Origin of the sequence: Bacillus sp. Marseille-Q3570, assembly GCF_946151055.1 — a bacterium.
In the GTDB taxonomy this organism is placed as follows: Bacteria; Bacillota; Bacilli; order Bacillales; family Fictibacillaceae; genus Pseudalkalibacillus.
The window spans coordinates 173,014-230,684 of record NZ_CAMGYZ010000007.1; the positions used below are offsets into that span (position 1 = coordinate 173,014).

At 42.8% G+C, this 57,671-nt stretch carries 57 protein-coding genes (2 of these 57 only partly in view); 36 read left to right on the top strand and 21 right to left on the bottom strand.

Annotated features, from left to right (window positions below):
* Positions 1-355 carry the 3' portion of a GNAT family N-acetyltransferase gene (locus N8M93_RS12925; protein WP_261132453.1) on the top strand. The gene continues 122 nt to the left of window position 1, outside the view, so 355 of the gene's 477 nt are visible here — the last part of the coding sequence; its start codon lies beyond the left edge, outside the window; its stop codon occupies positions 353-355.
* Between the two features lie 48 nt (positions 356-403).
* On the opposite strand, the gene N8M93_RS12930 is transcribed toward N8M93_RS12925, so the two are convergent.
* Entirely contained in the window at positions 404-1,057 is a 654-nt protein-coding gene (locus N8M93_RS12930) for a hemolysin III family protein (RefSeq protein ID WP_261132454.1), read from the bottom strand.
* An 18-nt stretch (positions 1,058-1,075) separates the two neighbouring features.
* The gene (locus tag N8M93_RS12935) at positions 1,076-2,845 is read right to left on the bottom strand and encodes a B12-binding domain-containing radical SAM protein (RefSeq protein WP_261132456.1); all 1,770 of its coding nucleotides are present in this window, start codon (positions 2,843-2,845) and stop codon (positions 1,076-1,078) included.
* A 486-nt stretch (positions 2,846-3,331) separates the two neighbouring features.
* Between N8M93_RS12935 and N8M93_RS12940 the strand changes: the two genes are divergently transcribed.
* From N8M93_RS12940 to N8M93_RS12950, 3 genes are all read left to right on the top strand, one after another.
* Positions 3,332-3,619, top strand: coding sequence for a 4a-hydroxytetrahydrobiopterin dehydratase (locus N8M93_RS12940; protein WP_261132458.1), 288 nt, complete (start codon positions 3,332-3,334; stop codon positions 3,617-3,619).
* A gap of 9 nt (positions 3,620-3,628) precedes the next feature.
* On the top strand, positions 3,629-4,540 hold the full coding sequence (locus N8M93_RS12945; protein WP_261132459.1) for a fumarylacetoacetate hydrolase family protein: 912 nt from the start codon (positions 3,629-3,631) through the stop codon (positions 4,538-4,540).
* 78 nt (positions 4,541-4,618) lie between these two features.
* Positions 4,619-6,052 (top strand): NAD-dependent succinate-semialdehyde dehydrogenase, encoded by a 1,434-nt coding sequence (locus N8M93_RS12950; protein WP_261132460.1) that lies wholly within the window; start codon positions 4,619-4,621, stop codon positions 6,050-6,052.
* Positions 6,053-6,163: 111 nt separating this feature from the next.
* Here N8M93_RS12950 and N8M93_RS12955 read toward each other — a convergent pair whose 3' ends face one another.
* Positions 6,164-6,619 (bottom strand): hypothetical protein, encoded by a 456-nt coding sequence (locus N8M93_RS12955; RefSeq protein ID WP_261132462.1) that lies wholly within the window; start codon positions 6,617-6,619, stop codon positions 6,164-6,166.
* A 462-nt stretch (positions 6,620-7,081) separates the two neighbouring features.
* A complete protein-coding gene (locus N8M93_RS12960; protein WP_261132464.1) occupies positions 7,082-8,293 on the bottom strand; it encodes an ornithine--oxo-acid transaminase in 1,212 nt (403 codons plus the stop codon).
* 147 nt (positions 8,294-8,440) lie between these two features.
* On the opposite strand from N8M93_RS12960, the gene N8M93_RS12965 reads away from it, so the two are divergent.
* Positions 8,441-8,794, top strand: coding sequence for a YisL family protein (locus tag N8M93_RS12965; RefSeq protein ID WP_261132466.1), 354 nt, complete (start codon positions 8,441-8,443; stop codon positions 8,792-8,794).
* 201 nt (positions 8,795-8,995) lie between these two features.
* Here N8M93_RS12965 and N8M93_RS12970 read toward each other — a convergent pair whose 3' ends face one another.
* Complete coding sequence (locus N8M93_RS12970; protein ID WP_261132468.1) at positions 8,996-9,391, bottom strand: hypothetical protein; 396 nt, start codon at positions 9,389-9,391, stop codon at positions 8,996-8,998.
* A gap of 318 nt (positions 9,392-9,709) precedes the next feature.
* Between N8M93_RS12970 and N8M93_RS12975 the strand changes: the two genes are divergently transcribed.
* Together N8M93_RS12975 and N8M93_RS12980 are read left to right on the top strand one after the other, a co-directional pair.
* Positions 9,710-10,075, top strand: a complete 366-nt coding sequence (locus N8M93_RS12975) for a cupin domain-containing protein (RefSeq protein WP_261132470.1) — start codon at positions 9,710-9,712, stop codon at positions 10,073-10,075.
* A gap of 162 nt (positions 10,076-10,237) precedes the next feature.
* A complete protein-coding gene (locus N8M93_RS12980) occupies positions 10,238-12,790 on the top strand; it encodes an EAL domain-containing protein (RefSeq protein WP_261132472.1) in 2,553 nt (850 codons plus the stop codon).
* A gap of 475 nt (positions 12,791-13,265) precedes the next feature.
* Here N8M93_RS12980 and N8M93_RS12985 read toward each other — a convergent pair whose 3' ends face one another.
* On the bottom strand, positions 13,266-14,042 hold the full coding sequence (locus N8M93_RS12985) for a carbon-nitrogen family hydrolase (protein ID WP_261132474.1): 777 nt from the start codon (positions 14,040-14,042) through the stop codon (positions 13,266-13,268).
* A gap of 130 nt (positions 14,043-14,172) precedes the next feature.
* Here N8M93_RS12985 and N8M93_RS12990 point away from each other — a divergent pair, with 130 nt between their 5' ends.
* From N8M93_RS12990 to N8M93_RS13000, 3 genes are all read left to right on the top strand, one after another.
* The gene (locus N8M93_RS12990) at positions 14,173-15,351 is read left to right on the top strand and encodes a pyridoxal phosphate-dependent aminotransferase (protein WP_261132475.1); all 1,179 of its coding nucleotides are present in this window, start codon (positions 14,173-14,175) and stop codon (positions 15,349-15,351) included.
* Positions 15,352-15,457: 106 nt separating this feature from the next.
* Complete coding sequence (gene asnB, locus N8M93_RS12995; protein ID WP_261132477.1) at positions 15,458-17,305, top strand: asparagine synthase (glutamine-hydrolyzing); 1,848 nt, start codon at positions 15,458-15,460, stop codon at positions 17,303-17,305.
* Positions 17,306-17,929: 624 nt separating this feature from the next.
* A complete protein-coding gene (locus N8M93_RS13000; RefSeq protein ID WP_261132479.1) occupies positions 17,930-22,321 on the top strand; it encodes a S8 family serine peptidase in 4,392 nt (1,463 codons plus the stop codon).
* Positions 22,322-22,504: 183 nt separating this feature from the next.
* Here the strand turns inward: N8M93_RS13000 and N8M93_RS13005 are convergent, their stop codons facing one another.
* Positions 22,505-23,890 carry an ammonium transporter gene (locus tag N8M93_RS13005; RefSeq protein WP_396125566.1) on the bottom strand — a complete coding sequence of 462 codons (1,386 nt, stop codon included), beginning with the start codon at positions 23,888-23,890 and terminating at the stop codon, positions 22,505-22,507.
* Positions 23,891-23,911: 21 nt separating this feature from the next.
* Entirely contained in the window at positions 23,912-24,253 is a 342-nt protein-coding gene (locus N8M93_RS13010) for a P-II family nitrogen regulator (RefSeq protein WP_261132480.1), read from the bottom strand.
* 370 nt (positions 24,254-24,623) lie between these two features.
* Here N8M93_RS13010 and N8M93_RS13015 point away from each other — a divergent pair, with 370 nt between their 5' ends.
* On the top strand, positions 24,624-25,622 hold the full coding sequence (locus N8M93_RS13015; RefSeq protein WP_261132481.1) for a nuclease-related domain-containing protein: 999 nt from the start codon (positions 24,624-24,626) through the stop codon (positions 25,620-25,622).
* Here N8M93_RS13015 and N8M93_RS13020 read toward each other — a convergent pair.
* On the bottom strand, positions 25,619-27,358 hold the full coding sequence (locus N8M93_RS13020) for a glycoside hydrolase family 13 protein (protein WP_261132483.1): 1,740 nt from the start codon (positions 27,356-27,358) through the stop codon (positions 25,619-25,621). The two genes, N8M93_RS13015 and N8M93_RS13020, sit on opposite strands and share 4 nt — an antisense overlap.
* A 160-nt stretch (positions 27,359-27,518) precedes the next feature.
* Between N8M93_RS13020 and N8M93_RS13025 the strand changes: the two genes are divergently transcribed.
* The 7 genes from N8M93_RS13025 to N8M93_RS13055 all read left to right on the top strand — a co-directional run bounded on the left by N8M93_RS13025 (position 27,519) and on the right by N8M93_RS13055 (position 34,808).
* Positions 27,519-28,790, top strand: coding sequence for an extracellular solute-binding protein (locus tag N8M93_RS13025; protein WP_261132484.1), 1,272 nt, complete (start codon positions 27,519-27,521; stop codon positions 28,788-28,790).
* Positions 28,791-28,995: 205 nt separating this feature from the next.
* On the top strand, positions 28,996-30,282 hold the full coding sequence (locus N8M93_RS13030) for a sugar ABC transporter permease (RefSeq protein ID WP_261132486.1): 1,287 nt from the start codon (positions 28,996-28,998) through the stop codon (positions 30,280-30,282).
* A 1-nt stretch (position 30,283) separates the two neighbouring features.
* Positions 30,284-31,126 carry a sugar ABC transporter permease gene (locus N8M93_RS13035; RefSeq protein ID WP_261132488.1) on the top strand — a complete coding sequence of 281 codons (843 nt, stop codon included), beginning with the start codon at positions 30,284-30,286 and terminating at the stop codon, positions 31,124-31,126.
* Between the two features lie 90 nt (positions 31,127-31,216).
* The gene (locus N8M93_RS13040) at positions 31,217-32,245 is read left to right on the top strand and encodes a LacI family DNA-binding transcriptional regulator (protein WP_261132489.1); all 1,029 of its coding nucleotides are present in this window, start codon (positions 31,217-31,219) and stop codon (positions 32,243-32,245) included.
* Positions 32,246-32,474: 229 nt separating this feature from the next.
* Positions 32,475-33,425 carry a DUF3445 domain-containing protein gene (locus N8M93_RS13045; RefSeq protein ID WP_261132490.1) on the top strand — a complete coding sequence of 317 codons (951 nt, stop codon included), beginning with the start codon at positions 32,475-32,477 and terminating at the stop codon, positions 33,423-33,425.
* The gene (locus tag N8M93_RS13050) at positions 33,422-33,847 is read left to right on the top strand and encodes a hypothetical protein (RefSeq protein ID WP_261132492.1); all 426 of its coding nucleotides are present in this window, start codon (positions 33,422-33,424) and stop codon (positions 33,845-33,847) included. The genes N8M93_RS13045 and N8M93_RS13050 overlap by 4 nt, the downstream gene beginning before the upstream one ends.
* A 19-nt stretch (positions 33,848-33,866) precedes the next feature.
* Positions 33,867-34,808 carry a PDR/VanB family oxidoreductase gene (locus N8M93_RS13055; protein ID WP_261132493.1) on the top strand — a complete coding sequence of 314 codons (942 nt, stop codon included), beginning with the start codon at positions 33,867-33,869 and terminating at the stop codon, positions 34,806-34,808.
* A gap of 21 nt (positions 34,809-34,829) precedes the next feature.
* Here the strand turns inward: N8M93_RS13055 and ligD (N8M93_RS13060) are convergent, their stop codons facing one another.
* The 4 genes from ligD (N8M93_RS13060) to N8M93_RS13075 all read right to left on the bottom strand — a co-directional run bounded on the left by ligD (N8M93_RS13060) (position 34,830) and on the right by N8M93_RS13075 (position 38,516).
* Positions 34,830-35,753, bottom strand: coding sequence for a non-homologous end-joining DNA ligase (gene ligD / locus N8M93_RS13060; protein ID WP_261132494.1), 924 nt, complete (start codon positions 35,751-35,753; stop codon positions 34,830-34,832).
* Positions 35,720-36,679: a non-homologous end-joining DNA ligase gene (gene ligD / locus N8M93_RS13065; protein ID WP_261132495.1), complete on the bottom strand. Its 960-nt coding sequence runs from the start codon at positions 36,677-36,679 to the stop codon at positions 35,720-35,722. The genes ligD (N8M93_RS13060) and ligD (N8M93_RS13065) overlap by 34 nt, the downstream gene beginning before the upstream one ends.
* Positions 36,679-37,494: a Ku protein gene (locus N8M93_RS13070; protein WP_261132497.1), complete on the bottom strand. Its 816-nt coding sequence runs from the start codon at positions 37,492-37,494 to the stop codon at positions 36,679-36,681. The genes ligD (N8M93_RS13065) and N8M93_RS13070 overlap by 1 nt, the downstream gene beginning before the upstream one ends.
* Before the next feature lie 134 nt (positions 37,495-37,628).
* Complete coding sequence (locus N8M93_RS13075; protein WP_261132498.1) at positions 37,629-38,516, bottom strand: SDR family oxidoreductase; 888 nt, start codon at positions 38,514-38,516, stop codon at positions 37,629-37,631.
* Between the two features lie 203 nt (positions 38,517-38,719).
* On the opposite strand from N8M93_RS13075, the gene N8M93_RS13080 reads away from it, so the two are divergent.
* From N8M93_RS13080 to N8M93_RS13090, 3 genes are all read left to right on the top strand, one after another.
* Positions 38,720-39,907: a histidine kinase N-terminal domain-containing protein gene (locus N8M93_RS13080; RefSeq protein WP_261132501.1), complete on the top strand. Its 1,188-nt coding sequence runs from the start codon at positions 38,720-38,722 to the stop codon at positions 39,905-39,907.
* Complete coding sequence (locus tag N8M93_RS13085; protein WP_261132503.1) at positions 39,870-41,138, top strand: hypothetical protein; 1,269 nt, start codon at positions 39,870-39,872, stop codon at positions 41,136-41,138. Before N8M93_RS13080 ends, N8M93_RS13085 begins: the two co-directional genes overlap by 38 nt.
* 528 nt (positions 41,139-41,666) lie before the next feature.
* Positions 41,667-42,179: a sigma-70 family RNA polymerase sigma factor gene (locus N8M93_RS13090; RefSeq protein ID WP_261132504.1), complete on the top strand. Its 513-nt coding sequence runs from the start codon at positions 41,667-41,669 to the stop codon at positions 42,177-42,179.
* Positions 42,180-42,227: 48 nt separating this feature from the next.
* Here N8M93_RS13090 and N8M93_RS13095 read toward each other — a convergent pair whose 3' ends face one another.
* Positions 42,228-42,359 carry a DUF3941 domain-containing protein gene (locus N8M93_RS13095; protein WP_221563765.1) on the bottom strand — a complete coding sequence of 44 codons (132 nt, stop codon included), beginning with the start codon at positions 42,357-42,359 and terminating at the stop codon, positions 42,228-42,230.
* A 56-nt stretch (positions 42,360-42,415) separates the two neighbouring features.
* Positions 42,416-43,285 (bottom strand): DegV family protein, encoded by an 870-nt coding sequence (locus N8M93_RS13100; protein ID WP_261132505.1) that lies wholly within the window; start codon positions 43,283-43,285, stop codon positions 42,416-42,418.
* 542 nt (positions 43,286-43,827) lie between these two features.
* On the opposite strand from N8M93_RS13100, the gene N8M93_RS13105 reads away from it, so the two are divergent.
* Positions 43,828-44,670, top strand: a complete 843-nt coding sequence (locus N8M93_RS13105) for a YitT family protein (RefSeq protein WP_261132507.1) — start codon at positions 43,828-43,830, stop codon at positions 44,668-44,670.
* 44 nt (positions 44,671-44,714) lie between these two features.
* Here the strand turns inward: N8M93_RS13105 and N8M93_RS13110 are convergent, their stop codons facing one another.
* The gene (locus tag N8M93_RS13110) at positions 44,715-44,975 is read right to left on the bottom strand and encodes a NifU N-terminal domain-containing protein (RefSeq protein ID WP_261132508.1); all 261 of its coding nucleotides are present in this window, start codon (positions 44,973-44,975) and stop codon (positions 44,715-44,717) included.
* A 52-nt stretch (positions 44,976-45,027) separates the two neighbouring features.
* A complete protein-coding gene (locus N8M93_RS13115; RefSeq protein WP_261132510.1) occupies positions 45,028-45,480 on the bottom strand; it encodes a GNAT family N-acetyltransferase in 453 nt (150 codons plus the stop codon).
* A gap of 221 nt (positions 45,481-45,701) precedes the next feature.
* Here N8M93_RS13115 and N8M93_RS13120 point away from each other — a divergent pair, with 221 nt between their 5' ends.
* On the top strand, positions 45,702-46,376 hold the full coding sequence (locus tag N8M93_RS13120; protein ID WP_261132512.1) for a diphthine--ammonia ligase: 675 nt from the start codon (positions 45,702-45,704) through the stop codon (positions 46,374-46,376).
* 19 nt (positions 46,377-46,395) lie between these two features.
* Complete coding sequence (locus N8M93_RS13125; RefSeq protein WP_261132513.1) at positions 46,396-46,965, top strand: GDSL-type esterase/lipase family protein; 570 nt, start codon at positions 46,396-46,398, stop codon at positions 46,963-46,965.
* Positions 46,966-47,230: 265 nt separating this feature from the next.
* Here N8M93_RS13125 and N8M93_RS13130 read toward each other — a convergent pair whose 3' ends face one another.
* Entirely contained in the window at positions 47,231-47,383 is a 153-nt protein-coding gene (locus tag N8M93_RS13130; protein WP_261132515.1) for a hypothetical protein, read from the bottom strand.
* Between the two features lie 45 nt (positions 47,384-47,428).
* Positions 47,429-48,250, bottom strand: a complete 822-nt coding sequence (locus N8M93_RS13135) for a Cof-type HAD-IIB family hydrolase (RefSeq protein ID WP_261132517.1) — start codon at positions 48,248-48,250, stop codon at positions 47,429-47,431.
* Positions 48,251-48,437: 187 nt separating this feature from the next.
* Here N8M93_RS13135 and N8M93_RS13140 point away from each other — a divergent pair, with 187 nt between their 5' ends.
* From N8M93_RS13140 to moaD, 11 genes are all read left to right on the top strand, one after another.
* Entirely contained in the window at positions 48,438-49,925 is a 1,488-nt protein-coding gene (locus N8M93_RS13140) for a Na+/H+ antiporter NhaC family protein (RefSeq protein WP_261132519.1), read from the top strand.
* A 273-nt stretch (positions 49,926-50,198) separates the two neighbouring features.
* Entirely contained in the window at positions 50,199-50,471 is a 273-nt protein-coding gene (locus N8M93_RS13145; protein ID WP_221563782.1) for a hypothetical protein, read from the top strand.
* A gap of 226 nt (positions 50,472-50,697) precedes the next feature.
* Positions 50,698-51,465 (top strand): alpha/beta fold hydrolase, encoded by a 768-nt coding sequence (locus N8M93_RS13150; protein ID WP_261132522.1) that lies wholly within the window; start codon positions 50,698-50,700, stop codon positions 51,463-51,465.
* 499 nt (positions 51,466-51,964) lie between these two features.
* The gene (locus N8M93_RS13155; RefSeq protein WP_261132523.1) at positions 51,965-52,183 is read left to right on the top strand and encodes a DUF1659 domain-containing protein; all 219 of its coding nucleotides are present in this window, start codon (positions 51,965-51,967) and stop codon (positions 52,181-52,183) included.
* A gap of 34 nt (positions 52,184-52,217) precedes the next feature.
* A complete protein-coding gene (locus N8M93_RS13160; RefSeq protein WP_261132525.1) occupies positions 52,218-52,436 on the top strand; it encodes a DUF2922 domain-containing protein in 219 nt (72 codons plus the stop codon).
* A 135-nt stretch (positions 52,437-52,571) separates the two neighbouring features.
* On the top strand, positions 52,572-52,709 hold the full coding sequence (locus tag N8M93_RS13165; RefSeq protein ID WP_261132526.1) for a YvrJ family protein: 138 nt from the start codon (positions 52,572-52,574) through the stop codon (positions 52,707-52,709).
* Positions 52,710-52,781: 72 nt separating this feature from the next.
* Positions 52,782-53,093 (top strand): metal-sulfur cluster assembly factor, encoded by a 312-nt coding sequence (locus N8M93_RS13170; RefSeq protein WP_221563794.1) that lies wholly within the window; start codon positions 52,782-52,784, stop codon positions 53,091-53,093.
* A 410-nt stretch (positions 53,094-53,503) separates the two neighbouring features.
* Positions 53,504-54,772, top strand: a complete 1,269-nt coding sequence (gene glp / locus N8M93_RS13175; RefSeq protein ID WP_261132528.1) for a gephyrin-like molybdotransferase Glp — start codon at positions 53,504-53,506, stop codon at positions 54,770-54,772.
* On the top strand, positions 54,760-55,293 hold the full coding sequence (gene mobB / locus N8M93_RS13180; protein ID WP_261132530.1) for a molybdopterin-guanine dinucleotide biosynthesis protein B: 534 nt from the start codon (positions 54,760-54,762) through the stop codon (positions 55,291-55,293). Before glp ends, mobB begins: the two co-directional genes overlap by 13 nt.
* Positions 55,294-55,297: 4 nt before the next feature.
* On the top strand, positions 55,298-55,768 hold the full coding sequence (locus N8M93_RS13185; RefSeq protein ID WP_261132532.1) for a molybdenum cofactor biosynthesis protein MoaE: 471 nt from the start codon (positions 55,298-55,300) through the stop codon (positions 55,766-55,768).
* Positions 55,761-55,997 (top strand): molybdopterin converting factor subunit 1, encoded by a 237-nt coding sequence (moaD, locus tag N8M93_RS13190; RefSeq protein ID WP_261132534.1) that lies wholly within the window; start codon positions 55,761-55,763, stop codon positions 55,995-55,997. The genes N8M93_RS13185 and moaD overlap by 8 nt, the downstream gene beginning before the upstream one ends.
* A 134-nt stretch (positions 55,998-56,131) precedes the next feature.
* On the opposite strand, the gene N8M93_RS13195 is transcribed toward moaD, so the two are convergent.
* The gene (locus N8M93_RS13195) at positions 56,132-56,272 is read right to left on the bottom strand and encodes a hypothetical protein (RefSeq protein WP_261132535.1); all 141 of its coding nucleotides are present in this window, start codon (positions 56,270-56,272) and stop codon (positions 56,132-56,134) included.
* 51 nt (positions 56,273-56,323) lie between these two features.
* Here N8M93_RS13195 and N8M93_RS13200 point away from each other — a divergent pair, with 51 nt between their 5' ends.
* Entirely contained in the window at positions 56,324-57,445 is a 1,122-nt protein-coding gene (locus tag N8M93_RS13200) for a hypothetical protein (protein WP_261132536.1), read from the top strand.
* Between the two features lie 21 nt (positions 57,446-57,466).
* On the opposite strand, the gene N8M93_RS13205 is transcribed toward N8M93_RS13200, so the two are convergent.
* Positions 57,467-57,671, bottom strand: the 3' end of a protein-coding gene (locus tag N8M93_RS13205) for an undecaprenyl-diphosphate phosphatase (protein WP_261132537.1). Its footprint extends 608 nt past the window's final position; only the last 205 of its 813 coding nucleotides appear in the window; the start codon falls outside the window, past its right edge; it ends in the stop codon at positions 57,467-57,469.

Here is a 57,671-nt window from a genome sequence, read left to right on the forward strand (position 1 = left end):
AGACGATCCTGCAAGAAATCCAATCGTTATTTTAAAAGGAGCTCATCCTGTCGGCTTTTTTTTGCTTTGTACTGGTGAATTGGTTAAGGAATATACTTTAAATCAAAACGCATTACTTTTGATTGCCTTCTCGATCGATCTTCCCCAACAAGGTCGAGGTTATGCAAAAGAAGGTTTGAAAAAGTTAAGCAATTTCATTGCTGAAGATTTCCCAGATAAAAATGAAGTCGTGCTAGCTGTCAATTGCAAGAACATTCCAGCGCAAAAACTCTACGAATCGGTAGGGTTCTTGGATACAGGAAAACGGAAAATGGGGAAGATTGGAAAGCAAATGATTTTATCACTATCATTGTAATTTCCATACATGCAAAATTCAATGAAAAAACCGCCCTTAAGGACGGTTTCATACCATTTGAAGCGGCAGAATGTATAAGAGGATGGCGAAAAAGTGGGCGGCTGACCCTGCCAGGACGAACAGGTGCCAGACTGCATGGTGATAAGGGAACCCTCGCCAGACATAAAACACTGTACCGACTGTGTATAACACTCCTCCGATGATGAAAAGCTGCATTCCTGTACTTGGCATCGTCGTCATCAACGGCTTCCATGCAATCAATGCGAGCCATCCCATCACGATGTAAATGATGGTCGAGATGAACAGGAACCGTTTTACGAAGAAGGCTTTGAAAAACACACCGATGATTGCGATTCCCCATACCACCCCGAACAATGTCCAGCCGAGTGCCCCTTTGACGACGATGAAAAGGAAAGGGGTATAGGTTCCCGCAATGAAAATATAGATGGCAGCATGGTCGAAAATCTCGAAAAGATCCTTCGCTCTTCCTTCAGGGAAACTGTGAACCAGAGTTGAAGCGGTATACAATAGGAGCATTGAAGCCCCGTAGATGGAAAAGCTAACCACATGCCAGACTGATCCGTCCATTGCTGACATGACGACGAGAAATACGAGTCCGACGACGCTGAACAAGGCTCCGATTCCGTGTGTGATTGCATTGGCTATTTCTTCTTTCCGTGTATAGATATGGGTATTCGCCATTATAGTCCTCCTATGGTTTTAAACGATTTCCGTTATTTTCGTCTGCTCGTCATGAAGTGTGAACGAGGTTGCGGACTTCTGTTTCGGGTCGAAATAGACGATCAAGAGCGTATCCTTTCCTACAAGTTCATCATCTGTTAAAAACAAATTTAAATCAAAGGATAACCGTTCGATCATCACATGCTTATGCAATTCTTTTTCACTCAGATTAAGTTCTTTGAAGTCCCCTGACACTTTTTCAGGATGGTCAGCGAGAAATCGCAGATAAGTGGATTGCGTGGCCTTATCCATGGAAAAGTTCCACCACGGTTTTCTCGGCTTATGCTTTTGACGGATGAAATAGTCATACTTCATCAACCCTTCCACGATCTCGAGGTTAGGAATACCCCGGACACTTAGGAAGGAGTGGAGGCGTTTGAATAAATCCTCCAGTTGATGTCCGATCCTTGACCATCCACGCGTTTCCCAATAGTCTCCGAATTGCTGGAAGAAATCGAAGGCAGAAGGGAAGACGTGATCGATCAAATAACTGACGGTCGTGTCCATACGGTGGTCATTCCAAAACTTCTCCAGGACATCCTCCACACGCTTGATCTTGATGATTTCATCAAAACTTAGTACATTATTTCCAAGAATCTCATAGGGTGCTTTGTCCATATAAATATAATCATGGTTGTCCGCTCGGAGACGCATGCCAGTTCCTCTGAGCATTTTCAAAAAGCCGAGCTGTACTTCTTCGATGCGGAATTCAAATACATCGTTGAAGGTTTTCCGGAATGAGTCATAATTTTCTTCCGGAAGTCCAGCGATCAAGTCAAGATGCTGGACGATTTTGCCGCCATCACGGACGGTTGTCACTGTCCTTGTCAGCTTTTCGAAATTCTGGCGTCTTTCAACGAGGTCATTCGTATTGTCATTCGTGGATTGCACACCGATTTCGAATCGGAATAATCCTGCAGGGGCATGTTCATTCAAAAAATCGATGACTTCAGGACGCATGATATCAGCTGTGATTTCGAACTGGAAAACAGTACCCGGAAGGTGTTCTTTGATCAAGAAATCGAACATTTCGAGTGCATAATCCCTGCGGATATTGAATGTCCGGTCGACGAATTTGATGGTCCTAGCCCCATTCTCCATCAAGAAACGAATCTCTTCTTTCATCATTCCAATGTCAAAGTAACGGACGCCGACTTCAATTGAAGACAGGCAAAAGGAACAGGAATATGGACAGCCTCTGCTAGTCTCGATGTATGTGACCCGTTTAGAAAGCTGTGGCAGATCCTCTTCCACCCGGAAAGGGGACGGGACCGATTTGAGATCTAGTTTCGGTCTCGGACCAGTGCGGAATGGTTGCCCATTTTTCATGTATGCTATACCTGCTACAGATTCGACATCTTCTTCTTTTTCGAACGCCTGTAAGAGGTCTTTGAAGGTTTCTTCGCCTTCACCTACAACGATGAAATCGACATGCTCAAGCCGCTCCAGCCATTGTGGTACATCATAAGAGACTTCAGGTCCTCCGAGCACGATTTTTACATCAGGTTTGATCTTCTTCATCATTTCAATGATCGGAATCGTTTCTTCAATGTTCCAGATATAACAGCTGAAGCCGATTACATCAGGGTTTCTGGAATACAGATCACTGACGATGTTCATGACAGGATCTTTGATCGTATATTCAGCCATATCGATTTTGAAATCAGGCTCACAATACGTTTTCAAATACCTTAAAGCAAGGCATGTATGGATATATTTAGCGTTCAGGGTGCTTACGACTATGTTCATCTTTTTCACTCCACTTCGGTTAATGATAAACTTCGAATTTTTTCGTTACTCAGTTTTTCCAGTCCTCACGTAGTACATGGAAGCTACGATTCGCGAAGTATAAACATTATGCACCTGCGTCTACATGTGATCCTACCGGAGAAAGCTTCCTTGGTGCAAGGCAGCAATGATGTATTTCAAGTTAGTAGCCTACCTCAAACCATCGTGCCTCAAACTTCGACGTACAGGACGTACTAGTACCGGTGTTGTCATAGGACGTGACGTTTTTAACCGGTGCTTGTTTCTGATTAACCGAAAAATATAATTTATGTACTATTTAACAACTCATTTTATCACATTTTGGCAGTTGGCTTCACGTTTATTGTGAAAAGAGGAATTTTAAAAGGGGAAATGGAAGTATATACGAAGTTACGAGCGAAATGTTTTACAAAGGTGATCGATTAGCAGAAAATCAAATTAACACTAAAAAAGAAGGAGGGGTCTGATATGGAACGATTAACAGAAGAACAAGTATCCGTGCAGCTTCAAAATCTCGAAGACTGGAAACTGACCGATGAAAAATGGATCACAAAAAAATATCGATTCAAGAATTATCTGGATGGAATTGATTTTGTCAGTAAAATCGCTCGTCATTCTGAGGAAATCCAGCATCATCCTCTCATTTCCATCGATTATAAGCTTGTGACAGTCAAGTTGAGTTCCTGGCAGGCAAAGGGCCTGACAGAACTGGACTTCAAGCTTGCTGCTGATTATGACCGTATCTATGACCAATAGGAGGAAAATATGAAATTCATCTATGGAAATCACCAAAATGAACCGATAGTTGCTGTCCTTTTAGAGAATCAACCCGAAAAAGCACTTGATCTGACACATGCAGCATCTGTGTTGGAAGTCGATTTTCCGAATACACTGCTTGAAGCTGTCCAGCTTGGTGAAGACTTCGTCGAAAAGGTCGATGAGTTGCAGTCTCTTTTAAAAGAACAGGGAAACACTGAAAAGTACATTCTAGAACTCGATTCGATCGAACTGCTGGCTCCGATTCCAAGGCCGACGAAAAATATCTTTTGTGTAGGGAAAAATTATCTCGACCATGCACTTGAACTTGGTACAGAGGCAGATGTGCCGGAAGTACCGATGATTTTTTCAAAAGCGCCGACGACGGTAATTGGTCCGGAACAACCGATCATCATACCGACAGAGGTCACAACCGATATTGATTATGAAGGTGAACTTGCAGTCATCATCGGGAAAAAGGGAAAAGCGATCACTCGAGACGAAGCATATGACTATGTGTTCGGTTATACACTCATCAATGATGTAACCGCAAGAGACCTACAAAGTAGGCACAAACAATTTTTAATCGGAAAGAGCTTGGACGGAAGTTGTCCGATGGGACCGGCTTTGGTTCATAAATCTGCAGTCCCTGACCCTCATGATCTACATATAACAACTTACGTAAATGGAGAAACACGCCAGAGTTCTTCAACCTCAAAAATGATTTTCTCAATACCTGAATTAATCGAGGTACTATCGAAAGTAATGACACTTGAACCAGGAGACATCATCGCAACCGGCACACCTGCTGGAGTGGGAAAAGGATTCAATCCGCCTAAATTTCTGAAAGCAGATGATATTGTCAAAGTCGAAGTGGAATACATCGGTACCCTGTCGAACCCTGTACACAATGATGTTTAAAGAAACCCATCGAATGGAATTGTAAAAATAGTACACAGATTAGTTGATACGATCATTTTGAATAATGGAGGCGTTACGATGGATAAAGGTATTTTTATCAATAACGAATGGTCTGATTATGGTCTGGAAAAAGTCGAAGTAGTGAACCCTGCAACAGGTGAACGCGTCGGTACAGTTCCGCGAGGGGGAAAAAAAGAAGCAAGGATGGCTATTGATGCAGCCCACGAAGCATTTCCATCGTGGTCCAATTTGACAGCATATGATCGTGCGTCTTATTTAGAGAAGTTACATGATTTGATGCTTGAGCATGAGGATGAGCTAGCGAAGCTCATGACAGAAGAAATGGGCAAACCGCTGAAAGAATCGAAAGGTGAGGTCCAGTATGCGGCGTCATTCTTGAAGTGGTTTGCAGAGGAGGGGAAACGTGTCTATGGCAGAACGATTCCTGCTTCAAAAGAAAACAAACGAATGCAAGTGAACAAGCAGCCTGTCGGTGTCGTCGGTGCGATCACACCTTGGAACTTTCCGGCAGCGATGATTACTCGTAAGCTCGGCCCGGCATTAGCGGCAGGATGTACGTTCGTCGTCAAACCGCCGAATGAAACGCCACTGACTGCTGTACGTCTAGTAGAGCTTTGTCAGGAAGCAGGTATTCCGAAAGGTGTCGTCAACATCGTATCCGGGAAGTCCTCAGAGATCGGAGAGGAGCTTTTATCCAATCCGAAGGTCCGCAAAGTGACATTCACTGGCTCGACAGAAGTTGGAAAGCTATTGATGAAACAAGGGGCGGAACAGGTGAAAAATATGTCCCTAGAGCTTGGCGGACATGCTCCGATCGTCGTACTGGATGATGCAGACATCAAATATGCTGCTGAACAGACAGTGGCCTCCAAGTTCCGTAACGGAGGGCAGACTTGTATTTGCGGTAACCGGATCTATGTTCAAGAAAAAATTTATGATGAATTCATCGAAGAAGTTGTAGCCATTACAGAAAAGCTGAAGGTTGGCAATGGTCTTGATGATGAGACAGATATTGGCCCGATGATCAATAAAGATGCCTACGAAAAAGTCGAAAAACATGTGCAGAATGCAATCAAGCAGGGTGCAAAGTGCGTAGTAGGCGGAAAAGGACAAGAAGCTGCGAACGGAACGTATTATTACGAGCCGACGGTACTTATCGATGTTGAACCGAGCATGCTGATCATGAATGAAGAGACGTTCGGTCCTGTCGCTCCAATCCAGAAGGTGAAAACAGACGTAGAGGCTGTGAAGTATGCGAATATGACGCCTTACGGATTAGCGGCATACGTGTTCAGTGAACATTATAGCCGTGGATTGAAAGTGGTTGAAGCGATAAATTATGGTATTGTCGGCTGGAATGACGGGGTACCATCAGCTGCACAAGCGCCATTCGGAGGCATGAAACAGAGTGGGCTCGGCCGCGAAGGCGGAATTGAAGGAATCGAAGAGTATCTCGAAACGAAATACATCTCGATCGGCTTGAAAGAGTAGACCTTTAAATAGGGAAAGGATTGACCTGGCGGAGAAATGCCTGGTCAATCCTTTTCTTTTTCCGATTTTGGTGGTAATCCAAAACCAATATCCGCGTTAGTTTCCGACTGTTTACTTGAAAACAGCCCGATTCCGGACTTTGACGCTTTTTTCTTTTTCCACGTACAGTAAAGGTGAAGCTACGAGCATTAACGAAATGATCAAAGCGATATAGAAACCAGCTGTCACGATGTTTCCGGTGTTCGTGAGGATATAAAGACAACTCAATACTGCAATCAAACCTGCTGCACAATCTAAATAAATGCTAGGCTTCCGCTTTGAAAATAACATCGTTAGTACAAATACAGAGATGGCTGGTGCAAGAAGGATCACAAACAGCGAGAACATTTGCTCATCACTGATTTTCATGACGCCGAAACTGTTCAGCTGACTGGCAAGGGAAACTGTCTTGAATGGGAGAAGATATCCGATTACTGGAACAGTGGTGACGATGAAAGGTATTTTAAGCCATGGTAGTGCAAAGCTCACGAGAAGAGTGATATGTAACCAGACACGTACGTTTTTCATAGAAGACCCTCCAAAGTTGAAATTGAGATAAGCTACCATAGACATATTCAACTTCTCCTCAATTAAGAACTGACGAAGGTCCTGACATGTTGAAAATTATAGGCTATATTCGCAAACTATGTTACTTTTGCACTTAAAGAAAGTATAAAATACTTTCTTCAGTATAAGGGCAACTAAGGCTCGACCCACAAAAGGCTTGGTCTCGCCAAGTTTTCTTTAAAAGTCGTTGATTTCCACTCCAGCATACTCGCTTTCCGCGGGCACGGCCTCAGCCTCCTCAGAAACCACAGACCGCTTTCTTCCGGTGTCTTCGACTCGTGCTGATCCCGCAGGAATCTACGGATGTTGAATACGCTTTTCGTCTTTCATTTTCTGTAGGCAGTTATAGTTTTGTCCCATCCTCTCTTTAAATGCAAAAAAGAACAGGCACCAATGAGCCTGTTCTTCATCAAAATGTTTCTTTTATGCTTCTAATACTTCTTTTATCTTTCCGATCGCCCAATCGAGATCTTTTTTGTCGATCACAAGTGGTGGAGCGAAACGGATGACAGTTTCGTGCGTTTCCTTACAAAGCAATCCTTTTTCCTTCAATTGCTCACAATATGGACGTGCAGCTTCAGTCAATTCCACACCGATGAACAAGCCGCGTCCACGGATTTCTTTTATCATAGGATTGTTGATCTTCTTCAATTCTTCTTGGAAGTAGTTCCCCAATTCCAAAGAACGTTCTACTAACTTCTCTTCTTCAAGAACTTCAAGTGATGCGATCGAGACCGCACATCCCAATGGATTTCCACCAAATGTTGAACCGTGCGAACCTGGATTGAAGACACCTAAAATATCTTTATTCGCAGCCACGCAGGATATTGGGAATACGCCTCCCCCCAGCGCTTTTCCAAGGATATACACATCTGGCTCGACATTTTCCCAATCACATGCGAACGTTTTACCAGAACGTCCTAAGCCGGATTGGATTTCGTCGGCCACCATCAACACATTTTCAGAAGTACATAATTCACGCGCTTCTTTTAAGAAACCATCCTCGGGAATGTTGATCCCAGCTTCACCCTGGATAGGTTCGAACAAGAATGCTGCAGTATTTTCAGTGATCGCATTGCGGAGTGCCTCGATATCTCCATATGGAATGACCTTGATGCCAGGAAGCATTGGTCCGAAGCCGCGCTTATATTCAGCTTCTGAAGAGAGGGAAACAGCTGTCATCGTACGGCCGTGGAAGTTTCCTTCACATGCGATGATTTCTGCTTGATTGTCTTCAACGCCTTTTACATCATATGCCCAGCGGCGAGCGGTCTTGATTGCCGTCTCAACTGCTTCTGCACCAGTATTCATCGGTAGAATCATATCTTTATTCGTCAGTTTCGATACTTTTTCATAAAATGGAGCTAGTTGATCGTTGTGGAACGCTCGTGAAGTCAACGTTACACGGTCAGCCTGCTGCTTAAGCGCTTTGATGATTTTCGGGTGTCGATGCCCCTGATTGACAGCGGAATATGCACTCAGCATATCCATATACTTGTTGCCTTCAGGGTCTTTCACCCAGACACCTTCAGCTTCGGATATGACGATCGGGAGTGGGAGGTAGTTCTTTGCTCCATACTGTTCTGTTTTCGAAATGATTTCTTCTGTTCCATGTTGGTTTCTTACTTTACTCATGTGGCTCACTCCATTCTTTTCAATTCATTTTGACTCTTTCCCCATTATAAATGAAAACGTTTTGCATTACACCCTCAGCATCAGATTTCCCTTTTGGAAAGGGTTTTGATATGATGAAGTCGATTGAGTTTAGAGGAGGAATGCTGGATGCTTCATGCGCATGTCACGTCTTGGGCGATCGCGATCATCCTGTTTTTTGTAACGTATTTTCTGTTAAAAGCAGGAAAAGCGAAAGGCCATAAGATCACAAGCATGATTTTAAGGTTGTTTTATGTCTTCATTATCGTTACTGGCGGAATGATGTTCGTACAATACTTATCAGGCGGATATTATGAATTTGCATTATTTGCGAAAGCACTGGTAGGTATATGGGTGATCGGAAGTATGGAAATGGTATTGGCAAAAGCGAAAAAAGGGGCTGCTGTCACTGGAATGTGGATCATGTTCGTCATTTCACTGATCTTAGTTTTATTCCTGGGTTATCACGCATTGCCAATGTAAAAATGAAAACCAACAAGAAAGAGCTTATCCGTTAGGGACAAGCTCTTTTTTTCACTTGAAGAAAGTACAAAAATACTTTCTTCAGTATAAGTGCACAAGTTGGAGGCTTCAGAAGCAATACACCGCACGAAGGAAAAGCAATTGCTTTTTCGAGGAACTAAGGCTCAGCCTGTGCTAAGGCTGGGCATTGCCAAATTTTCTTTAATCCGTGAACGTACTTTCTGTGATGATCACCATGACCGCTTTTTCAATCGTGTCGTCCTTCGTTTTGTTTTCAAAATATGTATCGATTTGGTCAAGAAGTTGATTGGGGTCCTCGATATGTATGTCTTTTGACTTCAAACCCTTTTTAAGATGGATGGCAAAAGTAAGACGATCTTGAGTTGATAAAGACTGCCACTCTTGACCGGTGAGTTGTAAAATATCTTCTGGATTTTTTGAAGAGGACGTGTGGCCGCCTGATGCTTCTCTTTGTTCCTTCAATTGGATCATACTTTCTTCATCTACAAAAAGATCCGTTAATTCAGGACTGACAGCTATTGAGGAAATTCCCAATAAGACTGCAAGAGTAAGTAAACCGAATAAGAAATTTTTCATATGTACCATGCCTTTGTCTTAATGTGTATATCAGTATAACATTTTTTTGTAAGGCTGTTTTCGCAAACGTTGTTGCTCTTGAAAGTTGTTGATTTCCGCTACAGGATGCTCGCTTTCCGCGGGGCGTGCGGTGAGCCCACTCGTCGCGTTGCGACATGGAATGGTCTCACCTGTCCCGCTGATCCCGCAGGAGTCTCGCACCTTGCTCTCCAATCAACTTGCCAAGGTGATTTTTTTAAATAACTCAAAAGCAACAATCTTTTAGTAAAGAGCCTTTTGTAAAGTGGTTAACGTTCTTCACCAAAAAAGGGGGAAATTATGAAATTCTATCAATTCAATCCAACTAAAGCTAAGGTGATCGACCAGTTTGGCAGTTCTGGTGTTCGAATCTCGCCTTTCATACGACAGGAAGGATTTCAGCAGACAGCATGTATCCACTTCGAAAAGGGGAGCTGTCTCGGCATGCATCCTGCCACGATCAATCAATTGTTCATCGTGATGTCAGGTGAAGGGTGGGTACGTGTTAAAGATTCAGATAAAGTGAAGGTTTCCGCTGGAATAGCTGTATATTGGGAACCTGGGGAAGAGCATGAATCAGGATCAGCGGAATCTATGGAGGTGATCGTGTTAGAAGGGGCGAACATCAATCCTTCAACCTTCATGTCTGAAATCGAAACGGCGTAGGATAAAAGACCTCATTTCCTTTATCGGAGCATAGTAAAATAGGAGTTTATACACCCCGGAGATTGATGAAGAGACCGACTGATCTGGTCGATAAAAGGGATGGATATGTCTAAAAATTAATAATCAGATCAATTTCAATCGATGCTGGGGAAGGGTGTAAAGATGAAGACTGTCAGCACGATTTATAGTAGTAAGAAACAATTACAATCATTCATAGATATGAACGACCTCCATTCGGCACATGATCGGTTACTGATCCAGGTATTCACTTCAGAAGGGAAGGTTCGGATATCAAGACTGATAGAGATGCTTGATCAGGAGTTTCCGGAAGCAGCAATCATCGGTGCGACAGTAGACGCCTCTTTTTGTGAGGAAATCAGGACGAGCGGTACGACGATCTCTTTTACTGTTTTTGATAAGGTGAAGCTTGCGTGTATTGGTGTTTCCGATGATGGAAATATGGAAGCCCATGAATGTGGTATCCATATCGCTGAACGGATCATCAAACCAAATACGAAAGCGGTCATCCTGTTCGGAACCAGCAGTACATATAACAATCTGGGGGTGCTGAAGGGGTTAGAGAAAGTGGCTCCCGATGTGGTGGTCGCAGGTGGTAATGCAGTACCGATTGGAGAACGTAATATAGAATACCTGATCTCTAATGAAGGTTTGATCGATTCAGGTGTGACGGCGGTCAGCCTGACTGGGAATGATTTGAATGCATCTGTCCATGCGTGTTCGGATTGGAATACGGCAGGTCGTTCGTTTAAAGTGACGAAGGCTCAAGATTGCATCCTCTATACGTTGGATGATATACCCGTCCAAGATATTTATGAAAAATATCTTGGAAGTGAAATGACGTCGAATATCATAGATTCACGATCTTCCTTTCCTTTGATGGTAACACGCGGGGAGCAGACAGAACCTGTCATGGTGAAGCGTTTTTGTGAAGACGGTTCGATTGAAGTCTTTCAACCGATTCCAGAAGGTTGCAAAGTTTCCATTGGTTGTGGAGACGCTGGAATTTTTCTGGATTCGATGAATTGTATCTATCGCCAACTGGAAAGACAGCCTGTAGAAGGGCTCTTCCTATATTCATGTTTATCCAGACGACGGTTTTTCAATATCGGGATTGCTCATGAGATGGACATGATTAAAAGTCTCGTTCCTACAGTAGGAGCTTTCACAGCGGGAGAATATTATCATGAGAAGGGAAAGAATGACGTCTTAAGCTATGCCCTTTCGTTCTTGACGTTAGCCGAAAATGAAACATATATTGATGAACAAACTTTCCGGAAGGCAAATAACGTGGCTTCACACTATCAAGAATTTCTTGCGATGTCACAGCTTGTGAAGGCATCTGCGGAGGATCTTGAGGTTTTGAACGATTCTCTTATGGTGGCGGAAGAGAAAATTTCACAGTTGGCTTATCATGACAGTTTGACAGGCTTGCCAAATCGATTGTATTTCCATGAGAGATTGGCAGAAGCGATCGAGTCAGCTGAAAAATCGAATGAGAAACTTGCGGTGATGGTAGTCGATTTGGATGAGTTCAAGATGATCAACGATAGTCTAGGGCATCAGGCGGGTGACCGGATTTTAAAACATGTGGCAAGAAACATGAGCGGGATGATTGAAGAGAGGCAATGCCTTGCAAGGTTTGCTGCAGATGAATTCCTCATTTTCGTTCCTGTTGCGAGTGATTTGGATAAGCTGACAGGTTTAGCAAAAAACATATTATCAGTCATCAAAAAACCGATTTTCTTAAACGGCAAAGATTATGTTCTGTCTGGAAGCATCGGTATCAGTATGTACCCTGATGATGCCAGGAATGAGGAGCACCTCTTGAAGAATGCGAACCTTGCAATGCACCGTGCAAAAATGGACGGAAGAAACAGTGTGCAGTTTTATACAGTGGAGATGAATGATTCAATTAACGAACGCCTTGAAATGGAATATCATTTGAGAAAGGCGATGTCGTTAGGCGAGTTTGAAATCTTCTACCAACCGCAGATCAATATATCCGATGGAAAAGTGTTCGCTTGTGAAGCATTGTTGAGATGGAATCATACGAAACGCGGGATGATCCCTCCGAACCTTTTTATTCCGATTGCTGAAGAAGCGGGCTTGATTAATGAAATCGGGAAATGGGTCCTTGAACAAGCTTGTAAACAAGTACGCAGTTGGCATGACCAAGGTTTGGGACACTTATCGGTTTGTGTAAATGTTTCTGGAAGACAATTTCAACGATTGGAATTCGTTGATGAAGTAAAAGAATGCCTGGGGACTTCTGGACTCAGTCCTTCTGCGCTGCACATCGAACTGACAGAGAGCATCATGCTTGAAGATGTGGAACACAGTCTGTGGATCATAAATCAGTTGAGAGCGCTCGGTGTGAAAATATCTGTCGATGATTTCGGCACAGGATATTCATCTTTAAGCTACTTGAGGGATTTTCCGATCGATATCCTGAAAATCGACCAATCTTTCATACGGAACCTGGAAGAATTCAGTTCAGATGCTGCAATCGTACGTGCAATCATTACAATGTGCGAAGGATTGAACGTCACGGTCCTCGCTGAAGGTGTGGAAACGAAAAATCAATTGATCACATTGAAGAATTTCGGATGTGATCAAGTACAAGGGTACTATATCAGCAAACCTGTCAATCCAGCACAAATCCAAACCTTCCTGACAGGTGAGAAAATCATTTGAGGAAAGCATGGTTCAACCAGCCCATGGATGGGTACTGGATGAGGCATATTCCCTATTGAGGGGGCAAGTTCTAAGCAAATGTCTTATACGCAAGCAAACTTGTTGAATCATTTCCCGCAAGTCGCTAACGGACACAGGAGACCTTATTTAGCCAAAATAATGGAATTATACAAACTCAACGGACATCAGGTACCTTATTTAGTAAATATCATAAAAAACAACTCCTTTGTTCACAAATAACGGCCCTGGTGTCCGTTACAATTTCAAAACATTCATGAAAGCACAAAGGAGCTGATCGAACACCTACTTTTCAACGTGTTTTGGATCAGCCCCATTAAATTTCAAATAAGGATAGCGGTTCGACTAAAACCATCGAACCGCTTTTTTATTGTTTGGTGTACCAGGCACCGAACAAGAGCTTAACAGTGCCAAGGGATCTGAAAGTGTGCCTGGCACCGAAGTATGGCACCGTTTCTTAGTACAGGTCGGTGCGGCGGTCTTCGTAGATTGGGATGCGGGTCCGGATTTCATTCAGCTCATCAATGGAGATGTCAGCGAATAGGATTGTTTCTGTTTCATCTGCTTCTGCGATGATTTCGCCCCATGGGTTGATGATGATCGAGTGCCCGCCAAATTCATTGTCAGGATCAGCGCCGATACGGTTACAGGCGACGACGTAGCATTGGTTTTCAATCGCTCGTGTAATCAATAGGTTACGCCAGTGTTCTGTTCTGGGTTTCGGCCATTCAGCCGGGATAAATAACACTTTTGCACCTTCAAGTGCATGCTTGCGCATCCATTCAGGAAAACGGATATCATAACAGATGAACCCTGCTGAAGGGACCCCGTCAATTTCAAAATGTCCATCTTTATTTCCTGCAGTCAAGTATTTTTCTTCATTCATTAGACGGAACAGATGGACCTTGCTGTATTTTTTCACAACCTCACCCTCACGATCAAATACGATCATCGTGTTGTAGACGCTGTCTTCGGACCTTTCAGCGACGGAGCCCGCAATGATATTCACCCGATAAGTCGAAGCAAGGGAAGAGATGAATTCGATGGTCTGTTTTCCTTCATCGTCACCGATTTCATCGAGCCTTTTTAAATCATATCCCGTCGTCCACATCTCTGGAAGGACGATCACATCAGCCGATTCATTGCATGCATCCCGGATCGTCGCTGTCACTTTTTCGAAATTCACTTGTGGTTTACCAAATTCTATATCCATCTGTATTACTGCTACTTTCATACAAGGACCCCCTTAATTCCAAATTTTCAACATAAATCCCTTTACATTTGGTCATTTACACTTTAACATAAGTGATTAGAATTTTACGACAATTTACAATTAAAACTTTACGATATAGGAGGTTATCAGATTGGCTCGTTTTCAACAATCAGAATCAATCAAACGTTTGCCAGACCAATTCTTTGCAAAACTTGTAAATAAGATCGAACCCTACTATCAAGCTGGTTATGACATGATCAATCTCGGACAGGGGAATCCTGACCAGCCTACTCCGGATCATATCATCGAGGCACTGCAGACCTCAGCAACCAACCCGATCCACCATAAATACCCGCCGTTTCGAGGTCATACCTTTTTGAAAAAAGCGATTGCTGATTATTATAAACGGGAATACGATGTCGATCTAGACCCTGAAAAAGAAGTCGCTGTCCTCTTTGGAGCGAAGGCGGGTCTTGTAGAAGTAAGCCAATGCATGTTGAACCAGGGTGATACTGTATTAGTTCCGGATCCAGGTTATCCTGATTATGAATCTGGAATCGCCATCGCTGGTGCAAATCAATATAAGATGCCGCTTAAAAAGGAAAACGACTTCCTGCCAGACTACGATTCTATTCCACAAAATGTTCTGGAACAAGCAAAACTGATGTTCTTGAACTATCCTAACAACCCGACGGCCGGAATCGCAACAAGGGAATTTTTCGAAGAGACGGTTGAGCTCGGTGAAAAGACTGGCTGCTGTATCGTCCATGATTTTGCGTATGGATCGATCGGGTTTGACGGCAAGAAACCGATTAGCTTTCTTCAGACCAAAGGGGCAAAAGAGGTCGGAGTCGAAATGTATACACTGTCCAAAACATACAATATGGCCGGTTGGCGCGTTGGATTTGCATTAGGGAATGAGGAAGTAATCGAAGCCCTCAACCTTATCCAGGATCATTATTACTGCGGGATGTTCGGCGGCATCCAGGAAGCAGCGGCAAGTGCACTGAACGGTCCACAGGAGTGTGTTCACGAATTGACCGCTTTATATGAAGATCGTCGCAATGCATTCATCTCGAAATTGAATGATCATGGATTCAACGTTGATCTTCCGAAAGGATCCTTTTTCTCGTGGCTACCTGTTCCAGAAGGATATAAATCAGAAGAGTACGCGGAACTTTTGATCGAAAAGGCGCATGTGATCGTTGCACCTGGAAATGGATTTGGCGAAACTGGTGAAGGATTCGTCCGAGTTGGTTTGAATTGTGAAAAAGAACGATTGCTTGAAGCTGCCGACCGAATGATCCATTTACACAAAAACCACCTATGATTCTAACTCCACGGCCAACCGAGTGGGCACATTTCACATTTCTCCGCATAAATTGTGTAAAGAGATGTGAGGATGATCGAATCCCTTGGAAGGGTGAGGTAACAAAATGTGTGGAATCACAGGATGGATCGATTTTAAAGAAGATTTGACAAAAGAAACGACAACAATACACAAGATGGCAACCACATTAGGAAAGCGGGGGCCGGATGCTACAACGCATTGGACATCACGCCATGTCGCTCTTGGGCATGCACGTCTTATCGTGGTCGATCCTGCTGGCGGGGGTCAACCGATGCAGAAAACCCATCATTCGAATCAATATACGATGGTCTATAACGGTGAATTATACAACACAGAAGACATACGGAAAGTGCTGGTGTCGAGAGGATATCGCTTCGATTCCCATAGCGATACCGAGGTTCTTCTGACCAGTTACATCGAGTGGGGGGAGCAATGTGTCGATCATCTGAATGGCATTTATGCGTTTGCTATTTGGGATGAAAAGCATGAGCGGGTTTTCATGGCGAGGGACCGGCTTGGTGTAAAACCGCTATTTTACAGAGAACAATCTGGAACCTTTATATTCGGTTCAGAATTAAAGGCGATCCTGGCTCATCCGAACGTAAAAGCGGAGGTTGATCGGGAGGGCTTGCAAGAAATTTTCGGATTAGGTCCATCGAGGACACCAGGGCATGGCGTCTATAAAGGAATCAACGAGCTGAGGGCTGGTCATGCTCTCAGATTGGACCGGAATGGATTGCGAATTTGGCGCTATTGGGATGTGAAAAGTGAAGAGCATTCAGATTCGCTCGATGAGACAGTTGAGCAGGTGCGGTGGTTGCTGAAAGATGCTGTCGAAAGGCAACTTGTCGCTGACGTACCGGTGTGTACTTTTCTGTCTGGCGGAGTGGATTCAAGTGCAATCAGTGCATTCGCTTCGCGTTATTTCCGGCAGGAGGGCCGTGGTGCCCTGCATACGTATTCCATCGACTATGAAGAAAATGATAAGTACTTCAAGAAAAGCACTTTCCAACCGAATTCCGATGGTCCCTGGATCAAGATCATGCGGGACTATTTGAAGACGGTCCATCACTCCTCCGTAATTGATAATGCACATTTGCAGCATTATCTGACAGCAGCTGTTCATATGAAGGACTTACCGGGGATGGCTGATGTCGATTCCTCCTTACTTTGGTTTTGTGAAGAAATCAAACAGCGTTTTACAGTCGGACTATCGGGTGAGTGTGCAGATGAAATATTCGGAGGTTACCCCTGGTTTTATCGACAGGAATTGTTAGAGAGGGATGCGTTCCCATGGATGCACTCCACTGATGAACGTGAATCGATTTTAAGACCGGAATTGAGGAAAAAGCTTAATTTGAAAAATTATGTTCATGACCGTTATCAGCAAACAATCAATGAAACTCCGAAACTTGATGGTGAAGAGCCAGCTGAGGCTAGAAGAAGAGAGATGTTCTACCTTAATATGCATTGGTTCATGGCGACGCTCCTCGACAGAAAAGATCGCATGAGCATGGGAGCCAGCCTTGAGGTCAGGGTTCCATTTGCTGATCATAGGATTGTAGAGTATGCATGGAATATCCCGTGGGAGATGAAAATGTTTGAGGGCAGGGAAAAAGGCATATTACGAAAAGCGCTCGAAGGAACCCTCCCTCATGAAGTTTTGTACCGAAAAAAAAGTCCTTATCCGAAAACGCATCATCCAGAATACACAAGGCTGGTGAAGGAATGGCTAATCTCGATTATTGAAAAGGAGTCAGCGCCTATCCTTGAATTGGTAGATCGGAACAAGGTGTCGGAAATCATCCAGACAGATGGTGGAGCCTTTAAAACTCCATGGTTCGGACAGTTGATGACAGGACCACAGCTAATCGCCCATCTAGCACAAATCAATGTGTGGTTGGAAGACTACAATGTCAATATCATAGAATGATAAATTTACGAGCGACTCTTCTGAAGGGTCGCTTTTTTTAGTATGAATTACTTTCTTCAATATAAGTACATCTAAAGCTTAGCCTGAGCCAAGGGATTGACTTTGCCAAGCTATCTTTATGTCGGAAAATGCTTTTGCTGCTAAACCTTCATGAAGTGGATAATTAGGTCTAAAGAACACAAAACCCATCGAATGTCGGATTTAATGGACATTTCGAACATGGTTATACAAGCCATCTGTATGATTTAACAATATTATCCAACAATACCCTTCCATTTTCGACACCCACTGTTACTTATGATTCAGGCAGAATTTGCGAATTTCACCTGCAAAACTATATACCTATTAGTACTGAGGAAGTACTAGTCCTGACAATCCTTTGGTACTAATGAAAGCGTCTTGTCACCTGCAATTTTACATAGAGAGAATAGTCCCAAACGAAATTTATCGACTAAACATTACCAATTCTTCATTTTTAGAAAATTCTGTTATTTATATTAATTTCTTCTAAAAATTGCTTTATTATGGATTCAACAACAAAGGATACAGTCATCTTGCATTCGACAGGAAAGGGGGCCTCGTTTTTACGTTTCGGACAAGCTTATAACTTTTAGGAGGGGAAAGATGGTAAATTATCGGAGGTTTTTGTTGAATCGACGGGCATTTGCACTCGTCACAGCGATCCTACTACTAGTTTCAACATTTTTAGCTCCAACGGTCAACGCACGGACGATGAAGACACAGGAATCGAACCCTGTAGCCACCTCGTTCAAAGAAGAAGCCCTGACCAATAAAGTAAGCAAGTCACTACAAAACCAGTTCAAGGATGGGGAACAGGTCACATTCTTGATCAAGTTCAATGAACAGGTTGACACCAAGAAAGTCTCAAAGAATGCGATCGAAAAAGCGGAGAAGCAGAAGCTGACGCCTTACAAAAAGGAACTTGCGCAACGTTCTGCAGTCGTTTCGGCACTTCGCTCAACTGCAATTGAAACACAAGGGAACGTAAAACAATTTTTGGAGAAACAAAAAGCGAACAAGGCAGTGAAAGACTATCAATCTTTCTTCATTGTCAATGCAATGGCTGTAACAGCGAATAAAGAAGTCATGGAGCAATTGGCCGCATTTCCTGAGGTAGCGAAAGTATTGCCGAATGAAGTGCGTCAGCTTCAACCGATGCCTCAATCGACAAAAGCATCTACTCAACCGAAAGCAGACGTGAAAAATGAAACGAATGCAATCGAGTGGAATGTAGAGAGGGTCGGTGCTCCGGCTGTTTGGGACATGGGGATTGATGGTTCCGGTACAGTCGTAGCTAACATCGATACCGGGGTCCAATGGAATCATCCAGGCCTTGTGGAACAATATCGTGGCTATGATCCAGCAAATCCAGACGCTCCAAGTCATGAGATGAACTGGTTCGATGCAACGGCTGGACAAGAAACGCCTTACGATGATCAAGGTCATGGTACACATACAATGGGTACGATGGTCGGTGCTGAACCGGATGGATCTAACCAAGTCGGTGTTGCACCTGGTGCAAAGTGGATTGCGGTCAAAGCATTCACGGCAGCAGGTGGAACCGATGTCGACCTCCTCGAAGCAGGGGAGTGGATCATCGCTCCAACCGATGCCGATGGGAACTTGCATCCTGAAATGGCGCCTGATGTCGTCAACAACTCATGGGGAGGCGGCCCTGGCTTAGATGAATGGTACCGTCCGATGGTTCAAAACTGGCGTGCCGCGGATATCTTCCCGGAATTTTCAGCAGGGAACACGACGATCTTCAACCCAGGTGGACCTGGATCTGTTGCGACTCCAGCGAACTACCCTGAATCATTTGCGACAGGTGCAACGGATATCAATGACAACCTGGCAAGCTTTTCATTGGAAGGACCATCTCCTTATGATGAGATCAAGCCGGATGTCAGCGCACCAGGAGTCAATATCCGCTCGACGGTACCAGGAAGCGCTTATGAAGGTGGATGGAATGGAACGTCGATGGCAGGACCACACGTATCAGCTGTCGTCGCACTACTTCGTCAAGTCGACTCTTCTTTGACTGTGGATGAAATCGAAGAGATTTTACTTAGCACAGCTGAACCGATGACCAATGGAGAGTATCCTGAGTCTCCGAACAACGGGTTTGGATATGGATTGGTCAATGCATTTGACGCTGTATCTTCTGTCATAAGCGGCCTAGGTGTCGTAAAAGGAAGTGTGACGGAAGAAGGGGAAGATGCTGAAGCTCCTGTATTCGAACATGACGCTCCAGCAGAAACCTATTCAGGTTTGAATCTGCCGTTGTCGGTTACTGCTTCTGATAACGTCAGTGTGACAAATGTCCGTCTGGAATATGAAACGTCCAACAACAATTGGGAATCTGTTGAAGCTGTACGTACAGATGGAGACTACTTATCTGGAACATATGAAGCTGTCATTCCAGGTGAAGCAATCGCCGAACCTTCACTTACTTATCGTTGGGTGATTGAAGACTTTGGTAACAATGATGTAACTTCTGAAGAATACGAAGTATCTGTTTTACCGGGAATCACGACTGGTTATGAAACTGACTTCGAATCTCAGCCGACGGGTTGGATTTCTTGGGGAGACAATAATACTTGGGAATGGGGTGCCCCTACTTCAGGACCGGGTGAAGCAGCATCTGGTGAAAATGTTTATGCGACCAATCTTGCTGGCGACTATGACAACAATGCAAACATGACCGTCATGATGCCGCCGATCGATCTCGGTGAAGGGGAAGCCTATCTTCAATTCAACAACTGGTATAACCTAGAAAACAACTATGACTACGGTCATGTTGTGATTTCGACTGACCAGGAAACCTGGGAACAAGTCGCAGAATTCAACAATACGAGTGGGGAATGGGTTGAAGAGGAAATCGACCTTTCCGAGTATGCGAACCAAAGGATTTATGTTGGTTTCAACGTTGATACTGACTTCAGTGTCGTAAGACCAGGCTGGTATATTGATGACGTGCGCTTAAGTGCCACCTCAATCAATCCGTCATCAAAAGCTTCTCTAAATGGCGGTAAAGCTAAACCTGACAAGAAAGTTAAACCGTCCAATGAAGTGACTCCTAAGAAAGATAAAACAGCAAAGAAGGAAAAAGTGAACCCAGCTGAATTGTTGCCGACGAAACGTATCGATCTTGATAAGAAAAAAGACAAAGGAAAAGGCAAAGATGCTGGCCCATCAGCCTTACCGCTTGAAGCAGAAGTGAGCATCCTTGAATCCGGACGCTCAACAACAACCAGTCCTGTGGATGGAAGCTACTCGATCACGCATGCTGCCGGCGACTATACGGTCATGGCTGAAGCATATGGATACCACCCACAAGAGCAGTCTGTTTCCATCCCAGATGATGGTGAAGCAGTAGCTGACTTCACGCTTGAAGAAATGGCACAGGGGACAGTTTCCGGTACAGTAACGAATGAGCAAACAGGTAATCCGATCGAAGGAGCAACTGTATTGCTTGTGGAAGATGCAGCTGTCACACCTGTTGAGACCGATGCAGACGGAAACTATTCGTTGACTGCTTATGAAGGCGAATATACGTTGAAAGTGATGGCATCTGGTTACTATGGTGAAGAATTCACTATAACGGTTGAAGGTGACGAGGTAACAGATCAAGATGCTCAACTGAAACCGTTCATCGGTTATCCGGGAGAAATCGGATACGATGATGGTACTGCCGAAAATGCACGTGCATTCTATGATGCAGGAAATGGCTGGGGTGTCAGGATGTCCCTTCCGGAAGGAAAAGACCAAGCACTAGTTACTGGTGGTATGTTCCGATTCTGGACGACCGACTGGCCGAATCCAGGTGGAACCGACTTCCAGGTTGAAATCTGGGATGCCACTGAAGAAGGTGCTCCTGGTGAGAAGTTAGCTGGACCGATTGATGCGACTGCCCTCCGTACTGGAGAGTGGACCCATGTCGATCTCGCAGACCAGGGTGTCACAGTTGAAGGTGACTTCTTCATGGTCTATATCCAGACGGATCCGAACCCATATGCACCGGGACTCGGAACCGATGAAAACGGACCGAATGCTGAACGAAGCTGGCAATTTGTCGGTGGCGCATGGTCCCAATCGCCTGCAGCTGAAGGGAACTACATGATTCGTGCAACCGTCGATTATGAAGTGACGGCACCGGTCATCACGTCTCCTGCAGACGGCACGCATACGAATGACGAAAATGTGACGGTTGAAGGTCAATCTGCACCTGGAGTTGATATCCACCTTGAAAACAATGGTGAGGAAGTCGCGGTCGTTCCTACGAATGAAGATGGATCTTTCTCTGCAGATATCACACTGGTTGACGGCGAGAATGTCCTTGTCGCAACAGCTTCCAACGAACGCGGGATGACAGATCCTTCCGAGCCGGTGACGGTCACGTTGGATCAGACGAAACCGGAATTGACGATTGAAAGTCCGGAAGACGATTCGAAGACCAATCGCATGGCAGTAAATGTCACGGGTAACGTCGAAGACGCACACCTCGATTGGGTGAAAGTGAACGGACAAAAAGCAACGGTCAATGAGGATGGCACATATTCTCACCGTATGCTTCTTGATGAAGGTGAAAATGTCATCAAGGTCGTTGCGAAAGACCTTGCAGGCAACCGCAAGAGCCAAACGGTGACAGTGGATGCGAAGTTCGGCCCGATCGAAGTGACGAACGTTAAACCAGATACGGATAAGAACCTTGAAGCTGGACAATCCGTGATGATCGAATTCGACAGTGAGCCAGGACTCGAAGCGCGTTTCAGAATCCATATGCCATTGACCAACACGGGCATGGGCATGGTTCAAAACGCGAATGAGCTACCAATGATGGAAATGTCTCCAGGCCACTATGTCGGCTACTATACAGCAACATCCAACGTTGTCGCTGATGGTGCGGTCGTTGAAGTCGTCGCACGTGACGACTATGGAAACGAAACAGAGGAAATTGCGGAAGGTAAGCTCTATATCAATGTAGAGGAATAAACAACTCCAATAACGCCGCATATGAACTGCGGAGTCTGAACAAAAGGGAAAAAGGCTGCCGATTCGTTGGCAGCCTCTTTCTTTTTTACATTTAAAGATAGTACTTTCTTCAATTTAAGCGCAACTAAAGCTCAGCCTGCGCCAAAGGCTTGTCTTTTCCAAGTTTTCATTATAGAAAACCATTTAGTTAGAGTTATAGTTATGAGGTTGATGATCAGCATTCCCAAGTTGGTTCAGACGATTGACCAAACCGTATCCGAAGCTTGATTGGCTGTTCGCAGGCCCAAACGATTCACCCTTCATATCGTACGCGGTCGAGCCATGTTCAGTGAAATCGAGCCCCTGGACTTCTTCTTCACGTGATACTCGGATAGAAGAACGTAGCGTGATGAATTTCAAGCTCAAGAAAGTGAGTCCGAATGTCCAGGCGATTACAGCAAGAACTCCGATGCTTTGGACAACCAAGAGTGCTGTTCCGCCTCCATACAATAACCCGCCGTTGGTGGCGAATAATCCGACTGCAATCGTTCCCCAAATACCACAGAACCCATGGACCGCAATTGCGCCGACTGGATCATCGAGTTTTAATTTTTGGTCGATAAAAGGAACTGCCTCAATGAGAATGATGCCTGCAATGAACCCGATCGCGACAGCTCCGAAAAAGGAGACATCCGCTGTCCCTGCCGTAATCCCGACAAGACCTCCCAGTGCTCCGTTCAGAGTCAGAGTTGCGTCCATTTGCTTGAATTTTATATAAGAATAGATTGCGCTCGACACGATACCGGCCGATGCTGATAACAATGTCGTCGTAATGATCATCGGAACGAGGGCTGGGTCCGCCGCCAAACTGCTTCCGGCATTGAACCCGAACCATCCGAACCATAAAATGAAAACTCCTAAAGCCCCGAGTGGAATGTTGTGGCCAGGGATGACATTCACCGTCTTTTGATCATATTTACCGATCCTGCCTCCGAGTAATAAAACAGCGGCTAAAGCACCGGTGGCTCCAGTAAGGTGAACGACAGTCGATCCTGCGAAATCGATGAAACCTAATTCTGAAAGGAAACCGCCGCCCCAGACCCAGTGCCCGACAACAGGGTAAATGAACATCACCATACAAACTGTGAGCATCAGGTAAGAGCTTAACTTCATCCGTTCAGCGACAGCTCCAGAAATGATCGTTGCGCAAGTCGCTGCAAACACCGCCTGGAAGACAAAGAATCCGATGTCGTTCTCAGCATTTTGCAGGAAAAAATATGAGCTGCCGACAAGTCCGCTTAACGAGTCGCCGAACATGATCCCGTAACCGATCGCAAAATAAATCAATGCACCAAGCGCCATAGTCAGGAAGTTTTTCATCAGGATGTTAAGTGCATTTTTCGCCCGTGTAAAGCCGGTTTCTACCATTGCAAAACCAGCATGCATGAAAAAGACGAGTAGTGTTGCGATCGCCACCCACATCATATCCACTGACTGGACGACTGATGAGATTGATGGACCCTCTGCTCCATATGCGATTGTCGGTAAGCTGCTAAGTGCAAAAACCAATGGAAGTATTTTTTTCTTCAAGTTTGTTCAATCCTTTCGAAATTATATGATTGCCTCTGTGCCATTTTCTCCGGTTCGTATCCGATAGACATCTTCAATAGAAGAAACAAAAATTTTCCCGTCGCCTACAGTTCCTGTTGAGCAAGAATCAATGATGACTTTGATGGTTTGTTCTTCAAGCGACTCACGTATGACCATTTCAACCTTCACTTTCGGCTCGAGCTGGAGTTCGAAAGGATTTCCTCTGAACACGCCTTTCTTTTTCCGTTGCTTTCCACAGCCCGCCGCCTCATACACAGTCAAGCCGTCAATTCCGATTTCCAAAAGTTTCGCCCTAAGTTGCTGGAACTGTTCAGGCCTGATGATTGCCTCAACTTTCTTCATTTGCCTCTCCTTTCATGTCAGGAAACCTAACATTATATTTAGATTTATATTTAATAATAATATAAATTTTCAGAAAATCAAGGGTTATTTTGATTTAATGTCAGAAAACCTAACATGAAAAGAGGCTGGGTCATCTTTATCCAGGATGATTCAGGGATTTAGAGATAATTTAAAAGTTGTAGAGATATTTTAATAGTTGTAGAGATAAATAAGGAGTTGTGGAGATAAATTGAAATTTGTGGTGTTTCTACGTTGAGTTGTAGAGATAATTTAATTTCTTATTATTCAGGTAAGAAAAATTTTATAGGATGAAGGAAAGTAAGTGTTTTAATAGAATTTTTATATAAAATTTCATTAAAGGAGTGTTTAAATGTTTAAGAAAAAACTTCAAATTCCTCTGAACTTGCTTCAGTTAATCGCCCTCCGACGTAGAATCCCTCCAGATCATCCAAAATACCCCCAGCTTTTAAAGTCTTACAATAAACTGAGGAAAGGATATAGAGGTGAAAAGAAGATCGAGTATCAACTACGCTATCTAGATGCCAATAGGTATTACATATTCCATGATATCCGACTTCCTATCGGAAATACCCACTTTCAAATTGATTTTCTTCTCCTATCCCCATTTCTGAACATCATCGTTGAAAGCAAAAATATAGGTGGAACATTATATTTTGATCCGGTTTTCAAACAATTGATTCGTAGAAAGCCAGATGGAAGTGAAGATGTTTTTCCAGATCCTACTTTACAGGTGGAACGCCAGCAATCTCAATTGAATAAATGGTTAGTAGAAAATAATCTACCTACAAATCTGGTAGAATACTTGATAGGCGTGAGCGACTCCAATACTATCCTCAAAACTTCCCTTAAAAACCATAACATTTCCAAATGGATCGTACATCAGTGGTCCATTGCTTTTAAAATTGAAGGGTTCGAGAAGAATTATACTCATGCGGAAATATCTGAGAAAGATTTAAAACGAATTATTAGAAAAATTTTAAAGAAGAATGAACCTCAAATAGAAGAAATTCTAGATAATTACAACATTTCGGATAAGGAAATTGTGACAGGTGTGCAATGTACTGAGTGCTTCCGCTTTAAAATGATTAGGTTGAGGAATAAATGGAAGTGTCCTCAATGTAATTTTGAATCGAAAACGGCTCATCAATCAGCAATTTCTGATTATGCCTTATTGATGAATCCCACATTCGCTAATAGACAGATTCGTCCATTTCTTGATGGGATTTCCCCTAAGACTACAAATTACCTCCTCAATAAAATGAACATCAAAAAAGAGGGGAGGAAGTATTTCCTGAACCCTCAACAAATTTATGATTATGCAGATAAAGGTGAACTGACCGACGATTAGTTTTTCTTCATAATCCTGAACCCGAATGGCTCCACTTCAACATTTCCACGTAAAACTTTTGAATCGCCACTCCAAAGATCTTCAAATTCTCCTTCAGCCAATTTCAATGTTTCATTTTTCTCTGAATTATTGATCGCTACAAGGATCTTGGCATCATCCGTACTTCGTTCATAAACAACGACATCCTTTCCGCCAGCACCATCAACAAACCTGAATTCTGCATCTCCCTGTAGGGCGGGATATGACCACCGCAACTCGATCAACTTACGCACGAACGCACGTAACGCCACATCCTGCTGTCGTTCATCCCACACCATACATTTACGACACCCTGGATCTTGTCCGCCGTCGATTCCGATTTCATCACCATAATAGATGCAGGGTGAGCCTGTGAAGGTAAGCTGGAACAAGAATAACAGCTTGACCCGTTGATGGTCATTTCCACATAAAGTAAGAATCCGAGGGGTGTCATGGCTTCCGAGCAAATTGAATGCCACGTCATTCACATTTTTCGGATAGGCGACCATCCACTTCGTAATCTGTTCGATAAACGAATCAGCCTCAATTGTTCCTTTAGCAAAGAACTCGAGCGCTGCATTTGTAAACGGGTAGTTCATCACTGCATCGAATTGATCACCTAGAAGCCAGGGCATTGCGTCGTGCCAAATTTCACCGAGGATGTATACATCTCGCTTCACTTCTCTTACGACTCTTCGGAAATCACGCCAAAACGCATGATCAACCTCGTTTGCTACATCCAGGCGCCAGCCATCAATATCAAACTCTTCGACCCAGTATCGTCCGACATTCAATAAATATTCTCGAACTTCCGGATGTTCCGTGTTCAATTTTGGCATGGAGGAAACAAATGCGAACGTATCATAGGATGGCGCAGGCTCTTCAACAATCGGGAATTCGCGAATGTGGAACCAGTCCCGGTACGGTGAATTCTCCTGGCGTTGCAGTACATCTTGAAAAGGTTTGAAAAAATAGCCGCTATGGTTGAAGACCGCATCGAGCATCACTTTGATTCCGCGCTTATGACATTCATCAATCAGCTTTCTGAAGGTTTCTTTATCCCCGAATTGAGGGTCGATTTCCATATAATCGATCGTGTCGTATTTGTGGTTGGAATGGGCTTTGAAAATCGGTGTAAAATAGAGGCCGCTGATTCCTAGGTCAACTAAGTAATCAAGATGATTGATGACACCCTGGAAGTCTCCGCCGAAAAAATTATCGACAGCTGGTTTCGCGCTTCCCCATGCCAATGTGCCCGGTGGATCGATGGAAGGGTCACCATTCGCAAACCGCTCAGGAAAAATTTGATACCAGACTGTCTGGCTGACCCAATCAGGTGCTTTGAAAACATCGGCTTCATTCAAGAAAGGAAACGCAAAGAAAAAGTCCGTATCCCGTGGATCTTCTTCAACGAATCCTTTCTCACCATAAACGAAGCGCTCAACACCGTCCTCCAATTCAAATCCATAGCGTAATCGTCTGAACTCAGGTTCAACTTCGCAGATCCAGTAGTCGAAAAGGTCATCGGAACCTTCCAGTTCCATCGGGCTACTAGTGTTTTTCCAGCCTTTTTCATCCCATACATAAGGATCTCCATGGATTAATTGGACACTCTTCAGATCATTTTTTGCCGCTCGCAGCCGAACATGGATCTTCTTATTCGTATAAGCGTAAACAAAGTTATTTTTAGGACGATGATAGATTGCTGTTTTTTCCATACATTTGCACCTCGTTTTGAGAGTTTGATAGTAATTCCATAATAAATGAAGAAAAAAAGTTATGCAAACGGTTGCAGAAACTTCTCGGCATATGTATAATGCAGATATATCAGTGCAAACGTTTTCACACAAATTTGATTTATTTGGGGGAGGTCTTTTAATGTTAAAGAAGTTTTTGAACGTATCATTGACAGCTGGTTTAGCCGTTTCAATGCTTGCAGCCTGTGGTCCACAAGATTCAGGTGAGGAGACAGGCGGAGAGAAGGACAAGGGCAGTGAGAAACCTGAAAAGCTAGTTGTTTGGGAAGACAAAGAAAAAGGGGTCGCACTCGAGCCAGCGATCAAAAGTTTTGAAGAAAAATATGGCATCAAAGTAGAATTCAAAGAGTTGGGCATGGCAGATGAAATCCGTGAACAGCTACCGTTGGATGCTCCGGCTGGTACAGGTCCAGACGTGTTGACGTTGCCTCATGATCAGATCGGTGCAATGGCGACACAAGGGTTGTTGGCGCCACTCGAAGTCGAGCAGGATGTTATTGATACATTTACTGAATCATCCATCCAGGCTCAATCTTTTGAAGGTGAATTATATGGTTTGCCTAAAGCGACAGAAACACCAGTATTCATTTATAACAAAGAGCACATGGATGCAGCACCAGAATCCTTTGATGAGCTTTATGAGTTCTCAAAAGATTTCACTGAAGGTAAAAACTATGGCTTCTTAGCTTTATGGGACAACTTCTATTTCGCAAACTCAATCATGGCTGCGAACGGCGGTTATGTTTTCAAACAAACGGATGATGGACTCGATGCAGATGACCTTGGTTTGAATAACGAAGGAGCTGTAAAAGGAGCTGAATACATCCAAAAATGGTATGACGAAGGCTTATTCCCTAAAGGAATCGTAGGGGAGAGCGGAGGTTCAGCTATGGACGGCCTGTTCAACGAAGGGAAAGTTGCTTCGGTCATGAACGGTCCATGGGCATTCCAGGGGATGCAAGATGCTGGAATCGAAATTGGCGTATCGCCACTTCCGAAACTTCCGAACGGTGAGTATCCACAAACATTCATCGGAGTTAAAGGATGGCACGTATCAGCTTATTCAGAAAACAAGGAATGGGCTACGAAACTAGTTGAGTGGATCACGAATGAAGAAAACGCAAAAATCCGTTATGAAAAGACACAAGAGATCCCACCTGTTAAATCATTGATCGAGGATCCTGTCATCGCAGACAATGAAGGTGCTTCAGCAGTTGCAGTTCAATCTCAACGCGGCGTTCCAATGCCGAACATTCCTGAGATGGGGCAAGTTTGGGAGCCGATGGCAAATGCGCTTCAATTGATTGTCACAGGAAAGCAAGATCCGGAGCCTGCACTTGAAGATGCCACTAAGAACATCAAACAACAAATTGAAGCTTCAGGCGCTAAATAATCGAACAATAAACGAAAACTAAGGGACTGTCCAAAAGTGTCTGAGTCACTCCGCACTAAACAACATTTTGAGAATATTGTGGTTTCGAGCCAAAATGTTGTGTTGGAGGTGTCGGGCACTTTTCTTTTAGGGCAGTCCTTTCTATTACTCTTTCAGGCGGAATTGTACTTAAGCCTGAAATGAGAAGAAAGGACAGGGGGCAAATATGATAGACACGAGCAAAACCAGTACCACCCATCGGAAAAAAGCATTATTGTTGTCCCTGATCCCAGGGATAGGGCAACTATACAATCGCCAATATCTTAAAGCACTTGCATTCATCGTTTTGACGTTTTCATTTATCATCGCTTTCAAAGACTTGCTGAACATGGGGCTATGGGGAATTGTCACACTTGGGGAAGAGCTGCCGCGTGATCATTCCATTTTCCTGCTTGTAGAAGGGATCATTGCTGTCCTTGTCCTGGTGATCGGACTTTGTGTTTACGCACTTAATCTCTATGACGCCCATACGAATGGGAAGAAACGCGATTTAGGAATTGCGCTTAATTCGATTCGGGAGCAGTACCGTAACGTCATCGATACCGGATTCCCGTATCTTATGTTGTCTCCGGGCTTTTTCTTACTTATATTCGTGGTGATTTTTCCAATCCTTTTCGTCATACTGCTTGCTTTTACAAACTACGATTTGTATCATTCACCGCCAGCTAGGTTAGTAGATTGGGTTGGATTCCAGAACTTCATCGATATTTTCAAGTTGGATATCTGGCGTAGAACATTCATCAGTGTATTTTCCTGGACAGTCATCTGGACATTCGTTGCCACTACCATACAAATCGCAATCGGAATTTTCCTGGCTGTTTTACTGAACCAAAAAGACTTGAAGTTCAAAAAGCTATTCAGAACGATCTTGATTTTACCATGGGCAATTCCAGCTTTCGTATCGATCCTTGTTTTTGCTGGAATGTTCAATGTCACTTTCGGGGCCATTAATAATGACATCCTTGCCTTATTCGGCATCGATCCGATTCCGTGGCAGACGGATCCATTCTGGGCAAAAATCGCTTTGATCATGATCCAGTCCTGGCTTGGATTCCCCTTCATTTTTGCGATGGTGACAGGTGTTCTCCAATCGATTCCGGAAGAATTGTATGAAGCTGCCACTGTTGATGGTGCTTCGATGCTGCAAAAATTCCGTACGATAACATTGCCATTGATCCTTTATGCAATTGCACCAATTTTGATAACGCAGTATACGTTCAACTTCAATAACTTTAATGTCATCTTCCTTTTCAACGGGGGAGGTCCTCCGATGGCCGGACAGACGGCTGGTTCGACCGACATTCTGATCTCATGGATTTACAGCCTGACATTAGAGTCAAAACAATATGCGAAGGCGGCTGCTATCACGATGATCTTATCATTGATCGTCATTTCAGTAGCATTATGGCAGTTTAGAAGAACGAAATCTTTTAAAGAGGAGGATATGATGTAAAATGAGCATGAAAAAACAAAAGCTTATTCGTCTCACAATGTCATATATAGCAATATTCATTGCTATTGCCATTGTCATCTATCCCGTCCTATGGATTGTCGGTTCTTCTTTCAATCCAGGAAACAGTCTGTCAGGGTCGACGATCATCCCGAAAAATGCATCATTGAAGCATTACCAGGAGTTGTTCGATCTAAGTTCAAGCAATTATCTGTACTGGTATTGGAACACGTTGAAAATCTGTATCATCACGATGGTTCTTTCTGTAACGATGATCGCTTTGATGGGTTATTCTTTTTCAAGATATCGATTCATTGGTCGGAAGAATGGTTTGATGACGTTCTTGATCCTGCAGATGATCCCGAACTTCGCCGCATTGATCGCGATTTATGTACTCGCAGTACAAACGAAGCTGATCGATACACACCTGGCTTTGATTCTGCTTTATACTGGCGGATTGCTGCCGATGAATACATGGCTTGCTAAGGGGTACTTCGATACGATTCCGAAGGAGCTTGATGAATCAGCACGCATAGATGGTGCCGGACATTTCCGGATCTTCTGGCAGATCATCCTGCCGCTTGCCAAACCAATTCTTGCCGTTATTGCATTGTTCAGTTTCATCACACCTTTCGCTGACTTCATCCTTGCAAAGGTGATCCTGCGTAGCGAAGAAAAATATACACTTGCAGTCGGGCTGTACAATCTGGTTGCAAAGAAATTCGGTGGGGAATTCACAGAATTTGCAGCCGGAGCGGTGTTGATTGCGATACCGATTTCATTATTGTTCTTGTCCCTACAGCGTTACCTCATTTCAGGTTTGACTGCAGGAGGAACGAAAGGGTAAAAAAATTTACCAAAATTAGATTAAAGAACACGAAACTTAGCTTATAATGGTACTATAGAACCAGAAAGAAACGGATAGGGGGAAGCAGACTTGGCTGTAACAATTAAAGATGTAGCAAAACTTGCGAATGTTGCTCCCTCGACAGTATCCCGTGTCGTAGCGAACAACCCGAGGATCAGCGAAGAGACGAAGAGAAAAGTCCGCGAAGCAATGGATTATTTAGGTTATCACCCGAACTTCACTGCTCGTAGTCTTGCAAACCGAAGTTCACGAGCGCTCGGTCTTGTAATGCCGAGTTCCGCAGAGAAGGCGTTCCAAAACCCATTCTTCCCAGAGGTGTTGCGCGGGATCAGTACGAAGGCACATGAAAAAGAATACACCTTGCTCATGTCAACCGGCACGACAGAAGAGGAAATCTATCGTGCCGTCGTCGGTATGGTCCAGGGAAGAAGAGTAGATGGAATCGTCCTTTTATACTCTCGTGTGGATGATCGTATCATGAACTATTTGTACGAGCAGGAATTTCCGTTCACTGTTATTGGGAAACCTTATAAAAACGATGATCTCATCAATCATGTCGATAACGATAACTTTCGGGCAGCCAAAGAAATGACCGAACACCATATCGAAAAAGGGCATGAACGGATTGGATTTGTCGGGGGGAGTCTCAACCTGGTCGTAACGACTGACCGGTTGTTAGGATATGAAAAAGCGTTACAGAACGCTAAGATCCCTTATCGGGAAGACTACGTCATCCATGCTGATTTTGCGCTAGAAGATGGTCAGAAGGCAGTTTCCGAATTGATGTCACTTGAGGTACCACCTACTGCCTTAGTGGTGACGGATGATCTTATGGCACTTGGCGTTTTGAGGATGCTTGACGATATGGGAATGAACGTTCCAGAGGACGTCTCTGTCTCCAGCTTCAACAACGCAATGATTGCGGAGCTTTCTACACCCGCTTTGACATCAGTTGACATCAATATCTATGAATTAGGTTATCAAGCGGTGGACGCACTTCTCCAATCGCTTGTAAAACCGGATACACCCGCTAAAAAGGTGAAAATCAAACATGAAATCATCATCAGGCAGTCAAGCTGCGGTGTTAGAAGTAAATAAATTCTTACAATTATTGTTGAAAGAGTTCACTAAAGTGAGCTCTTTTTGTTTTGATGAGGTAGCAGAAAATTCAAGGATGTTTGTGCGCATTTCAAGTGTAGCTTGAGTAAATTCGAATTTCACTTCTTAGAACCTGTCTCCTTTTTCATGGAGGACTTTCTCAGGTCTTTATGGAATGTTTAGTGTAGATAGAAGGATGTCAGTAGGTTCTGCACAGGGAGGTTACACAATGTCACACATAAAAGATTTCCCATTTCCGTTCACCAATGATCACTATGCATACTCGAATAATTCTGTCCTGTTGGATCCAACGAAAACCGTATCGATCACGGATGATTATAAAAAAGAAATAGAGCTGAAAAGGAATTTGCTGCAGGAAAACCACAAGCGATGTTTTCGCTCTCTTCCGATTTCAGTGGAGTCTCAATGGGAGACAATGCTGGTTATTTTCAATGAACTGGCTACCCATTCACCAGATCAGTTCAACTTTCAAAAAAGAGGGAATGAGTGCTTATTCCAAAATCATCTCTTGGAAGAAGAAGAGTCATTCATTTTCCGTGATTCCTCATCAATTGAATTCGAACCGCTGGACGTGGCTGGTAGACATGTCCAGGAAGACTTGATCATAATGGGTGATCGACATGATGGACTTTACATGGAAGCAGGTCAATTATGTTTTCCGTCGAATTGGTCACTCACATTTGTACAAGGAATGGAGTTCAAATCAATTCACACGCCAGTGCCTGAAATCCAAAAGGACGGATTCATCAATAAGGTGGAACGGTTCATTTCGAAAATCCGCCCCGGGGCTGCCTGGGAAAGGAAGAACTGGTCGATCACAGTCACCAACAAGCTTGATACGCCTTTAGAGACTTATTCAGATTGGGGAAAGCATCGGAAGGATGTCACAGCTGAGAATGCTGGCGAGTTGATTAACCTGCGAGTGGAAGTACAAAGACTGCTCAGGCTGCCAATGAATCATGATGTCCTTTTTACGATCCATACGTACCTGCTGCCCCTCGAAAAATTGATCGAAAACGAAGATTGGCTCAAAATCTTCTATAGCAACATCAAGACGCTTCCTGAAAATATTACGGAATACAAAGGCATTTTGAATTATCGTGAAGAATTGCTCCGTTTTCTTGAGGCACATTTAGGAAAAGAGCGGATTGATCGATGAAACACATTTTGATTTTAACTAAAAAGCAATACATCCGAGAGGCGGAAGCGAGACAAAAAGATTACCAGGACAGCCACCACAACACTGAAATAAAAGTGCTGAGACGGATAGACGATGACGAGGAAATCAGATTGATATTGGAAAACCGACCCATAGGTACACTTTTAATCATTATAACGGACGACGCAATAGCGGGCTTAATCCGTAAAGCTGCCTTTAAGGAAGGGTTCTCTCAATCGGATGTGTTGATTGAATCCATAAATCACGAAAGAATCAGGGTTTTCTGTTCCCAGTGTCATGAAATCAATATGGTAAATAACCTTGGAGATTCCTTTGAATGTAAAGAGTGTGGTCAGCTCCTACAACCTTCAGAACACTACTCGACGTATCACCGTTCTTATCTCGGGTATCCGGTACTGTGACATAAAAAGGATGGAAAAGATGAAACAAACAATGCCATTGACTGTAGAAAAAATTGAAAAAGAAACAGATACAATCACTACGTTCACTCTTACATCTGGTGACCTCTTGTTGCCCCACTTCGGAGCAGGAGCACATATTACAGTTCACTTGCCAGTGGGAAGGCGACAATACTCGCTTGTAAACAACCCACTTGAGATGAATAATGAATATAGAATTGCTGTAAAAAGAATCAGTGATCAACATGGGGGTTCTGGCTTTATGCATGAATGTGTCAGAGAGGGAGACACATTGACTGTATCCACCCCGGATAATTTCTTTCCGTTACAGACAGAAGCAAAGCATCATGTCTTCTTTGCTGGCGGGATAGGGATCACCCCGTTCATGTCCATGATGGCGTACCTGAAGCAAATTGGGCAAAGCTTTGAGCTTCACTATGCTGCACAGAGTGAAAGGGATTGTGCATTTTATCGTCATATCCAACATCATTATCAAGAAGCAGTGTCCTGTTACTTCATGGATAGGGAAGAGAAAACCAAAAGATTGCAACAGGCAATGCAAAACAGAACAATGGGAACGCATATGTACATATGCGGACCACGAGCTTTCATGAACATGCTGGTCGATCATGCCCATGAACTTGGCTATCCACATAGATTCATTCATGAGGAGCGGTTCCAACCAGCCTCTGTAATTGAAAACCCACAGCCTTTTTCCGTAACCATCACCAGGGCAGAAAAGACCTTCCAGGTAAAGAGCGATGAAACCTTATTGGATGTCCTCCATGAACATAGAATCGACGTCCCTTTTAATTGCCGGATGGGTGTTTGTGGAACATGTGAAGTGAGAGTGGAAGCAGGAGAAATCCTTCATTGTGAATCTTTTCTGACTGAGGAAGAAAAGAAGGATAAAATGCTTACCTGTGTTTCTCGGGGAATCGACCATATCAAACTTGACCTCTGAGGAAGAAGGTTAAACAGGTAATCATCCGTTTTTCTGTTTCAAAAGCCCGGTCAAAATCCGTTCGAAAGGTTGTTTTTTCCGGACAGCATCCATTTTCCTGAACGGGCATTCCTGATTCTCGAGCCGTTCGAGGACAGCGTCCATTGTAAATTGAAGAGGCGTTAATTGTTGATCGACTTCATTCCACTCAAGTGGGGTTGCTACAAGACCTTCATCATTTCCTCTTAATGAGTAGGGGGCAATAATCGTCTTTCCTTCAGCATGCTGTAGAAAATCAATATAACACCTCGAGCCACGTTTATTTTTCATCCGTTCGATTGTAAATGAATCCGGAGATTGATCTACCAGATATTCAGCGACGAATTGGGTGAATATTCTTGTATCCTCGTATGAAAACTGGTTTTCATCCAGCGGAATGTATATTTGCAAACCTTTGTTTCCTGATGTTTTTACAAATGAATGAAGTTCGAGTCGATCAAGAATGGTTTTGATTTGCAAGGCAGCTTCGATCGCCAAAGAAAAATGATCCCTTGAAGGCGGATCAAGGTCGAATACGATTTCTGTGGGGCAAACGGAAGTCACTTTATTGAATGGAATATGAAATTCAAGCGCAAGTTGATTTCCCAACCAGATCAGTGTTGGAAGATCATTACACAATATATACCGGATATCGTCCTGTTGGAACGTCTTTACAAATGACGGTGCATAATCCGGACAATTCTTCTGATAAAAAAAATCATCAAACATGCCATGTGGATAGCGTTTGACTGTCAGACAGCGATTCTCCAGGAATGGCAGCATCACGTTTTTTACCTCAATTAGATACTGAAGATACGTTTGTTTGTTGATTTCCATCTTTGGATAAAGGATCTTATCAAGGCTGGTGACTTTAATCGTTTTTCCTTCAATGTTCAATTGTCCATCTGATTTTGAAGAGCTTGCCATGTGCAATCCTCCCAGTGGATGTCGAGTCTGAATTGTATGAATCGAGGCTGTCTCAATTGATTTTCGTATATCTCGAGGAATGCCAGCTCGACACAAATACGAGGGGCTATTTCAATAAGGGATCCAGTTTTTTTGATTTGATTGTTTTTGACGATCTGGATCAGTGCTTCTCTTTCTTTTCCATCAAGCCCATGTGAGAAAACACCGCATGGTATCAATTCAGAACCGTCAAGGATAGCAACGTGGGCATATCCATTTTTCTCATCAAATCCGCTAATGATGAAAAACCCCCTGAACAGCCGTTTAACCTTCAACCATTCTTTCGTACGTTTACCCGGAAGCCATAGACTATTATTCCGCTTAGCAACGATACCTTCTCCATGATGTTTTTGCACGTCCTCGAATAAAGCATCACCGTCCAGCATATAAGGTATCCATTGGATCCTGCTCGTTTTCTCTTTCGATACTTTAGGAAAGTCGTGTGACTCCATCCATTGTTGAAGAAGCTCTTTACGTTTTTTGTAGGAAGAATCCATTAGAGACCTCCCGTTTTGGATGAGTAAATCGAATACTAATAGAGTGGCTGGGAGTTGGGATTGTTGTTGTTGGATTTTCAGTTCATTTTTCAGTCTTCCTCGCTTTTGGATAGATGAAAAAGAAGCTTTGAAATCAGATTCCATAATACAGAGCTCTCCGTCAAGCAGCAGAGGGAGTTCATCATTGGAGATCTCCCTGATTCGCTCCGCTTCTGATTGGATTTCCGGAAAATTCTCTTTCAAGGATTTCAAATTCCTGCTGTAAAAATCGATTTGTGTGTAATCGATATAGAGAAGACTTCGAAAACCGTCATATTTGATTTCATAAAACCAATCCTCTCCTTCAGGAAGGCGAGAGGAGAGGGTTGGCAGCATAGGTCTTTGACGCATCATTCACTGCTCGCTTTTTTCTTGCGAGTCGTTTTCTTTTTCTTCTTCGGTTTTGTATCATCAATACTTGCTTGCAGGGCATCCATAAGATCAACAACATTCGCTTTCGGTCTTTCTTTCGAAACTTTGATTTGCTCACCTTTGATTTTACTTTCAATGGCACCCATCAATTCTTCACGGTAATCATCATGATATTTTTCTGGTTCGAATTCAGCTGTCAATTGATCGATCAATTGGATGGCCATGTCTAATTCCTTCTGGTTCAAATCGACGTCTTCTGGAATTTCAGGTACTAAATCGATGCTGCGGACTTCGTCTGGATAGTGGATCGTTTCTAGTACCAAGCCTTTATCATAGACCCGCACAACAGCTAAGTGTTGTTTGGAACGGATCATCACTTTGGCAATGGCGATCTTTCCGGAGTCCGCCATTGCCTTTTTCAGTAGGCTATAAGGCTTTGAACCATTTTCCCCTGGCCCGATGAAGTAAGAGCGGTCGAAATAAATCGGATCCACTTCTGAGAGATGTACGAAGTCTACGATTTCAATCGATTTTGTCTGTTCTTTCGTAAGAGCTTCCAATTCTTCTTTTTCAAGCTCTACGAATTTATTTGGTTCATATTCATAGGCTTTGATGATTTCATTCTGTTCGAGTGATTTTTCACAGACTGGACACGTTTTATCATACTTGATCGGATTATGGCACTCTTTATGGAGCTGCCTCATTTTTATATCCTTGTTTTCTGTAGCTGCAAATAGTTTGATTGGGATCGTGACAAGTCCGAAACTGATGGAGCCTTTCCACATTGTGTGCATATTGAGAAATTCCTTTCGCCCTTTTATACATAATGTGGACGAAGAGTGCCATATCCATAAATACCATTTTATGACAATTTTTCCGGTCCGTGGGAATCATACTCCGCTTTCATTCCGAGGTTGTTGCAATCTGGTCAACCGTTCAGAACGACGCCTCCGTTTACATGGATCATTTGTCCTGAAATATAGGATGAGTCGTCACTTGCCAGGAAGACGAAGCTCGGTGCGACTTCATCTGGTTGTCCAGGTCTTCCCATCGGTGTGTTTTTCCCGAATTCACCGACATGTTCAGCGTCAAAGGTTGAAGGGATCAACGGTGTCCAAATCGGACCTGGTGCAACACCATTGACACGTATACCTTTGGAAACAAGGGATTCTGATAAAGAACGGGTGAATGCGACGATTGCTCCTTTAGTAGCAGAATAATCAATCAAATGATCATTCCCTTTATAAGCAACTACAGATGCGGTATTGATGATGGAACTGCCTTCGTTCAAATGGGGGAGAGCAGCTTTTACCATGTAAAAGCATGAAAAGATGTTCGTTCTGAATGTGCGTTCAAGTTGTTCCTGTGAGATTTCTTCAATACCATTCCTCGGATGTTGTTCAGCAGCATTATTGACCAATACATCCAAAGAGCCGAATTCGGAAATCACTTGTTCCACAACTTTCTGGCAGAAAGATTCATCGCCAATGTCCCCAGGGATCAGAAGACACTTTTGTCCTTCTTCTTCTACTTCCTTCTTCGTATCATTGGCATCTTCATGTTCATTCAAGTAAACGATCGCTACATCCGCACCTTCTTTTGCGAATAAAATTGCTGTGGATTTTCCAATTCCGCTGTCTCCACCTGTAATGATTGCCGTCTTTCCTTTGAGCTTACCGCTGCCTTTATAATACGTATCTTCTGTTTGAGGAGTGGGAACCATTTCTTTCTCTGTACCGGGCTGTTTGTTCTGGTGCTGTGGTGGCTGTCCTGTCGGTTTTTCCTGATGGGGTGAATGATAGATAACGTTATACATGATATAAAACTCCCTTCATTGATCGAATTCCTATTAAAGCCTTTTTCTACTATTACCTCATTGAAAAAAAGTTAATCTTATTTATTCGAGTACGATGAAAAAATCGTTATTTGGAAGCATATTCCTTTAGGGCTTTACGTTAGTAGAGAAGAAAAAGTCTGTTATAATGACAGTAATAGTGCAATTGAGGGAGATTAGAAAAAATGAAATTGATGCATGAGCTGAATGAGAATGAAAAACAAGAATTAATTGAATTATTCCATTCGTATCATGAAACGATTCTGTCCGAATGGCTGAAGGCCGCCTCGATTTCAGAGGACGACCCATTCCGCCATGAAATCACGATCAATGGTGGGCATACGATCCGATTGGTGGTCGCTTATATTGAAGATCCGGAAACTCCACTCGTTCAACAATTGACAAAAAAGATTGCACACGAACGGGTGAAAGCGAAAGTCGGTATCGGAGAATTCATCTCGAATATCAATCTTGGACGTTCAATCATTTATCGTGTTCTCAAAATGACCGAAGTATCAAAAGAAGCACAATTGAAATATCTATTGGCAGTGAATGATTTCTTCGACTTATATATGTATCATGCCTTAACGGAGTATACGAGGGAGAAAGATTCGATCATCCAAAATAAAAGCCGATTCATACAAGAAATGCACAGCGACCGTTTGTCGATTTTAGGACAGGTTGCTGCAAGTTTTGCCCATGAATTCCGTAATCCTTTGACGTCGATAAAAGGTTTCATCCAAATGATCGAAAAACAATCTGATAACCCAGAGACTTCAACCTATTTCAATATCATCAATCATGAAATGGAAAGCTTACAGGAGAAAATCACCCAATTTCTCTATCTTTCTAAAATGAAGGGACTTGATGATCAATCGGATCTGTTTTCTATGGATCGAGTTGTAAAAGGGATGCTCGAGTTCCTCTACCCTCGGTTCCTGGACGAGAATATCAATGTGCATCACGATCTATTGGATGATGTCAAGGTCTATGGAGTAGAGGGGCAGATCAAACAGGTCCTCCTCAATATTCTTAATAATGCAGTCGAGGAATTGACGGAGGTGGATGGAGAGAAAAATATACAAGTAACGTTGAGTGAGGAAGATGAAAATATCCATCTTACAATCTCCAATAATGGTTCTATGATTCCTGAACATTTATTAGAAGATATATTCGAGCCGTTCATTTCCACGAAACAACTTGGCACAGGATTAGGATTATCTGTTTGTAAACAAATTGTGGAGAAGCATAAGGGAACGATCAATGTCATTTCGACAGAATCGGAGACCTCATTTTTCCTTAGCTTCCCAAACGCATCTGAGAAAGGAGCCACGTATGATGATCAACAAGACGATACATTACAACGCAAGTGAATTGAAACAGGCCATCGAATCGGATGAAATGATACAACAAAAACGTCCTGTTTTGATCTGTAATGCTCATATAACTGGTTTGGGTGTTGCAAGAGGTTTAGGCAAGGAAGGCATTCCGGTGATAGCCCTTGATCGGGAACATCAAGGCCTTGCTTTCGCGTCGAAATATGTAACCTTACGTGGGGTTTGTCCGAACCCGGTTATTGCGGAAAAAGCGTTCATACAGTACTTGCTGGATATTGGACCTGCATTCAATGAGAAGTGCGTATTGATCCCTTCGATGGATGAATGGGCCTTATCATTAGCGAAGTATGCTGATGAGCTAGCAGAGTATTACATATGGCCTTTTTCAAATTATGCTACCATCGAACAAATTCTCGATAAATCCCAATTGTATGAACGTGCAGCAGAATTAGATGTTCCGGTACCAGGTTATGAATTCATCACAGAGGCGAATCATAGTAAAATACCTGATCGCCTTTCTTTCCCGATGGTTTTGAAACCGATCAATAAAAGAGCGTTTTATGATGAATTTCAAGAAGGACTGTTTGTCATCGAAAACCAAAGTGACTATGATGCAAAAACGAAAGCCGCCAAAAAAGCCGGTCTCGACTTGATTGCACAAGAGTTTGTCGATGTCGGCAGGGATGGTTATGTGACGGTTGTCGTATATATGGATGGGGATCAGACAGTCAGAGGTGCTCTGGCTGGACGACGGTTGGAAATCTATCCGCCGAAAGCTGGCACGACGTGTCTCGTTGAATCGATCGAAGCCCCTGAATTGACTGATCGTGCGGTCTCGGTCTTAAAAGCATTTTCATATGAAGGAATTGCCGAATGTGAATTTATTTATGATCAGCAAGATGGAGAATTCAAGCTTTTGGATATCAACACAAGACCCTGGAAATGGATCGGTTTACCTATTGATGCTGGAATCAATTTACCGCATCTCCTTTACTCATATGTAAACGGACATCCGAAGTCCAATATTGAGGGGGAGATCGGGAAGAAATGGGTCTATCTTAAAGACTATCAGAAATTGAAAGAGGACAATCAGGGGCTATTTGAAGGAGATATCCTGACAAAAGAAGAATGGATGGACATCATCCTTCAACGCTATGATGAAAGTAAATTGATCACCACTGCAGTAGAATCATTAGATGATCCGGAACCGGCGTATCAACAATTACAAAATTCTTTTTCTAAACGGTCATATTATTGCCCATGTTAAATAGATAAGCTGAAAAACTTCAGTTCATAAAACTATTTCAAGCCAGTCAAGCAGCTGGCTTTTTTCATTTGATCAAAAGAAACGGCTGATATCGCAAACTCTGTTGCTCTTGCACTTAAAGAAAGCATAAAATACTTTCTTCAGTATAAGGGTAACTAAGGCTCGACCTACAAAAGGCTTGGTCTCGCCAAGTTTTCTTTAAAAGTCGTTGATTTCCGCCCCGGGATGCTCGCTTTCCGCGGGGCGTGAGGTGAGCCAGCTCGTCGTTTTGCTCTCCAATCAACTTGCACAAGGAGATTTTTTTAAATAACATCTCAAAAGCAACATTCTTTTAGAAAAGAGCCAAAGAAAAAGAAAGTAAACCTTTTTTAGGAATATCCCATCAAAGCCTACGTAGTAAGCACCATAATCCCCCTCATTATACAGTACTTGACGCCTAATCCTCCTGAGAAATGCACAATTCCCGTAGATGTTTAGGGCAATTGGCTTTTGTAAGATCGAAGTGACCGCGGAAATCTAGGAGAAAGCATGCTTTCAAGAATGGAGTTCATCTTGAAAGAACCATTTGAAAAAGTACTTGAAAATTTTGACCCTTTAATCAAAACAATGATCAGAAGGTATTCCTATAGCCTGGAATTCGATGAGTCTTATCAGATCGGAAGGATTGCCCTTTGGGAAGCGTATGAACGGTTTGATCCAGACAAGGGGGCATTCCCGGCATATGCCCAACGATACCTCTCTGGAAGGTTCCTGCAAATGCTTAATAGGAAATGTGTGACCATGATCCATGCGGAAGAGCGTACTTTAGAAGATAATTATACATTTGTTGTTCCTTATCTAGATGACCTTATCGTTAATGACTATTTACAGAATCTATCTGAGCGGGAACGACTTTATGTCGACGAAATTATTTTGAAACAGGGAAGTATGAAGGAATTGGCGCGTATAGAAGGGGTATCATATGAGACTGTCCGCTCGTGGCGAAAAAAAGCTCTGGATAAATTGAGGATAAAAGGAACAGCCATGAAAAAAGATAAGTAAAAGAAATAGAGGCTGTCCACCTGGAAGCAGCCTCTTGAATATCATTAATCATAAATGATCCGTTTTCTTAGAATACTGTCGTGTGCCTTTGTTGATATTCGATTGTTCCATTTTATTTTTCAGTTCTTGCTGTGCCTGGTTATCGCGCTTTTTCTTATCGTTATCTTTCGTGTTAGACATGTTGGCTCCTCCTTATGGACGTCTTCACCTCTTAGGCTTGACGTTTAAGAGAGGAATTATTCGAAATCAGGTGTGCCATTCAAGAAGAAAACAGCCAATGTGCCAGGTCCAGCATGCGCTCCTACCGCACAACCGATTGTATTCACCATGACGTTTTTGGGATTGAAAGTGGATTCAATCAATTCTTTCAACTCATTTGCGCGGGACAGATCGTCAGCATGCGATATCGCAACTGTCTGATTTTCCATTTCGCTGCTGCGTTCGCCAATCAAATCAATCAGGCGTGAAAGAACTTTCTTGCTTCCTCTTACTTTTTCGAGAGGAAACAGCTTTCCATCTTCCATATGTAGAATCGGTTTGATTTTGAGTAGGCCACCTACAAAGCCTGCTGTTTTAGAGACTCGTCCGCCTCGAACCAAATATTCTAAATCATCAACAGTAAAGATGTGTTCGATTTTGTCGATTAGGGTATGTGTGTAAGTAACAAGGGCATCCAGGCCATCTGATCCTTGTTGGATAGCTTGAGCTACATAATAGGCGATCAATCCATATCCAAGCGAAGCACTCTTTGAATCGATGATCGTTATGTTGGTTTCCACGCCGTCATCATGTAATTGATCTCGAACAAGACAGGCGGTTTGATATGTACCGGATAACTCAGAGGACAATGTAATATAAATAGCAGGTTGTCCACGTTCTGCAAGCTCTTCAAATAATGATTTCATACGGTCAGGTGGTACTTGAGAGGTCTTTGGAGCGGCTCCGTCTCTCATGAGTGAATAAAGTCTTGATGGCTGAATTGATTCCTTGTCGTAATATTCTTCCTCATTAACATGGACTACTAAGGGAAGAACGTGGATCTCCTGCTCATCAACCACATGTTGTGGCAGATCACAACCCGTATCAACAATCAATTGTATAGTCATTTTTACACCTCACATTATCGTTGCGTTTAGGACTTTTATCTAAGTGTAGCCTTGACAAGGGTAAAAAGCAATGCAATATTGCTTTTTGTAAATTTTCATGGTGTCTAACAGCTTACATCTCTTCGATAGGCTGTTTCGCAAACTATGTTGCTCTTGCACTTAAAGAAAGTATAAAATACTTTCTTCAGTATAAGGGCAACTAACGCTCGACCTACAAAAGGCTTGGTCTCGCCAAGTTTTCTTTAAAAGTCGTTGATTTCCGCTCCAGGATCTCGCTTTCCGCGGGTCGTGCGGTGAGCCCACTCGTCGCCTTGCGACATGGAATGGTCTCACCTGTCCCGCTGATCCCGCAGGAGTCTCGCACCTTGCTCTCCAATCAACTTGTACAAGGAGGTCTATTACAAAAATCTCCCATAAGCAACAATCTTTCAGAAAACACCCTTGCGATAAGAAAAATGTTTTTATAAATAATCTGTTGACAATTTGAACAGTGATCTGATAAAAATAGTACGTTCTACTAGGAGATGAAGGAAGGGATTCATATGACGTTTGTAACCGAAATCAAAAAAATCTTGATCATTTTATTAGGTGCTGTCCTCGGTGCCGTTTCACTTAACTATTTCTTAATACCAGCTAACGTCTATGCGAGTGGGTTCACAGGGATAGCCCAGTTGCTCGCAAGTGTATTACAGCAAACACCCATACCAGCCTCAACCGGTATCATCTTATTCATATTGAATATACCTGTGGCAATCTTAGGTTGGTTGAAAGTCGGAAAATCATTCACGTTTTATAGTATCGTCAGTGTTGCAGCAACCACATTTTTTCTTGAAATCATTCCTATTAAAGTTATCTCCGAAGATATTTTATTGAATGCTGTCTTCGGTGGTGTGATTGCCGCAATCGGTATCGGTTTCACGTTGAAATGGGGTGCTTCCACTGGTGGAATGGATATCGTAGCGATGGTTCTTTCACGTATGAAAGATCGGCCGATCGGGATCTATTTCTTCACCCTTAATGCAGCGATCATCTTCACAGCTGGCATTTTATATGGCTGGGAAAAAGCATTATATACATTGGTAACGCTATATGTGACTTCACGGGTCATTGATGTCATCCATACACGACATGAAAAGTTGACTGCAATGATCATCACGAAGAAAGGGAAAGAAATCCAGCAGGCGATCCATCAAAAAATGGTACGAGGAATTACCAAGATTCCTGCAAAAGGTGGGTTTACCGATGAAGACAAAGAGCTCCTGATCATCGTCGTAACCCGTTATGAATTATATGATCTCGAACATGCGATCAAGGAAGTCGATCCACAAGCATTTACGAATATCGTTAATACTACTGGAATCTTCGGGTTCTTTAGACAAGACTGAATAGCAAAGGGGATGATCGGCAATCGATCATCCCCAAATTTGTTTTAATATGATTTTTGGAATACTTCCTGTACTTTAGGTACGATCAAATCCCAATCACCATCAGGCGTCTTGTTCACTGTAATGAAATCCTGAAATCCGAAAATGGATTCTACACCCTCGATATCAAGTAGTGCTGAAGCGACTTCATCCTCAGGGGCATCTCCTTTACGGTGGGAAAGTCTTCCGTCAAATAATGGTTGATTTGCTGAAAATTTTAGTGCGTTCGGATTTGGTGTTGGATCGATTGTAAATTCAACTGCCATTGTAAATTGCTCCCTTCATTAGTTAATTCGATTGTATCAAAATTATCAGATCCTAAAAAGAAAATCCGTAGCGTTTCGATACAACTTCATAGAAACCGAGAGAATGGTAAATATGTTTTGTTACGGCATTATTGATGCCTGTTTCCAGTTCAATCGACTTGATGCCGTTTCTTTCAGCCCAATAGACGACATGAAGCAGTAATTTCCGGGCAATACCTTTATTCCGTTGATCTTCATGAACATAAAGTTCATTGAGCCACATGTAATGTCCGCCCTTCGCAAGGCTCACGCCAATGTTGAAAAAGGCAACACCTACAATTTCATCCTCAACCTCTGCAACTACGATATAAGCAGTGTCCTTGCTTTCGAGTGCAAGATGGATGCCAGTCAGAATTTGATCATACGTTCCTGAATTTTCGTGATTGATCCGTTGTTTCGTTAATAGGTGTGCAATACTTTGTCTTGTACTATAAGAAACTTCTCGATCTACTTCGTAAATTTTCATGGTGCAACCCTCCTATGACCCACTTTCCTAATTCAAGGTCAAAGACTTAATTCCTGCTTAATCAGCGCAATAAACCTAACTTTTAATTTTTCCCTAAAAAAGGAAACCTTTTACCGGGTTCATGCGTCTATATAGAAGGGTACAATATTCCGGCATGTACGGAAAGCGAAAAATTCGTTCGAATACATATATTAACCAAAGATACGTATAGGAGGGAGACGATGGGTAGACGACATGTCCTTTTCTGGAGTGGGGGTAAGGATTGTTTACTGGCTTTGGAACAGGTGCTCGAATCTGAAACATCCAGCGTCGCATACCTTCTTACGACTTTTGATGAAATGACAAATAGAGTCCCTTTTCATGGCATTCATATAGATTTGATTAAAGCGCAGGCATATTCCCTTCGAATTCCGCTAGTAACAGTGCCCTTACCACATAAACCTTCAAATATCGAATATCAAAATATTTTACATAGACATTTAGACTCTTTTAAACGAGAAGGAGTGGACTCTGTCATTTTTGGTGACATATTTCTAGACGATATACGAACATATCGAGAAACTCTTATACAAAAGAATCAAATGAAAGCTGTATTTCCATTATGGGGAAAATCCACAAATAACTTATCATCTCATTTCGTTTCAAAAGGTTACAAGGGTGTCATTTGCGGAATAGATACCGAATCCGTGAGTGAGAAGTCACTTGGTCAGAATTTTGATGAAGATTTCCTCAACCAACTTTCCAATCATGTCGATCCTTGCGGTGAGAATGGAGAGTTCCATACGTTCATTCATGAGGGTCCGTTATTTGAAAAGAAGATCGATTATATTGCCAGAACAAGAACAAATAGTCTGTATCGAAAGTATAAGTCCATTGAATTGGACACCACTATATGATACTAAAGGAGGCAGGAACATGCCAACATTGGTTTGCTTTGGAGACAGCCATACTGCTAAGGAGGAAAGCTTGGAGGGGTATGAGCGTTTGACACCACGGTTGAGAAACAATCTTACAAATTGGACAATCGTCAATTCAGGAATTTCAGGGGAGACGACAAGAGCAGCTCTTGCCCGGTTGCAAGATGATGTATTACGTCATTCTCCTGACATTGTGACAATCTTATTTGGTTCGAACGATGCAAGTAAACATCGAAAGATCAACCTTCCTGAGTACGAACGGAATTTAGATATTATGATCGATCGGATTACGGCAGAGAAAACGATCATTATAAGCCCACCGCCAATCATCGAGTTCTACCAAAAGAAACGCAGCAATGAGGAACTGCAGAAGTATGCAGATGCAGCAAAGAAAATCGCTTCGAAACGTGGATGTCACTTCATTGATTTATGGTCGTACTTTTCAAAAAACAAGTTGTATGAAAAGATGCTCGAGAAAGATGGATTACATTTCAATGAAAGGGCTTATCTCTTCCTTTCTGAACTCATATTAGATGAGGTGAAGAACATTTATGCTAAAGCGGTTTGAAAGGATGAAAAGGACTGAGTGGACTATCAGAAGATGTTTCTGGTAATTCTGAGCAGTTCTTTTTTTAATGTTCATGACGAAGAGTTTGATCCGTATAATGTGTCAAAAAATCTTGTTCAATAAAAGATCATAAATGTACATATATTTTATCGCTTTATCGGTACCTGGAGATATCCTCCTGTCAGCAAGGCTTTCTCCACAGAATAATAAAAAAAGACCGCAAAAGGCCCTTTAATTCAAAAAGCCCTTTGGGTCAATAGCAGTGTTATTCTCCACCGGTCGAAAAATATTCAGATCGTTTCTTTTGTCTTGTGCGATCTTCTTCAGACATGGTTGTATTGATTTCGTGTGCATCATTGCCCTGTACTCTTTCAGCGCCTTGTTCAGTCGTACGCTTTGAACGGTTTTTCTTGCTCATGATTAAGAACCCCCTTTACGATCTAGTATCCCGCAAATGGATGTTCTATACTCGCTCCTTCAATGAAAGTAGATCCTCCAAGAAATAGGCGATCCCATCTTCTTCATTCGTCTTAGTGACTCCGTTAGCAATATTTTTCAGTTCTGGAATCGCATTTCCCATCGCAATCCCATGACCAGCATATTCAATCATTTCTAGATCATTATCTTCGTCTCCAAACGCAATGACCCTTTCCTGGGGAACATTCATCGATTCAGCGACCTGTTTCAATCCTACTGCTTTATTCAAGCCGGCTTTGACAACCTCTATGATGTTCCAAGGTGCTCCCCAAACTCTGTGATCGATGACTTCTGCATGTTTTGCCTTCAACAGTTCCCTCAATTCTTTGACATGGTGGTCTTGAGGACGGACCAATAAGGAAGTTGGATTATGCGGCAGCGCGTGAATCAGGTGTCCGACGTTCAAGTTTGCTTTTTCAATTAGAAAAGAATTGATGATGAATTCATCTTCATGATGCAAATAAACATCATCAAGCACCTCTGCAATGACATTTTTAACATCAAATTCCAGGCATGTTTCTACGATTTCCTTGGCAACCTCTATCTCCATAGGTGAATGGAACCGGCCCCATCCGGGATCTTTCGGATGGTGGATAAACGCTCCATTGAAGTTAATAATAGGAGTGGATAATCCGAGTTCATGATAATATTGTTCGCTACCACGAAACGGTCTTCCGGTAGAAATGACGACATGATGACCGTTCTCCATAGCTTGCTGTAAGATGTTCTTGGTATGTACTGAAACAGTTTTATCATCTTTCAATAAAGTTCCGTCTAGATCGACGGCAATCAAATAGGGTCGTGACATCCCCATGCCCCCTTTATTCATATCATGGCTAGTTCCTTCATCCAGCCACTTTGATACGTAACGTACGTTCCATTTTACCGAGTCATGTGGAAAAAGTCCAATAATTGTAAGCCCTTGCATGCCTGTCGAAAAAAGACGAAATATGATATGATAATTTAGCACGTTTTTATGAAATGGAGGAAAGTTTATGGGAAATGAACATCATTCAAGCGAAGTGAAAGAGGCGATTGGGAAGAAAGATATCGGCCGCCTTCATTTTCGTGGAGGAGTCTTTGCAGCTACTATTCCTCTTGTGTTTTTCATCGTTTGGGCCATTACATTGAGTGTTCTTGAATTAGTTACAGAAGAGGCACTTGTCCTTGGAATGGTTCTAGGGATCTTGATCGGGTTATTTTTTTGTAAATCAAAATGGTCCGACTATGCACAATCCCTTTTTGCAGGGATGGCCCAACCGATAGGAGTCATCGCGGTGATTGCCTGGTTTTGGGCGGGAATGTTCGCGAAACTGCTTTCGGCAGGAGGATTAGTGGATGGATTGATCTGGTTTGGTTTTCAAACTGGACTTGAAGGCGGCTTTTTTGTCGGGCTGACCTTTCTATTAGCTGCATTATTCTCTACTGCGGTTGGGACAGGCTATGGAACAGTCGCAACATTCGGGATATTGATGTACCCGGCAGGGCTTGTGCTTGGAGCGGACCCGGTCGTATTATTAGCGGCCATATTAAGCGGGGCTGTTTTTGGGGATAATTTAGCGCCGGTTTCTGACACGACGATCGTTTCAGCAACGACACAGGAGGCAGACGTACCTGGAGTCGTTCGTTCACGTTTCAAATATTCTATCGCTGCGGCGGTTCCATCATTGATTTTATTTGTTATTTTCGGGGGAGGCGGAAGCATCAACAATCAAAACGCTCTCGCCCAACTTGAACAACAAGTGACGCCATCAGGATTATGGCTGCTTTTGCCGTTTATTCTTGTCCTATACTTAGCTTTGAGCGGACATCATTTATTAACCTCTTTAACTTGGGGAATCGTATCATCAGTTGTTGTCATTTTTCTGACAGGCACTCCTTTGACTGAAGTCATTTCAATCCATAAGGAAAATGGAACGCCTGTAGTTGAGGGAGCATTGATGAGTGGTATCGGCGGTTACTTCAATATGGCAATCTTGATTTTATTCATTCTTTCAGCAGCACATTTACTTGAAGTAGCGGGTACGATGGAAGCAATACGGAATTTCTTCTTAAAACTCATCAAAAAAGTCGTGCGCAGAGCGGAGCTATCCATTTTTGCAATCGTTGCTTCATTGAATGTATTCATCACAATCAATACAGCAGCAGAAATTGCAGCAGCACCATTTGTAAGGAAACTGGGTAAAGAGTTCAATATCCACCCTTATCGACGGGCGAATTTCCTTGATACGATCTCGTCATCATTAGGCTATATATTCCCTTGGAGCGGTGGTGTGCTTCTTGCCTGGGCGACGATAAAAGGCGCGGCTAAGGACTATGATTTCTTGACGGTCGTAGAACCGACAGACGTTTTCCCGTATGTCTTCCAGGGCTGGGGATTATTGATCGTCATGTTAATTGCAGCACTAACCGGATGGGGTCTACGCTACACTGGTAAAAATGGTGAAGAAATTCATCCGAAGAATTATAATCATGAATCTTAATTGTGAAAAAGGACTGTCTGTATGGGGCAGTCCCTTCTTTATTTAACGTTGTTTTCGCAATCTTTGTTGGGTCTCGCACCTTGCTCTCCAATCAACTTGCACAAGGTGGTTCTTTACAACAAATGACCCAAAAGCAACCATCTTTAAGAAAAGAGCCTTATTAAACAAAGCATATTTTCGGACGATAGCTATTGGATAGGAAGATGTTGGGTGTTTAATGTTATAAAGAAAGGGTAATTATGAAATTAAACTACTTGAGGAGGTTATCTTGAAATGAAATTCACACCGAAAAAAGCAATTGTGTCAGGTGTCGCAGCAAGTGTAGCAGGTGCAGCTACCTATTATCTAAAAGATCGTTCAAACCGAATCAAGGTGAAAGAGACCCTGACTGACTTCACGACTAAGATAAAAGATCGTGCAGGGAAGTTCAACAATTCTAATGTGCCTGTTGAGAAGGCTGGAGAGCCAAGCGACGTTGAAGACAGCAAAATGGTTGCTGAAGGCGCTCAAACAAGTGTTGATTATTATAACAAAACCCAACAATAAAATAGTTGAAAGAAAGCATCCGCTTGCGGGTGCTTTTCTTAAACTTGCATGTAAAGAAAGTATAAATACTTTCTTCAATATAAGGGCAACGAATGCTCAGCCTGCGATAAAGCTTGGCTTTGCGGAGTTTTCTTTATGAACAAAAGAGGTATTGAGGTCCTTTAGTTCTACTCAAAACATATACTTTGTTAAAATAATGTCAATCAATCTTTGGAGTAGGTGTCCCATGATAAAAATAAGTACAGAATACATACAAAACATACCGATCCTGAATGTAGCGAAAGAAGATGTTTTTACAAATACACTGCCTACCCTTGTTTTTCTTCATGGTTTTACGAGTTCAAAGGAACAGAATCTATCTTACGCCTATCTGTTAGCTAAGAATGGGATTCGTGTCCTTTTACCAGATTTTCCGCTGCACGGTGAACGATGTGACCCGATTTCAGTTGAAGAACGTCAATGGAAATTTTGGGATATTGTCGTCCAAGGGATTACTGAATTAAAAGAAGTCGCAGATCATTATGTAACAAACGGCCAGACTGACTCAGGTCGGATTGGAGTCGCAGGCACCTCTATGGGAAGCATTACGATGTTCGGTGCACTTACGCAATATGGCTGGATTAGAACCGCTGTTTCCTTGATGGGGACCCCTGGTTATGAGCAATTCGCCAATCTGATGATCCAATCGATCCAAAAAGAGGGCAGGCAGTTGCCGTTATCTACATCTGAACTAGAATCGAAAGTACAGAGCTTAAAGCCTTATGATCTATCCTTGAACCCTCGTTTGTTAGGGGATAGATCTTTGTGGATATGGCATGGGAAAGTAGATAATATTGTTCCATATCAACTGACGAAACAATTTTATGAAAGCATAGTGGAAGCAGGACTATTTCGAGAAAACCAGGTTGAGATGGTGACTGATCCAATTGCTGGCCATAAAGTGACCCGGGATGCCTGTCATAGAGCAGTGGAGTGGGTAATAAAAACGTTATAGCCAAAGGAAGAGGTCCTAAACGGGGCCTCTTTTTTTGCTTTTAGTTCTGTTAGTTTATATTGTTGATGTTTACGCACTCCATCTCCTAAAATAAAGCATTATTAAGAAAGGCTGTTTTGGCAAACTTTGTTGCTCTTGCACTTAAAGAAAGTATAAAATACTTTCTTCAGTATAAGGGCAACTAAGGCTCGACCTACAAAAGGCTTGGTCTCGCCAAGTTTTCATTAAAAACCGTTGATTTCCGCTCCAGGATGTTCGCTTTCCGCGGGGCGTGCGGTAAGTCCCTCGTCGCATGCCTTGCGAGGAGATTATTCAGGTAGTAGGCACGCTGATCCTGCTGGAGTCTCGCACCTTGATCTCCAATCAACATGCACAATGATTTATTAAAAATGACACAAAAGCAACAATCTTTTAGAAAAGTGTCTTAAGAAAAATCCAAAATCCGTCTCCCCCTTTTTAGTAAGAACTTTGTATTTATAAGGTGAAAGGGGGTGAGGGAATGGCAACAGCAATTCTGAATGACACAAGATTGACGATCACTTTTGATGCTGGGATCGATCTTGAAGGGAAGCCGGTCTACAAACGTAAAAGTTTCACAAACGTAAAGAGCAGTGCAACGCATGACCAGCTCTTCGCTATTGTTGAGGTACTGGCACCACTTCAACAGTATCCAATCAACGATGTCGAGCGTACAAATTCATTCGACCTTAGTGCCTAAAGCGTCTGAATAATTTCGGAAAGGAGGAATTTTGATGGCAAAGCAAATTGAATTGTTATTCGAAAATGAAGAAGGGAAAACAGTCCGTCTATCCCTTGATGAACCTGTTGAACCAGTCGATACAATTGCATTAGGATCAGCTATGGATCAGATTCTGGCAGAAAATGCATTCGTATCTTCTGGAGGCGATCTTGTAGCTAAGAAAGGTGCACGCATTGTAGAACGTAACGTTACAGATATTCCATTATCATAAAGGGATATAAAGGATCGGCTTTATACAAGTCGATCCTTTTTGATTAACCTATTTTGCCATTTCACTTCAATGAACTTAGGGAAAAATCAACAGTAGGATTAACAAATCCTGATTTTAATGAGAGGATGTGACTGGATGGAACAATGGGTTACTGTGATGAGTGATTTTGGTTTCCCTGTTGTAGTGACACTCTACTTGCTGCACAGGATCGAATCGAAACTCGAATCATTGAACCAATCCATCAACAACCTACCCAACCAATTAAGAAGCTGATGCGGAACATTTTATGTCCTGCTTCCAATGGGTTATACTATAATCAGAAACTCGAAATGGAAGGGGTTCATTATGGCTAACGAAGAAGTTAAAGAAAAGTTGATGGAAGCTCTTGAGGAAGTAGAAGATCCTGAATTAGGTGTAGATATCGTTAATTTAGGGTTAGTATATGATGTCGAGCTTGATGAAGAAGGTATGGCAAAAGTGACCATGACGTTGACTGCTATGGGGTGTCCGTTGGCAGGAACGATTGCTAACGATGTACGCAATGCACTGATCGATTTTCCTGAGGTCAAGGAAGTTGACGTTAATATCGTGTGGAATCCACCATGGACAAAAGACAAAATGTCCAGATACGCAAAAATCGCTCTTGGCATCCAATAAAAACACAGCATAATCAAAACGATGGATTGATCCGAAATGAAGCAGCTTTCAAAGCAACAGTACATGTCTTATGTTGTAATAAGCCGCTTCTCGGGTCGATCCATTTTTGTGTTTAAGGCTGATTTCGCAACCTTTGTAGTTCTTGCACTTAAAGAAAGTATAAAATACTTTCTTCAGTATAAGGGCAACTAAGGCTCGACCTACAAAAGGCCTGGTCTCGCCAAGTTTTCTTTAAAAGTCGTTGATTTCCGCTCCAGGATGCTCGCTTTCCGCAGGGCATGCGGTGAGCCCACTCGTCGGCTTGCGACATGGAATGGTCTCACCTGTCCCAAGTTTTCTTTATTGATTTCGTGAAACTGTCAGTAGTCTTTGCTAAAATGAAAGTGGAATGTTGAAAGGCGGTGACGAGTATGGTTGTTGAACGCAGGAAACCCATACAAATTGGAGAAGGGGTTAAACGGGTTCTTGAGTATCCGCTTCAATTACAATCTGAAGAATTGAATATAGAAAATGCAACTGAGCGAGTATTAGCAGAACCGATTATTGCAGATCATGATGTACCCCCATTCAATCGTTCTCCGTATGATGGTTTTGCGTTGATAGCTAATGATACAGAACATGCTTCGACTGAAACCCCTGTCCACCTTGAGGTCATTGAAGAAATCGGTGCAGGTCAAGTTGCAGAATCCCACCTGCAAACAGGACAGGCGATCCGAATCATGACCGGAGCAGCGATTCCAGAGGGCGCAGATGCAGTTGCGATGTTCGAAGTTGTCAAAGAAATTCACCAACACGGAAAGACATTGATCGAGGTCGCCAGAAGATTTTCGTCTGGACAAAATATTGCGAAACAGGGCGAAGATACAGAAAAAGGGACAGTGCTCATAAAAAGAGGGACGACGATCACACCAGGCGTGACTGCTTTGTTAGCTACTTTCGGATACAAAACCGTTGATGTCTTCCGGATGCCGAAAATCGGCATTTATGCGACTGGTACAGAGCTTTTGGACATTGATGAACCGTTACAAGCAGGGAAGATCCGTAATTCCAATGCCTACATGATTGCTTCCCAGATCCGAAGAATGGGCGGGGAACCGATATATTTAGGAAAATTAGATGATGATTTTGATGCGTGCTTTGATGCGGTGTCATCTGCATTGAACGATGTTGACGCTCTTGTCACAACAGGCGGTGTTTCAGTCGGGGATTATGATTATTTACCGGCGATATACGAAAAACTCGGCGCAACTACGCTTTTCAATAAAATAGCTATGCGGCCCGGAAGTGTAACCACAGTGGCTGAATATGAAGGGAAGCTGCTTTTCGGCCTATCAGGAAATCCTTCCGCTTGTTTTGTCGGTGGAGAGCTTTTTGTAAGACCGTTCATAAAGCAAGCTGCAGAGAGTACACCTTACCTGGCCAAAATGAGAGCGCTTCTGGCGAAGGATTTTCCTAAACCGAATCCTTTCACAAGGTTGGTCAGGGGAAAAATCGATTACGCTCCTGAAGGAATCCGTGTCGCCCCCACAGGTCTTGATAAATCGAGCTCGGTTACATCAATTGCAGAGGCGGATGTTTTCATTGTGCTCCCAGGTGGAACGAGAGGCTTTCAAAATGGGGATGAAGTGGATGTCCTGTTATTCAACCATGAAAGTGACCTGAACCCATGGGAAGTTTAAATAACACGATTCCTATCATTCAAATAACGGGTTATAAAAAGAGTGGGAAAACAAGTTTCATCAAAAAAATCATCAGGGAGTTATCAGAAGAGGGTTATCGTGTAGGTGTCATCAAACATCACGGCCATGGGGGAGCACCTGACATTATAGAACCTGAACACACAGATACAGCTCAATTCCAGAATGAAGGCGCCTATATGACAGCAGTAGAAGGTGAAGGTGTCCTCCTTATGAAGTTGGATGGAAGAGAAGGAACAATCCCCCTTGAACAAATTGTATCGATGTATCAGCAAATGCCCTTGGATCTTATTTTAATAGAAGGATACAAAACGGCCCCTTATAAGAAATTCCTTATAGCAAGTAATGAACAAGAGCTGGAGTCATTACTCGAGGTTAGCGAAAACGTCATTGGGGTGATTGGTTGTAAACCGGAGGAAATCTCTGGGCTCATCAGCTTGGATTTCAATCAAGCTGAGGAATTTACCAAGTATGTAACAGAAGAGTATTTAAAACGGAGATGAATCCATGTCTAAACACTTTTACATTACAAAAGAACCGCTCGACGTGAATGAAGTCGTTGAAAGGGTAATCCATCCTCATGCGGGGGCGATCAATACGTTTATCGGTACTGTACGGGAGTTGACGAATGAGAAGCGGACACTTTTCCTTGAATACGATGCATATATTCCGATGGCGGAAAAGAAATTAGAGCAAATCGGTTCAGAAATCAATTCTCGTTGGAATGAAGCGCGTGTGGCAATTGTCCATCGGATCGGTAGGTTGGATATTTCAGATATAGCTGTCGTCATAGCGGTTTCGACTCCGCATCGTGCAAACTCCTATGAAGCGAGCCGCTATGCGATTGAACGAATTAAAGAGATCGTCCCGATTTGGAAAAAAGAACATTGGGAAGATGGCGAAAAGTGGATCGGTGATCAGCTGGAAAAGATGGAATACCCGTCAGGAAAACCAGGAAAGGAGCATCTTGATGATTAATGTATTATTGTTTGCGGGATTACAGGAAAAAGTCGGGAAAAGCGAGCTATCTGTTGAAAAACAGGAAGTCACGGTCGATCAACTTATAGCCCATATTCGTGAAACTGAGCCCAGACTGGACCTCTCGAATGTGATGGTTGCAGTCAATGAAGAATTTGTAAATAATCCCGGCCAGGTCATCCGTGAAGGCGATACGGTTGCGCTATTACCGCCAGTTAGCGGTGGTTAAGTAGCTTTCTTTTTTAGACACTTGAAGAAAGTATAAAATACTTTCCTCAGTATAAATACACAAGCAGGTGACTTCGAGAGCAATACACTGCGCGAAGGAAAACAATTGCTTTATCGAGGAACTATTGGCTCCGCCTAAAGCTTGGGCTTTGTCAAGTTTTCTTTATCACAATCAAAACAGCGTACGCCTGTTTTTGTTTTGATTCCATTGAAAAAGCCATCCATACAGTAAATCGGCTTGTTGCAAATCTCGCACTTTCCGATATATTCTTTCATATCCATCCTCCTTACAAATAACACATGAATAGTCTTGAGGTTTAGTTGATAATGTTAATAAAAGCAATGCCAGTCATTCTATCATTCTCAGTTTATATTTTCTTTTACCTTGATACAAACCCGAATTTCGTTTATCTATTGATCATTACAAGCTATTTTATTGGAGCTTTACTTGTTTCTTCTTTTATCCGGAAGGAAGATCCCAGTAAAGGAGCTCTGATCATGGGCTTAGGAATCGTATCACTAGGGCCGGTCCATACAGTAAATCTGGCTCAAGAACCCGAAATCGTTCCATTTCTATTGATTGGTTTATGGCTTCAAATATCGATGAGTTATATCAAAAACTTCAACAAATGGAGCTTTCAAGATGCCAATCATACTTTTTTGCATGGAACGTGGGTGGCAGCTACTTCGGTAGTAGGTGTTTCTGTCCTCTTTTATTATCCGCAAGAACCCTTTGTATCCAAATTGATCGCAGTTCTAGCTGCTTTTCTCTGGGCAGGGTATGCCGTTCTATCAATTTACACATTCCAAAAGCTCATTTTTTCTAAAATAGATTTAGAGAGGATACACGGCGGCATTTTGTTAACTGTTGTAGCAACACAATCCGTCGTTATCGTGATGGAATGGACGTTTGATCTATTGAAGACGGCAGAGCTGATCTTGATAAGTATAGGTATCTTATTTTATTTAGGCAGCATCGGGGTCCTGATTATTCGATATGCCAGGAACACTTGGACTATTGTTGATGATTGGAAAAATACGAATTGTATCGTGCATGGTGCTTTATCAATTACAGGAGTTGCCTGGCTGAATATCGGTGCTTCAAGTAGCTCTTTAGGAATCTATTGGCTTCTAGTTTTTATTGTTTTTCTTATTATTGAGTTGATGGAATTGTACCGGGCAAGCCAGCGGATAAAACACTTAGGGATCTCTCAAGGTATATACGTGTACCATCCATCCCAATGGGCAAGAATTTTCACATTCGGTATGTTTTATTATTTTACAACAATATGTAAGCCTCTGATCCCTGTCAATGATGGGTATTTAACTGTCGTTGATGCCAGTCTCCTCATACTGGGTCCTGTCATCATCCTCTTGACGATCATCCAACTATTGATCATGGGATATCCAATACTAATGAAGGCAACAGAAAAAGCGCCGGGCAATTAAGCTCAGCGCTTTTTTAACCAATCACATGAATAAAATTACCAATGGTCCTACGATGAAACAATAGATGGCAAAGTATTTCAAATTTCCTCTAGCCATGATTCCCATCAACCACTTCAATGAAATGTATGAGGCGATAAATGAAATCAGAAAGGCTACAAGGTACGGTATCAATAATTGATCAAGCAGCGGGTCGTCTTTTATATCACCAAAACTTAAGATCATTGTT

What these genes read in the sequence shown, in the direction of transcription:
- N8M93_RS12930 (WP_261132454.1), bottom strand. Translation starts at nt 1,057, where the DNA reads ATGGCGAATACCCATATCTATACACGGAAAGAAGAAATAGCCAATGCA.
- N8M93_RS12935 (WP_261132456.1), bottom strand. Translation starts at nt 2,845, where the DNA reads ATGAACATAGTCGTAAGCACCCTGAACGCTAAATATATCCATACATGC.
- N8M93_RS12940 (WP_261132458.1), top strand. Translation starts at nt 3,332, where the DNA reads ATGGAACGATTAACAGAAGAACAAGTATCCGTGCAGCTTCAAAATCTC.
- N8M93_RS12945 (WP_261132459.1), top strand. Translation starts at nt 3,629, where the DNA reads ATGAAATTCATCTATGGAAATCACCAAAATGAACCGATAGTTGCTGTC.
- N8M93_RS12950 (WP_261132460.1), top strand. Translation starts at nt 4,619, where the DNA reads ATGGATAAAGGTATTTTTATCAATAACGAATGGTCTGATTATGGTCTG.
- N8M93_RS12955 (WP_261132462.1), bottom strand. Translation starts at nt 6,619, where the DNA reads ATGAAAAACGTACGTGTCTGGTTACATATCACTCTTCTCGTGAGCTTT.
- N8M93_RS12960 (WP_261132464.1), bottom strand. Translation starts at nt 8,293, where the DNA reads ATGAGTAAAGTAAGAAACCAACATGGAACAGAAGAAATCATTTCGAAA.
- N8M93_RS12965 (WP_261132466.1), top strand. Translation starts at nt 8,441, where the DNA reads ATGCTTCATGCGCATGTCACGTCTTGGGCGATCGCGATCATCCTGTTT.
- N8M93_RS12970 (WP_261132468.1), bottom strand. Translation starts at nt 9,391, where the DNA reads ATGAAAAATTTCTTATTCGGTTTACTTACTCTTGCAGTCTTATTGGGA.
- N8M93_RS12975 (WP_261132470.1), top strand. Translation starts at nt 9,710, where the DNA reads ATGAAATTCTATCAATTCAATCCAACTAAAGCTAAGGTGATCGACCAG.
- N8M93_RS12980 (WP_261132472.1), top strand. Translation starts at nt 10,238, where the DNA reads ATGAAGACTGTCAGCACGATTTATAGTAGTAAGAAACAATTACAATCA.
- N8M93_RS12985 (WP_261132474.1), bottom strand. Translation starts at nt 14,042, where the DNA reads ATGAAAGTAGCAGTAATACAGATGGATATAGAATTTGGTAAACCACAA.
- asnB (WP_261132477.1), top strand. Translation starts at nt 15,458, where the DNA reads ATGTGTGGAATCACAGGATGGATCGATTTTAAAGAAGATTTGACAAAA.
- N8M93_RS13000 (WP_261132479.1), top strand. Translation starts at nt 17,930, where the DNA reads ATGGTAAATTATCGGAGGTTTTTGTTGAATCGACGGGCATTTGCACTC.
- N8M93_RS13010 (WP_261132480.1), bottom strand. Translation starts at nt 24,253, where the DNA reads ATGAAGAAAGTTGAGGCAATCATCAGGCCTGAACAGTTCCAGCAACTT.
- N8M93_RS13015 (WP_261132481.1), top strand. Translation starts at nt 24,624, where the DNA reads ATGTTTAAGAAAAAACTTCAAATTCCTCTGAACTTGCTTCAGTTAATC.
- N8M93_RS13020 (WP_261132483.1), bottom strand. Translation starts at nt 27,358, where the DNA reads ATGGAAAAAACAGCAATCTATCATCGTCCTAAAAATAACTTTGTTTAC.
- N8M93_RS13025 (WP_261132484.1), top strand. Translation starts at nt 27,519, where the DNA reads ATGTTAAAGAAGTTTTTGAACGTATCATTGACAGCTGGTTTAGCCGTT.
- N8M93_RS13030 (WP_261132486.1), top strand. Translation starts at nt 28,996, where the DNA reads ATGATAGACACGAGCAAAACCAGTACCACCCATCGGAAAAAAGCATTA.
- N8M93_RS13035 (WP_261132488.1), top strand. Translation starts at nt 30,284, where the DNA reads ATGAGCATGAAAAAACAAAAGCTTATTCGTCTCACAATGTCATATATA.
- N8M93_RS13045 (WP_261132490.1), top strand. Translation starts at nt 32,475, where the DNA reads ATGTCACACATAAAAGATTTCCCATTTCCGTTCACCAATGATCACTAT.
- N8M93_RS13050 (WP_261132492.1), top strand. Translation starts at nt 33,422, where the DNA reads ATGAAACACATTTTGATTTTAACTAAAAAGCAATACATCCGAGAGGCG.
- N8M93_RS13055 (WP_261132493.1), top strand. Translation starts at nt 33,867, where the DNA reads ATGAAACAAACAATGCCATTGACTGTAGAAAAAATTGAAAAAGAAACA.
- ligD (WP_261132494.1), bottom strand. Translation starts at nt 35,753, where the DNA reads ATGGCAAGCTCTTCAAAATCAGATGGACAATTGAACATTGAAGGAAAA.
- ligD (WP_261132495.1), bottom strand. Translation starts at nt 36,679, where the DNA reads ATGCGTCAAAGACCTATGCTGCCAACCCTCTCCTCTCGCCTTCCTGAA.
- N8M93_RS13070 (WP_261132497.1), bottom strand. Translation starts at nt 37,494, where the DNA reads ATGCACACAATGTGGAAAGGCTCCATCAGTTTCGGACTTGTCACGATC.
- N8M93_RS13075 (WP_261132498.1), bottom strand. Translation starts at nt 38,516, where the DNA reads ATGTATAACGTTATCTATCATTCACCCCATCAGGAAAAACCGACAGGA.
- N8M93_RS13080 (WP_261132501.1), top strand. Translation starts at nt 38,720, where the DNA reads ATGAAATTGATGCATGAGCTGAATGAGAATGAAAAACAAGAATTAATT.
- N8M93_RS13085 (WP_261132503.1), top strand. Translation starts at nt 39,870, where the DNA reads ATGATGATCAACAAGACGATACATTACAACGCAAGTGAATTGAAACAG.
- N8M93_RS13090 (WP_261132504.1), top strand. Translation starts at nt 41,667, where the DNA reads ATGCTTTCAAGAATGGAGTTCATCTTGAAAGAACCATTTGAAAAAGTA.
- N8M93_RS13095 (WP_221563765.1), bottom strand. Translation starts at nt 42,359, where the DNA reads ATGTCTAACACGAAAGATAACGATAAGAAAAAGCGCGATAACCAGGCA.
- N8M93_RS13100 (WP_261132505.1), bottom strand. Translation starts at nt 43,285, where the DNA reads ATGACTATACAATTGATTGTTGATACGGGTTGTGATCTGCCACAACAT.
- N8M93_RS13105 (WP_261132507.1), top strand. Translation starts at nt 43,828, where the DNA reads ATGACGTTTGTAACCGAAATCAAAAAAATCTTGATCATTTTATTAGGT.
- N8M93_RS13110 (WP_261132508.1), bottom strand. Translation starts at nt 44,975, where the DNA reads ATGGCAGTTGAATTTACAATCGATCCAACACCAAATCCGAACGCACTA.
- N8M93_RS13115 (WP_261132510.1), bottom strand. Translation starts at nt 45,480, where the DNA reads ATGAAAATTTACGAAGTAGATCGAGAAGTTTCTTATAGTACAAGACAA.
- N8M93_RS13120 (WP_261132512.1), top strand. Translation starts at nt 45,702, where the DNA reads ATGGGTAGACGACATGTCCTTTTCTGGAGTGGGGGTAAGGATTGTTTA.
- N8M93_RS13125 (WP_261132513.1), top strand. Translation starts at nt 46,396, where the DNA reads ATGCCAACATTGGTTTGCTTTGGAGACAGCCATACTGCTAAGGAGGAA.
- N8M93_RS13130 (WP_261132515.1), bottom strand. Translation starts at nt 47,383, where the DNA reads ATGAGCAAGAAAAACCGTTCAAAGCGTACGACTGAACAAGGCGCTGAA.
- N8M93_RS13135 (WP_261132517.1), bottom strand. Translation starts at nt 48,250, where the DNA reads ATGTCACGACCCTATTTGATTGCCGTCGATCTAGACGGAACTTTATTG.
- N8M93_RS13140 (WP_261132519.1), top strand. Translation starts at nt 48,438, where the DNA reads ATGGGAAATGAACATCATTCAAGCGAAGTGAAAGAGGCGATTGGGAAG.
- N8M93_RS13145 (WP_221563782.1), top strand. Translation starts at nt 50,199, where the DNA reads ATGAAATTCACACCGAAAAAAGCAATTGTGTCAGGTGTCGCAGCAAGT.
- N8M93_RS13150 (WP_261132522.1), top strand. Translation starts at nt 50,698, where the DNA reads ATGATAAAAATAAGTACAGAATACATACAAAACATACCGATCCTGAAT.
- N8M93_RS13155 (WP_261132523.1), top strand. Translation starts at nt 51,965, where the DNA reads ATGGCAACAGCAATTCTGAATGACACAAGATTGACGATCACTTTTGAT.
- N8M93_RS13160 (WP_261132525.1), top strand. Translation starts at nt 52,218, where the DNA reads ATGGCAAAGCAAATTGAATTGTTATTCGAAAATGAAGAAGGGAAAACA.
- N8M93_RS13165 (WP_261132526.1), top strand. Translation starts at nt 52,572, where the DNA reads ATGGAACAATGGGTTACTGTGATGAGTGATTTTGGTTTCCCTGTTGTA.
- N8M93_RS13170 (WP_221563794.1), top strand. Translation starts at nt 52,782, where the DNA reads ATGGCTAACGAAGAAGTTAAAGAAAAGTTGATGGAAGCTCTTGAGGAA.
- glp (WP_261132528.1), top strand. Translation starts at nt 53,504, where the DNA reads ATGGTTGTTGAACGCAGGAAACCCATACAAATTGGAGAAGGGGTTAAA.
- mobB (WP_261132530.1), top strand. Translation starts at nt 54,760, where the DNA reads ATGGGAAGTTTAAATAACACGATTCCTATCATTCAAATAACGGGTTAT.
- N8M93_RS13185 (WP_261132532.1), top strand. Translation starts at nt 55,298, where the DNA reads ATGTCTAAACACTTTTACATTACAAAAGAACCGCTCGACGTGAATGAA.
- moaD (WP_261132534.1), top strand. Translation starts at nt 55,761, where the DNA reads ATGATTAATGTATTATTGTTTGCGGGATTACAGGAAAAAGTCGGGAAA.
- N8M93_RS13195 (WP_261132535.1), bottom strand. Translation starts at nt 56,272, where the DNA reads ATGAAAGAATATATCGGAAAGTGCGAGATTTGCAACAAGCCGATTTAC.
- N8M93_RS13200 (WP_261132536.1), top strand. Translation starts at nt 56,324, where the DNA reads ATGTTAATAAAAGCAATGCCAGTCATTCTATCATTCTCAGTTTATATT.